The sequence below is a fragment of the Ruegeria sp. E5 genome (assembly GCF_056534105.1).
The window spans coordinates 685774-739044 of record NZ_JBQFPA010000002.1; the positions used below are offsets into that span (position 1 = coordinate 685774).

Below are 53271 nucleotides of genomic sequence, written 5' to 3' on the forward strand. Positions count from 1 at the left end.
CAGGTTTGCACCGCCGGGAGTCGGCGCTGGAAGAAAGGCGTAGTCCTTGGGCTGGGTCAGCGGCTTGACGGGCAATACCGAAAATTCATCCGGCCCCGCTCCGGGCGGATCAAGATTGCGCAAACCAATATCGGAACAGCCCGCAACGACAACGGCGAGTGTCAGAACAAGAATGGCGCGTGGCATACGCATCAGTGTCTCCAGCCAGTTTCAGGCGCTTTTATCGCATATCGTCCGGCAGGTCACGAGGGCTTTTTGCCATCGAACAGGACCAATCCCAAAGCTCCCGCAAATATGAACACATCCGCCAGATTGAACACAAAAGGGTTGCTGATCCCGCAGCAGGACATGTTCAAAAAGTCGAGAACATAGCCGTAAAGCACCCGGTCCACGACATTTCCCAGCGCACCGCCGATCAGGAGACCCCCGCAGAATTGTTGAAGCTTCGTAGGAGCGATGCGGCCCAGCCAGATCAGGACGCCCAGGCAGATCGCCACGGAAACCCCGATCAACACCCAGCGGGCGGCCTCACCGTCGCCCTGAAATAGGCCAAAATTGATGCCGCGATTCTCGCCGTATCTGAAAACCAGAAGCGGTGGCAGCACGTCGATATCGCCCTGCGCCACGCGCATTACGTGGACGACCAGATACTTACTGATCTGGTCGATCAAAAACGCCGCCAATCCGGCCCAAAGGATGAACGAACCGCGCATCAGTGACGGAAATGCCGCATGCCGGTGAAGACCATGGCCAGACCGGCCTCATCCGCCGCCGCGATCACTTCATCATCACGCATCGAACCGCCGGGCTGAATAACGCATGTTGCGCCTGCCTCGGCGGCCTCCATAAGCCCATCGGGGAAGGGGAAGAATGCATCAGAAGCTACGGCCGAACCGATGGTCAGCGGCTGGGGCAAGCCCAGCGCATCAGCCATACGCTCGGCTTTCTTTGCCGCGATCAGTGCCGAGTCAACGCGGCTCATCTGCCCCGCGCCGACACCCACGGTCGCGCCGTCTTTGACATAGACGATGGCGTTGGATTTGACATGTTTCGCCACTTTCCACGCGAACAGCAGGTCGCGCATCTGCTCCTCAGATGGCGCTTTTTTGGTGACCACCTTCAAATCATCCATACCAACAAAGCCGTTATCCTTGTCCTGCACCAGCAGGCCACCGGCCACCTGTCGCACAGTTTTACCACCGGCGGTCACATCCGGCAGAGCTTCGGTCGTCAGCAGGCGCAGGTTCTTCTTGGCGGCGAAGATCGCCTTGGCCTCGTCTGACGCCCCCGGAGCGATCACAACCTCGGTGAAAATCCCCGTGATCTCCTGCGCGGTTTCCGCGTCCAGCGGTTGATTCAACGCCACGATACCGCCGAATGCCGACGTCCTGTCGCAGTCGAACGCGGCTTTATAGGCCTCAAGCAACGTCGCACCTTTCGCTACACCACACGGATTGGCATGCTTGATAATCGCACAAGCTGCCCCTTCGGCCGGGTCGAACTCGGCCACCAGCTCAAAGGCGGCATCGGTATCGTTGATGTTGTTATAGCTCAGTTCCTTGCCCTGATGCTGTACCGCCGTCGCCACGCCCGGACGACCCGAGCCATCTACATAGAACGCTGCCGACTGGTGGCTATTCTCGCCATAGCGCAGGGTCTGTTTCAGCTCACCGGCAAAGGCGCGGCGTTTGGGGGCCTCAAGCTCCAGCGCATCGGCCATCCAGTTGGACACGGCTGTGTCATAGGCGGCAGTGCGGGCATAGGCCTTTTGCGCCAGCCACTGACGGAAGCCCAGAGAAGTCTTACCGTAATTCTCTTCCAGCTGATCCAGCAGCGACGAGTAATCTTCGACATCCACAACCACGTTTACAAAGGCATGGTTCTTGGATGCCGCCCGGATCATGGCTGGGCCGCCGATATCGATGTTCTCGATACACTCATCATAGGCAGCGCCCTTGGCCACGGTCGCTTCAAATGGGTAGAGATTTACCACAAGCAGGTCGATTGCGCCGATACCATGTTCGTTCATCGCGGCGACATGGGTGTCATTATCGCGCAGAGCCAGCAGCCCGCCATGGACCATCGGGTGCAGCGTTTTGACCCGGCCATCCATCATCTCGGGGAAGCCGGTGATCTCGCTGACATCTTTCACCTCCAACCCCGCATCGCGTAGCGCCTTCGCGGTACCGCCGGTCGAAAGCAGTTCAACCCCGCGTTCGGCCAACGCCGTTCCCAGCTCGATCAGCCCGGTTTTGTCGGAAACGGAAAGCAACGCGCGGCGCACGGGGTGAAGGTCGGTCATGGGTCCAAAGGTCCTTTTGGCGTCAGTCGAAAACGGGCTCGTCCCGGTGCGTATCCCGCACGGCATAGGCTGTGTCCTGAGCCTTGCTGAGCGTCCACCGGATGCGCGTCGCATACTCCATTGCGCGCCCAGATAGAACGATCTGTTTTGTCGCGCGTGGCTTCAAACGGCCTTTTTCAAGGTAAACGCTTGGTTCAACTGACAACTTTCCAACGCCATCATGGCGGAAAACCCATATCTCACCGCTTTTGAGCGCCATCGACACCGCAGCGCCACCCAGATCAAGTGCCGCATCAACGTCAGGATGCAGGTGAAACCGGATGTCAAAGGCGATCCCCTGCAGACCTGCCCCGTCCATCGCGCGATCGAACTGCCGTTTGGCTTTGTCGGTTGCGGTCAGCAGAATATCCTCGCCCACCAGCTCACGCCCGTCAAAGCGCAGTTCAAGCGTGCGGGCATGGGTCAGGCCAAACACTTTGGCGTAGCCGTCATGACCCACCATAAAGCGGGTGCCTTCGAATGCATCCTCGAAATCCACGGGCACATCCTGCGGGCCATCCACCAATGCTTCCTGCGACGACCCATTTGCGCCTTCTGCAAGCCGGGCGCTGGAATACCCTTCGACGCATAGGGTCGAATGCGACGGGGTCGCGCGCCCTGCCCTGCGCCATTCCTGCCCAAAACTGCCGCCTGATCCACAGTTCACGATCAGAGGACGGCGCCCCGAGGTCAGCTCAAACGCAAGCGAGGATGCGTGGGCGTTGAACGACGCAGCACCTATGGGAGGCGCGCTGGCATCCACCAGAACCGTGGTTCTCGAGGCGGCCAATCGTGCATAACCCATTGACAGGTCCGAATGCTGCTGCGGCTTGACACCGCTTTGCGCCAGTGCCTGATCCAGCCGCCCTTCAAGCCCACGCCCGCCCCCGTGAAATCTGGCCAGAGATCCATCTGCATGACGCAGATTTCGCAGAGTAGGTGCAATGCGCTTGATCGCCCCGGTCTGAGAGGCAGGCGTGCCTCGGCCAACTTCACCAAGTGCAGCAGAGGTCCAGGCCAGCAGAGTGAAGACCTCCAGCAATTCCTCAGGGTTGCGGGTGAGAATGCCGCCCTCGGCATCGATCTGGCGGTCGCATTCCCGGGCCAGTGCGCGCAATGCGGGATCAGCCAGTTGCTCCAACCCCTCCAGGGCCAAACCAGCCTGAACCAGCCCTGCGAGCGCTTCGAATCTCGGCAATCCTGGTGTTGCTGCTGTCCAGCGTTTGGAAAGAAACCATGTTTGTTGTGCCAAGGAGCGGAAGAAAGCTCTGCTTTGCGCCTCATCAGCGCCGCGTAGCAGAAATTGCGCGTGGTTGATCCAGCGCATCACCCGGCGCCCGGTCAGGTCCGGCGCCCAGCCGGGCCCCTTCCCGCGCCCATGTGCGGTGATCCAGCCCCAGACCCATCGCTGCGCCTTTTCACGGGCGCGCATATCGCCGACGGCTGCCAGATCATCCAGCCAGATGAAACCGTGGCGTTCATCATCAAAATCCGGACTGGGCGCAGCAACATCCCAGAGATCGGTGTCATCCGCCTCGACCAGATATCCAGCGAAAAGGAGATTCCCGGCCACCAGTTGTCGCCCGCGTGCAAACGAACCGACGGTGCGCGGCTCAGGCTGGCTGACGAATCCCGAAACCGCCTTCCGCCTTTGGCTCAGGCGCGCGTAAAGGCGGTTCTGAAACCGCATCCAGCGATTGGCCATTGTGTCCGATTCTGACATGACGCTTGCGACTCTGCCCCTTGCGCTCTGCGGGCGCTTGAACACACGATAGACCGGTCCGCGCGTCAAGTCATCGAAAAGCGTCGCCTCAAGCGGATTTGTTCAGACAGGCGATATAGAACCCGTCCATGCCACCCTTGTCCGCCCAGAAATCCGGGCGCAAACGCAAGCCACCTTCTTCTGTAATCCAGTCTGGTTCAACGCCCGCAATCTCAAGCGCCGCACGGTCAATCTGCATATCCGGGTATTGATCCAGCGCCTCTTCGATCTGCACCTCTCCTTCGTCCGGCAACAAGGAACAGGTGCAATATACCAATCGGCCTCCGGGTTTGAGTAGGGTCCAGGCATGGGCCAGCATCCGGGCCTGTAGTTCGATCAATCCCCCGAATTCCGAGCCATCCTTGGCGAAGGGTAAATCAGGATGGCGGCGAATCGTGCCCGTGGCCGAACACGGCGCGTCGAGCAGGATGGCATCATACTGGCCCTGATGGTCCAGCGCATCACCAGCGATCACCTTGGCCTTCAAACCTGTCCGTTTCAGGTTCTCGCGCACCCGCTCCAACCGTGTTTCGGAGATATCCAGCGCCGTGACCTCTGCCGCTACCACAGCCAATTGCAACGTCTTGCCACCGGGCGCGGCGCAAAGGTCCAATACCTTTTCCCCGGCTTTCGGGGCCAGCACGCGCACAGGCAGCGCCGCTGCCGCATCCTGAACCCACCAGTTTCCACGCTTGTAGCCCGGCAAAGCCGACACCTGCCCCGCATCCTGCAAACGGACTGAGCCGGTGGGCAGGGCTTCTCCGCCCGGCGCCTCAGCGCCCGGTTTCAGCGTCACGTCCAGCGGTGCACCATTGAAATGGGCCTGTTCCATACCCTTTACTGCGTCATCGCCCCACGCCATGATCAGAGGATCGCGCAGCCAGTCGGGCAGACGGGGCACGCGCATCTTGGGCCAAGCATCCGGTCCATCGGCGGCAATCTTGCGCAAGACTGCATTCACCAACCCCTTGAGCCGCCCATGCTTGCGCGAGCGTCCCACGATCTCGACCATCGAATTGACCACGCCATGCGCGGCCTCGCCCTGACACAGCTCGACCGTTCCAAGCCGCAGTGCGTTATGCACCGTTAGCGCTGGTGTCTGCCGCAGGTGATCGGCCAACAGCCGGTCGGCACGCTCAAGCCCTCGCAGGGTTTCAATCGTCAACCGCTGCGCGCGCGCGCGATCCTCGGGTACCAGACGATCCAATGCGCCCGCCGCCAGACATTCAGGTAACAGCCGCCCCTCGCCCAATATCTGATCCAGCAGATAGATTGCACTGCGCCGCGCGGCGGTTGCAGAGTTTGACATGATGCTGAGTGCCTCTCGTGACCTTTGCCGCATTGCCTTGGGCGGACGAGGGCGTATATCAAGGCCCTGAACAGAAAGGAACCCGATGTCATGAGTGACGAGCGCAAAGACCTGCCCCCCGCCGCTCAGCGCGCATTGGCCGAGGCTGAGGAACGTCGCAAAAAGGCCGAAGCGGAAGCCAAGGCGCAGCCCAAGGAACTGGGTGGGCGCGACGGTCCCGATCCGGCACGCTATGGTGATTGGGAAAAAAAGGGCATCGCCATCGATTTCTGATCAGGCCCCGCCCCGCAGCGCTTGCAGAAAGTCGTCTATCAACGCCCTTTGCCGCTTCGATCTTGCCCGATCCTCGGGCCAAGTCAGCCAATAGCCATCCTTTGTCCTAAGCTCAGGCATATCCAGTCTGTATAACTGACCAGTCTTGATGCTGCCCGATGCCAGAGGGATTGAACCCAAGGCGATCCCCATGCCCTGACGCGCCGCCGTGATCGCATGACCCACCGAGTCGAAACTGATCCGGCCAGCCGGTAATTCATCAACCCCCGCAACCTGCGCCCAGTCCTTCCAGCCGGGGCGTTCTCCGCGCAAATCAATCAGCGGCGCACCCCAGTTGATGCCGGATGCGGCCATCGGTGCCAGCACTTCGGGCGCAATAAGCTTTGCCTTTCGTCCAGGCCAGACACCTCTGCCATAGCGGATCTGCAGCCAGGTACGTTCTTCCTCCAGCGAGGCGCGGCGGGCCATCGAATCTGTCATTACACGCACATTTGGCTGCGCCTCAAGGAACGTGGGCAAGGCTGGCAGAACCAGCGCGTGGATATGCGACGAAAGTCCCGCGACCCGAAGCTCGCGCGGAGTTTTGCCGAACAGATCCTCGGTATTGCGTTCCAGTGCTTGCAGACTGTCCTGCACCAATGGCAGATAGCTTTCGCCTTCGATGGTCAGCGAAACACCGCGGGCTTCGCGCACAAACAATGACCGGCCCAGCCACGCCTCAAGATTGCCTATCCGTTGACTGACCGCCGCCTGCGTCAAACCAAATTCGCGCGCAGCAGCAGAAAAACCACCCAGCCGCCCGGCGGCTTCGAACACACGCAGCCAGTCCAATGGAGGTAGTCCAATCTTCTTCTTATCCATAAGATTTTCCAAGTCTCAGAGGCAATAAGGTTTAATTGTAGTAATGTCACGAAGCGCATATCTCCTCAAGCAAAGCCCGCGCCGAACAGGAGAGACCCCATGCTGCGCTCAGCCACTTTCGACCCATCTGTGGTCACTATCGCGTTTTCCGATAGTACCCAGGCCCGCTTCCACGCCATTTGGCTGCGCGACAATGCGCTGGACCCCGAGACCCGCGCCCCCGGCAACGGGCAGCGCCTGATCACAATCGGCGATATCCCCTCCGATATCTCGATCAGCGCTGCCGAGATCCGAAATGGCGATCTGAGCGTTACGTTCCAGCCCGAAAACAAATCCGTGATGTTCCCTGCCGATTGGCTAGCCGATCACGTTTATGACCGCGAACAGGCGCAAGAAGTTGGCCGCACCGCATCCTGCGTCACCACATGGGAGCGTGGTATCAGCGCCCCCAGCGGTGACTGGGAAAGGGTGCACACCGACCCTGAGGCCAAGCGCAGCTGGCTGGCTGCCGTCGCGGAGTACGGCTTTGCCAAGCTGACAGGTGGCCCGACCGAGCCGGAATCGCTGCTGAAAGTGGCCGATCTATTCGGCTACGTGCGCCAGACAAATTATGGCCCCTATTTCGAGGTTCGGACCGAGGTGAACCCGACCAACCTCGCCTATACTGGGTTGGGGTTGCAGGCCCATACCGACAACCCTTATCGCGACCCGGTGCCGACACTGCAAATCCTCTACTGCCTTGAGAATTCGGCCGAAGGCGGCGATTCCATCGTTGTCGATGGTTTCCGCGCGGCTGAGCGTCTGCGCGATCTGAACCCCGAGGGCTTCGCCTTGCTTGCAGGCTATCCGGCACGGTTCGAGTATAAAGGTTCGGACGGGGTCTGTTTGCGGTCACGTCGCCCGATGATCGAGCTTTCTCCCGATGGCGAGTTGATCGGCATTCGCTTCAACAACCGCTCGTCTGCGCCGTTCGTGGATGTACCCTTTGACAAGATGGAAGCCTACTATGCAGCCTATCGCCAGCTGGGTGAGATCATTGACGATCCCGCTATGGGCGTGTCTTTCAAGCTGGAACCGGGCGAAAGTTTCATCGTCGACAACACTCGCGTAATGCATGCACGGCTGGGCTATTCCGGGGCCGGGTCTCGCTGGTTGCAGGGATGCTATGCTGACAAGGATGGGCTGCTTTCGACACTGGCCGCCATGCAGATGACACAACCGGAGGCGGCGGAATGAAACCCGATTTCTCGACCTTAAACCGGGACAATATCGTGGCCTTTATCGGTGACATCTTCGATCGTCGGGGGGGTGAGGAATATCTGGGGGAACCCGTCACCATGGCCCAGCACATGCTGCAGGGTGCCACGATTGCGGAACAGAACGGACAGTCTGAAGAAATCATCGTCGGTGCGCTGTTGCACGACATTGGCCATTTTACTTCAGAATTCGGCACTTACCATCCGGACGATACCGAGGACCGATATCATGAAGATGCAGGTGCAGAGGTGTTGGAGCAGTTCTTTCCGTCGGTCATCACCGATTGCTGCCGGTATCACGTTGCAGCCAAGCGGTATCTCTGCGCCACCAAGCCGGAGTATTTCAATCGCCTGTCCGAAGCCTCGGTCCATACGCTGGAACTGCAGGGTGGTCCGATGAGTGGCAAGGAGATAGCCGAGTTCGAGGCAAATCCGAACCTGAAAGAGATCATTCAGGTCCGTTATCTGGACGAAGCGGGAAAACGCGCTGATATGGAGACCCCGGATTTCGCCCATTTCGCACCGATGGTACAACGGATGGTCGACCGGCACATTCAGGCAAGCTGAGACAGCTTTCATCTGCCCGATCGATAGAGCCAAGAAAATTCGTCGAATTTTCTTGGCTCTTGATCCTAAAGCCTACAGCCCCAGAACATCCACCATGTCATACTGGCCCGGTGCCTTGCCTTGACCCCACAACGCGGCTTTGAGCGCCCCACGGGCAAAGATCGCACGGTCAGTAGCTAGATGGCGCAACACGATACGCTCACCGGGTGCCGCGAACAGGACATCGTGTTCGCCGACAATGTCTCCGCCACGAATCGCGTGGAAGCCGATATCGCCGCGTTTTCGCGCACCGGTAATACCGTCGCGGCCCCGATCGGCCACATCCGCCAACTTGACACCGCGCCCTTCTGCGGCAGCTTCGCCCAGCATCAAAGCCGTGCCTGAAGGCGCATCGACCTTGTGATGGTGATGCCCCTCGATGACCTCGATATCGAAATCCTCATCCAGCGCGGCGGCAACCTTTTTGGTGAGCTGCACCAACAGATTGACCCCAAGGCTCATATTCCCGGCCCGCACAATCACGGCATGGCGCGCGGCAGGTTCCAAAGCTGCGATCTGTTCATCCGTCATTCCGGTGGTGCCAATCACGTGAACGCACCGCGCTTGTGCTGCCAGCGCGGCAAACTCGAGCGTCGCCTCGGGCGCCGTAAAGTCGATAACAGCCTGCGCCTGCGCAAATGCCTCCAGCGGATCGTCAGTGACGGTAACACCGAGCGCCTGCCCGCCCATTGCCTGACCCACATCCTGACCGATCCAGTCATGACCCTTACGCTCGACCACACCAACCAGACGCGCCTGATCGCTCTCAGACACGGTCTTGATCAGCATCTGCCCCATACGGCCCGAAGCCCCTGTGATGACGATCCCCGGAATATGGGTCATTGCGCTGCTCCTTTCTAAAGTCGGCTCAAAGCCTCCTACCCGGTTCGCGCCCGCTTGGCAAAGCCCCGCTTTGGGCTTAGATCGGGGGGCATGGCAAAGAACAAATTCCACGATGGCCCCGGCCCTTCCCAACGACAGCTGCGCGTCGGCGAACTGATCCGCCGCACCCTGTCCGAGGTTCTGGCGCGCGGAGATGTCCACGACCCCGACCTGAACCGTATGTCGATCACCGTGGGTGAGGTGCGCACCTCGCCCGATCTGAAGATCGCCACCGCCTATGTGCTGCCCCTGGGCGGCAAGGGGCAGGAAGACGTGATTGACCTGCTGGCCCGCAACAAGGGCGAGCTGCGGCGCGTAATCGGCAAGAAGCTGAACCTAAAATTCTCGCCCGATCTGCGGTTCCGTCTGGATGACACGTTTGATCGACTGGACGACACCCGCCGTATGTTTAATCAGGACGCGGTACGCCGCGATCTGGACGAGTGATCCGTACCCTTGTCATGCTGTGTGCTGTCCTTTGGGCCGCGCAAGTCTCTGCAGTCACCTGCGAGAAGCTGACTCATGAGGACAAGCGATATACGGTTTGCGAGGTGGATACCTCGGAAGATTTGCGCCTGTTTCTGAACGATGAAAATGGCGATCTGTTGGGTCATTTCTCTTCGGTGAATGAGGCGTTGGAGCCTCAGGGGAAAAGGCTCGTCTTTGCGATGAATGCGGGCATGTACCATGACGACCGCTCGCCCGTCGGTCACTATGTCGAAGAAGGGCAAGAGCAGATGCGCGTGATACCGAATGCCGGACCCGGCAATTTCGGCCTGCTGCCCAACGGTGTGTTCTGCATCCGTGAAAACCGTGCCGATGTGTTCGAGACTTTGGATTTCGTCGATCAGGCGCCGCAGTGCCGCTTTGCGACACAATCGGGCCCCATGCTGGTGATCAACGGAGAGTTACACCCTCGCTTTCTGCCGGATTCAACCTCGCGCTACACCCGAAACGGAGTGGGCACCAGCGCCGATGGCACGCGTGTGGTGTTTGCGATCTCGGACGATTACGTCACTTTCTTTGAATTTGGCAGCCTATTCCGCGATGTATTGAAAACACCGAATGCGCTGTTTCTAGATGGCAACATTTCCCGCATGTATGATCGCGCCAGCAACCGGTCGGATATCGGGTTTTCGCTGGGACCCATCGTGGGTGTCGTCGAGGACGTTCCGGCAAATTGACAGCATTGAAACGATCCGCTAACTCGCGCGCCTCAGCAAGACTCAAGGTGTAGAATGGGACGCAAACGCAAGGGCCGCGACATTTCCGGTTGGCTGGTGGTGGACAAGCCCGCTGGCATGACTTCGACCGCGGTGGTCAACAAGGTGCGTTGGGCGATGGACGCCAAGAAAGCCGGCCATGCGGGCACGCTGGACCCCGAGGCGACCGGCGTTCTGGCCGTTGCGCTGGGTGAGGCAACCAAGACCGTCCCCTACATCACCGATGCGCTGAAGGCCTACACCTTCACCGTGCGACTGGGGCAGGCCACCAACACCGATGATGCCGAGGGCGAAGTCATCGCTGAAAGCATTGCGCGCCCCTCGGATGAGGATATCAAACAAGCGCTCGGCCCGTTTCTGGGCGATATCAAACAGGTGCCGCCCAAGTTCTCGGCCGTGAAAATCGACGGTCAACGCGCCTATAAGCTGGCCCGAGATGGCGAGGATGTAGAACTGACCGCCCGCCCTCTTTGGGTAGAGGAACTGGTGCTGATCGACCGCCCCGACGAAGACCACGTCGTGCTGGAGATGACCTGTGGCAAAGGTGGCTATGTCCGTTCCATTGCGCGTGATCTGGGTGAGGCGCTCGGCTGCCACGGCCACGTGAAAAAACTGCGCCGCATCTGGTCCGGCCCGTTTGAGGCCGAGGATGGCCTGACCATCGAACAGATCGACGAAATGGCCAAAACCACCGCATTGGATGATTATCTGCATCCGCTGGAAACCGGCCTGTCGGACCTGCCCGAGCTGAAATGCACCTCTGAAGGAGCCACCCGTCTGCGGAATGGCAATCCGGGCATGGTGCTGGCCTCTGACGTGGAATACGGCGACGAGGCCTGGGCCTCGCTGGATGGCAAGGCCGTGGCCGTAGGAATTTACAAGTCGGGCGAATTGCACCCAAGCCGCGTCTTTGCCGCCAACTGATGACTGTTCAGGCGGCGATACGCAATTTGTGACCCAGTCGAAGTATCTCGGACACCAGTAGATCCAGATCCTGCTTTTGCGTGCGGTGATTGTTAACCGCCACCCGTAGGCAATGCGCCCCCTGAACCGTTGTATCCGACAAAACCGCAGTGCCTTCCTCTTGCAGGCACAACATGATTTCGCTGTTAATCGCACGCAGAGTTTCGGGGCTGAGACCGCCCGGGTCATAGCGGAAACAAACGATGTTTATATTGGTGGGGAACATCAAGGTGAGGTCATCCTCTGCCTCGATCAGCGAAGTCAGATAACGCGCCTTTTCGATATCCTGATCAATGAGCCTGCCGAATTTCTGAACGCCGTGCTCCTTCAAGGACATCCAGACCTTGAGCGCTCGAAACCCACGCGAAGTCTGAATGCCGTAATCGTGCAAAAACGCCGCCCCGGCGACGCCTCGGGATTGCGGTTCCAGGTATTCCGGGGTCAGAGTAAATGTCGCGTGGTGGGCATCATGGCTTCGCACCAACGCGCAACCCACTTCGAAAGGCGCATGTAACCATTTGTGTGGGTCGAGCGCGACGGAATCCGCGCGTTCGATGCCGGACACGCGCCAACTGTTATCATGGGCGATTGCAATTAACGCACCGATACAGCCGTCAACATGAAACCACAGGCCTTCCTCGCGGCAGAAATCGGCAATCGCCGACAAGTCGTCTATGGCGCCTGTGTTCACGGTTCCGGCGGTGGCAATCACACAAGCGGGGTTAAGGCCGTCTGCGCGATCCTGCGCGACCATGCCGGCAAGCGCTTCAAGATCCATCGTCAAATCGTCTTGCGTAGGAACACGCCGCAGCGCCTTGTTGCCCAGACCCAGTGTTTCGAGCGACTTTTGGTGACAACTGTGCATCTGATCCGATCCGTAATACCGCATCGGCTTATCCATGGCGGCGATGCCCTCTTCGCGCATGTCGATCCCGGATTTGACGTTGCGGGCCACCGTCAGCCCGATCAAGTTTGCCACGCTGCCGCCGCTGACCAATGTCCCACTGGCCCCTTCCGGCAGACCGATCATCTCGCGTAGCCAGTCGACGACTTGTCGGTCGATCAGGGCTGCCGCATGATTCCCTCCCCCTAGGTTCGATCCCTGAACCGCAGCCAGAAAATCCGCCATCGCGCCAGTGAAATTGCTCGCGCCCATATACCAGCCCCAAAACCGGGGATGAATATTGCCCATTGGATACTGCATGACCTGAGACTGGACATCATCCATCAAATCACCCAACGGCATACCCTGCTGAGGTGCAGGCGTTTCGAACCCGTTGCGTATCGCAGTCGGCATATCTTTCCATATCGACCTATCACGCACATCACGCGTATGATCCAACGCCATATCCAACATCTCATGTGCTAATTTGCGGGTCTGCTCCCAATCCGCCGGATCCAATGTCTCGAATGTCATGTCTTCCCCCCAGAATAAGCCGTTCAAATGAAGGCAGGTATAGCACAAGTTAAGGATCAGGACATCGCCCCTTGTAAACGGGCCTAATTCCAGCCAAACCCGACTGCATGATCACCCGTTCTCACACCAAGGGCGACGCGCCCTCGACTGCTATCTACTCCGATTGCGAAAAATACCGCTATAGCCTGACCCGTATCTGGAACCCGGCGGGCCGCAAGGCGTTGTTTGTGATGCTGAATCCGTCGACGGCGACCGAGGTGCAGAACGACCCCACGGTGGAACGTTGCGAGCGTCGCGCACGCACACTGGGTTTCGGAGCTTTTCAGGTCACCAATATCTTTGCCTGGCGCGACACTGATCCGCGCAAGATGCGAGCATCTGCAGATCCGGTGGGGCCTGAGAATGACGCAGCCATCCTAGACGGCGTGGAATGGGCGGATCAGGTCATCGCCGCCTGGGGCACCCATGGCGCACATCTGGAACGCGGCCCCGCAGTTGAGGACTTGCTGCGCGGCACGGGCCAGCCCTTGTTCCACCTTGGGCTGACCAAGGACGGGCATCCGAAGCATCCTCTCTACATTGCGTACACTCAGCAGCCCGAACCCTGGTGATAAAGGATTAACCACGCTCTCAGCTTCGCTTTGACCAAGCCATTGTTTGCATGAGATGTTTTACACTCGGAGCCATTGTGCTTGCGGAGGGTAGATATGTTTCTGATCGGATTATTCGGAATGGCCGCCATGGGTGGTGCGGCCTACGCAATCAGCGACGTACTTGTGCCAGAAGACAAAGGCGACAACGAGGATGAAGACGATCGCATCGAGGAAACGGTCGACGACGACCTGTCGGAAGGCAATTTGCTTGACGCGGACGAGAATATCGACGAGCCCAGCTCTGCCGAGGAAACCCGCTCTGACACTGGTGAGATTGTGTCCGAGTATGAAGGCGATCTGGTCATTGCGGGCGATGAGGATGCGGATGTTCTGACCGGGCAGGAAGGCAACGATCAGATCAACGGATATGGCGGGGACGACTGGATCGACGGCGGCGCTGGCAACGACGTGTTGTATGGTGGTGGTGGCGGGGACGTCCTGTTTGGCAACCTCGGGAATGATGTGCTCCATGGTGAATATGGTGACGACGCGTTGGACGGAATGTCAGGAAATGACGACCTGTATGGTCATTTCGGAACAGATGATCTGAGCGGCGGTGATGGGAATGACCGGCTTTTTGGTGGTCAGGGCGATGACACGTTAAGCGGCGATGACGGCGACGACGCGCTACAAGGCGGAGATGGCGACGACTACCTTGTTGGGGGTGCCGGTGAAGACGCCCTGTTTGGCGGAGATGGTGATGACATCTTGTCCGGAGAAGATGGCCTGGACGAGCCTGCGCGCGACTTCCTGAACGGGGGCTCTGGGGACGACGTCATTCTTGCCGAAGACGGCGATGTGGTCACAGGTGGAGAGGGTGAGGACGAGATCGTTGTGCAGTCCGACCCCGAGCAGGAAGCCACGACAATCATGGATTTCCAGATCGGTCACGACAAGCTTCTGATCACCTGGGACAACCCGGAAGAACCGGAATTGACGATCGAACAGGACAGTCAAAACAACAGCTTGACCCATGTTCGGGTCAATGGCGAAGACGTCGCTCAGCTTTTTGGCGCAGAGGGTCTGACTGTTGAAGATATTCAGTTTGTGACCGAAGCCCAGTTGGAGCAGTACGCCTTCACTAGTTGAGCCTGCAGAATCCCTTTGCCATTTGCGGTGAATGCGCCTATACGCGCCCATCCGCATCGGAATCGGTGCGGTTTTCTCCATGGGCCTGTGCTGGACGACATCCCGGCCTGCGCCATCAACTCTAACCTTTAAAGGAGACCCCGATGTCGATTACTGCCGCTGATAAAGCACGCGTCATGAAAGAATTCGCAACCAAGGACGGCGACACTGGTTCGCCTGAAGTCCAGGTTGCTATCCTGACCTCGCGCATCAACACCCTGACCGAGCACTTCAAAACCCACAAGAAAGACAACCACGGGCGTCGTGGTCTGCTGAAGATGGTTGCTCAGCGCCGTAAGCTGCTGGACTATCTGAAGGGCAAAGAAGAAGCACGCTATCAGGACCTGATCAAAAAGCTGGGCATCCGCCGCTAAACGCGTTTTGTTCATGTTGTACAGGCGCTGAGGCCCTGTTCGTACAAATTGTACATCTTGTACGCCCGCCATTTGGTGGGCGTATTTGTTTTGGTCACTGTCTAATCTAGTGAACTGTGCGGCGCGCGAATTTCCCGCCATGTTCATGAGAGACGGCACACACATACCTGCGGCCCAAACCTTACCGCTACGCAAAGAAGCGCAAACTTTTTTAACTTCCTGTGAACCACTTCACTGAACGCGGTCAAAGATTGCGCCATTCTGAGGATGTTAGTGAGTAGGCGCTTCTTTTGTTTCGAGCGTCAGGTTTTTCATAGTCCTCCCTTTTTTACTGGGCGTGCCTGTAGCGGGCGCGCCCATTTTCGTTCGGGACACACTGATGAAACCTACTTGCCCTTGGTATCAAGCGCCTGAACGCCGGGATGGCGAAACAGTTTCGCCATCGCAATCAATGCCAGTACACCGCAGATGACCGCGAGCACGAAAGGCATCCGCAAATTGATAGCCATGAGGGACCCGCTGAGGGCCGTAATGGTCCCGGAGCCCAACGCGTAGATGGCGACTGTCACACCCATGACCCAACCTTGCTCGGTTGGGCCGACGCTCGCGGAAAACAACGAAAGCATGGTCGGGTACATGATCGCGAACGCGATGGTTATCGGAACAATCAGGACATAGGTCAGATCGGCCATGGGGTTCAGCATGAAGGCCAATATCCCAAGTGCCATCGCTGCAATGGAGACATACAGAATCGGAAACTTTTTGTACCGCTCGTGCAGCGGCGCGGTGAGGTAGGCACTGCCAAAGGCCATGGAGCCTCCGAACACGGCGAGGGCCATGCTGTTTTGAAGCGTACTGAACTTGAACCGGGTCAGCAGATACGTGTCGATGAAGAAGAAAAACGCATTCAGGCACATCAGCGAGAACAACATGACGACCGAAAGCCGCAAAACGACCGGGTGCGAGAAGACTTTCCACAAGTTCAAAACAACATCTAAAAGCCCGAAGTCAATTTTTTGTCTTTTGAAACCGGGTTCGGAGAAGAAGAACAGAATCAGTGCCATGTTGATCAGGATCAGGGCAATGGCGACGTAGAAAGGCAGTTCCAGTGACGCAAATGATCCCATCAGGTTTTGGTCGCTGAGCAATCCTGAAATCAGTGGCCCCCCGAGCAGGCCCAGCGCGGATGCCGCAACAATCATCCCGAGGTTTTTTGATTTCTCCTGATCGTCATGGCTGATGTCGATCAATGCGGCCTGCGCAATGGGTTGGTTGGCCGTCGTAAACCCGGAAATGGCGCGCCCCAAAAGCAACAGCCAATAGCTGGACGTCATGATCGCGGCCACAGTCAGAACATAGCCGATCAGGGCACCGGTAAGGCAGATCATGATGCCTGTTTTACGCCCGATATAGTCCGACAACTTGGCGATGAAGGCCGCCCCGAAAAAGTAGAACAGAAAGAAGACGACAATCAGAATCGTATAGTCGAGCTGGCGGATATTCGTCGCTGTTCCATGTGCGAGGAAAGCCTGGTGTGGATCCAGCAGGATCGTGTTGAAAATCGGCACGATCAATCCAAAACCCATCACGTCAATGAATACGACCAGCAACAGAGACAATCGTGAAAGGTTCATAACAGCATCCTCATTACGGTCCCGGAAAAATCCAACTTCAAAAACATCGAGGGGGCAGGTCACATCACAAGAAACACGTGCTGCGCCAAGAGTTGCCCGGAGTCAGGGTATGGGCTCTTTCGTTTTCTGTCCAATTTGGCGCGGCGACGGGCGGTATCCGGGTGGCTGACCTTGGGTTTCGAATTGTGACGCCGCGTCGCGAAAGCCGGGCCCTAGGTTAGAAGGTTGACGTAAGCGTAAGCAGTGCCGTGATTTTTTTCCAAGCGGTCAAAAAAATGATGCAAACAGCAGATTTCTTCCCCCTTTCTCGGCACCCCATTTTTCTTACATGGACGGTGTCGCTGCGGGTTCACACTCACGGAAGTTGGTCTTTGAGCCCTTCCCTCAAGTGGCTTGGACCTGACCCGCAGCGGCAAGGATTTGATGACCATATGTTGCGGGAGTTGAATGATGCCATTGAAGACAATTCTGAGCCGGGTGTTTGCAACCAAGATGTCTGAGACGTCCAACGCCACAAATGCGCGGTCGATTTTGAATAATCCCTACGACCATAAGAAGGCAATTTCGAAGGTTGAGACAGCGGCGGTTCTTCGCGGGATCCTAGAAGATGAAAAGATGGAATATCCAACCCAAGGCAAACGCAAGGATTCGCTGCACTGACCGCCGTTTGGTACGCTCCTGACGACTTCTGCATGGGTACGCACTACAGGGGCCGCTCCGGACCAAAAACGCCCGCCGAATTGGCGGGCGTTTCGGTTTTCTCAGGATAATCCTAGTTACATCTTGGCCTTTTCTGATTTAAGCGCCAGCCACAGGCAGTAGCACATGATCAGAACCACCAAGGTAAACGGTATTCCAGTCGACACCGCTGCCCCTTGCAAGGCAGAGAGACCTCCGCCCAGCAGCAGTGCGATTGCGACGAGGCCTTCAAGCGTGCACCAGAACACGCGTTGCACAACCGGTGCGTCCATCTTTCCGCCTGCCGTGATCGTGTCGATCACCAGCGAGCCTGAGTCCGACGATGTGACAAAGAACACAACGATCAGGATCAGAGCGATCGGGGCTATGATGCCGTAAAGCGGCAGCTCTTTCAGGAAGCCGAACAGCGCGCCCTCGGGGGCATAGCTTTCGATCACTGTGGCGCGGACGCCCTCTGCTCCGCCTGCGTTCAGCATGTCAATTGCGGCGCCACCAAAGGTCGACATCCACAGGGCGCAAACCGCAGTGGGTGCCAACAAGGCGCAGATCACGAACTCACGCACCGTACGACCTTTGGAAATGCGGGCGATGAACATGCCCACGAAAGGTGACCACGCAATCCACCAAGCCCAGTAGAAGGTTGTCCAGCCGTGGAAGTAGCTGGTGTCTTCCCGACCGAACGGATTGGACAGGGCCGGTAGATGGGTCACGTAATCCACCATCACGTTGAAGTACCTTGCAATGGCGGTTCCGACACCGGTAACTACGATGACGAAGATGAACAGTCCTACGGCCATGATCATGTTGATCTCACTCAACCGTTTGACACCTGCATCCATGCCCATCAGGACCGAGCCCAGTGCGATCATCGTAATGCCTATGATCAGCAGGACGGTGACGGTGGGGCTGGGTTCGATGCCAAAGACCTCATACAGCCCGGCAGCCACCTGTTGTGCGCCCAAACCCAATGATGTGGTCAGGCCGAAGAGGGTCGCGAATACTGCCAGAGTATCGATGATGTGGCCCCACCAGCCCCAGACGCGCTCGCCCAGGATCGGATAAAAAGCCGAACGCAGGGTCAATGGTAGCCCGAGATTATAGCTGAAGATTGCAAGCGCCAGACCAACGGCCGCATATACCGCCCAGCCTTCGAGACCCCAATGATGGATCGTGCCGACAATGCCGATGTATTCGTTACCCGGCACAGCGATATCGATGCCCAGCGGGCGGGCGTTGCCGTCTTCTGCAAAGTTGTAATAGACCGGCTCCATCACGCCGAAGAACAACAGCCCGATGCCGATCCCGGCCGCGAACATCATCGCGATCCATCCGGCGTAGGAATAGTCGGGTTTGGCGTCCTTGCCGCCGATCCGCACCTTGCCCACCGGCAAGATGATCAACACCAGACAGAACAGGGTGATTGCGTCAACCGACAGCACCAGAAACCAGTCAAACGTGCTGGTCAGCCATGGTCGGAGCCAGCCAAAGAACGTGGCTGCGGATTCCTGATTTGCCAGCGCGATCAGGACGAACGCAAAGATCAGGATACTAGAGATCAAAAAGACCGGGTTATGGATGTCCAGACCGAAAGGCCGGACATTGTCCTGCCCCAGCTCATATTCGGTCTCAAAGTCATAAATCCGGGGATCCGGATCCAGCATTTTCTTGGTTTGTGCCATGCGTCTGCCCTTCTGTTCGCTACGTGCAAACGCCAAGGTATTCGACCGGCGGACGGAGGTGATATTCGTATTCCCTTGGCGCGTTTCCGTCGTTTCGACCGCAGGTATGGTGGTTTCAGCCTATACGGATACTAAATTTTCACCAAATATATTCGATTTCGCGAATAATTAGGCGGTGGGAGCGACCGAATTATCTTTCAGAGCTGCAAATATCCTGCTATTCAACCAAATGGTTGACTGAAGCAGAAAAGGCATGTAATTCATCCAAATGGTTGAACGAGAGAATCGCTATGACCTAAGCGCTATATTGAAGGCCGCGTCCGACCCAACCCGCCGCGTGATCCTAACGATGCTCGCGCAGCAGGGCCCCTTGCGGGTGACGGATATTGCGCAGCAATTCGATATGAGCCTCAACTCGGTGTCCAAGCACATCAAGGTGCTGGAGAATGCCGGGCTGGTGCAGCGTCGGACGGAATGGCGCGAGCATCTGATCGAGGTGCAGATGGTCCCCTTGTCAGCCGTGGATGACTGGTTCGCCGGGCTGCGTTCGATCTGGGCGCTTCGGCTGGACGCCTTGGAAACTGCTTTGGAGGACCCAGAAGATGACGGAACTGTCCCTTGAAATAACCCGCGCCATTCCGCACCCGCCGGAAAAGGTTTTTGATGCTTGGCTAGACCCGGAAATGCTGGCCAAGTTCATGCTGCCCGGTCCCAACATGTCAGTGCCCGAAGCTTATTCTGATGCCAAGGTAGGGGGCCGGTTCAAGATCATCATGCGCGCGCCCGAGGCCGGGGACCTTCCGCATGAGGGCGAATACAAGGTGATCGACCGGCCCAATCGGCTGCAATTCACTTGGAACTCTCCTTACAGTCAGGACGATTCCACCGTGACGCTAGATTTCACGCCCACCGATAAGGGTACGGAATTGCGCCTGCACCACATCCGCTTCCCTTCGGAAGAAAGCCGCAACAATCACGAAGGTGGCTGGACCCGAATCCTTGAGACGCTGGAGGGTGCGCTGTGATCAACTGGCTCGCCCTTGGCGTGGGTGTGATCGCGGCCTTTCTGCTGGGCTGGCTGGTCTACGGACCCGTCGGCTTTCAGAAACGCTGGGCCGAGGGAACACGGATCGACCCCACCCCGCCCGAATCTCCACCCCTGCCGCAGATGGCGGCCCAGATCGTTTTCCTGATCCTGCTAGCCGCTGTGATCGCGGTGACCGAGACCAACAACAGCCTTGGCGTTGCGGTGCTGGCGATCCTCGCAGTGGCTGCTCAGGCCGCATCGGTCGGGGCATGGGCACAGAAAAGCGGCTTCGCCATCGCAGTCGACACCGGATATGCGCTGGGCTGCGGCGTGGTGATGATATTGGCGCACGCTATCCTTTGATACATCGGCCCCTGCCCAGCTTGGGCGGGGGTTAGGCAATCCCCTGCCCCCCAAAAACTCCCGACTTTCCAAAGCTTGCAAACTGATGTATGGGCCTGTCATCTGAGACGTTGTGCCCTGACCCCGGCACTCGAATGGAAGATAAAGTGGGGTCGGCGGCAATGGGGCCGCCATGCAAACCGGAGACCCGCAGGGGCGGGAGTGCTCCGTTCTAGGATACGCATATGTTTGATGTAACAAAGAAATCGATTCAGTGGGGCGAAGAGACGCTGACACTGGAAACCGGCAAGGTTGCCCGTCAGGCCGACGGCAGCGTGATTGCCACGCTGGGCGAAACCAGCGTCATGGCAAACGTGACCTTTGCCCGTGCTCAAAAGCCCGGTCAGGATTTTTTTCCGCTGACCGTGCACTATCAAGAAAAATACTATGCCGCCGGTAAGGTTCCGGGTGGCTTCTTCAAGCGCGAAGCGCGCCCGACCGAGAAAGAGACGCTGACCGCGCGTCTGATTGACCGTCCGATCCGCCCGCTGTTTGTTGACGGCTTTAAAAACGAAGTTCTGGTGATGTGCACCGTGCTGTCCCACGATCTGGTCAACGACCCCGACATCGTTGCGATGATCGCAGCCTCTGCCGCACTGACCATTTCCGGCGCGCCGTTCATGGGTCCGATCGCCGGTGCCCGCGTTGGTTTCGAGGATGGCGAATACGTTCTGAACCCGACCGTCGACGACATGCAGGACCTGCGCCTGAACCCTGAACAGCGTCTGGACCTGGTTGTCGCCGGTACCAAAGACGCCGTGATGATGGTGGAATCGGAAGCGTACGAACTGTCCGAGGCGGAAATGCTGGGCGCGGTAAACTTCGCGCATGAGCAAATTCAGCCCGTGATCGACCTGATCATCTCGCTGGCCGAAGAAGCCGCGAAAGAGCCGTTCGAATTTGTCGCCCCCGATTACTCGGAGCTGTCCGCCGCTGTTTCGGCTGCCGGTGAAGAGAAGATGCGCGCTGCGTTCGCGATCACCGACAAGCAAGAGCGCACCGCCGCTGTTGCCGCGGCCCGTGAAGCGATCAAGGAAGCGCTGACCGAAGAGCAACTAGAAGACGGCAACCTCGGTTCCGCTATGAAGAAGCTGGAAGCTGGCATTCTGCGCGGTGACGTCGTCAAAGGCGGCAAGCGTATCGACGGTCGTTCGACCACCGATATCCGTTCGATCGTCGCAGAAACCTCGATGCTGCCGCGGACCCACGGTTCTGCCCTGTTCACCCGTGGTGAGACTCAGGCATTGGCCGTGACCACGCTGGGCACCGGTGACGACGAACAGTTCATCGACGCGCTACACGGCAACTTCAAATCGAACTTCCTGCTGCACTACAACTTCCCTCCCTACTCGGTGGGTGAAGTTGGCCGCGTGGGTGGTCCGGGCCGTCGTGAGATCGGCCACGGCAAGCTGGCATGGCGTGCCCTGCAGGCGGTTCTGCCTGCAGCGACCGACTTCCCCTACACGATCCGCATCGTGTCGGAGATCACCGAATCCAACGGCTCGTCCTCGATGGCGTCGGTTTGCGGTGGTTCGCTTTCGATGATGGATGCGGGCGTTCCGCTGAAAGCACCGGTTGCCGGTGTGGCCATGGGTCTGATCCTGGAAGATGACGGCAACTATGCCATCCTGTCGGACATTCTGGGTGACGAAGACCACCTTGGCGACATGGACTTCAAAGTGGCTGGCACCGAAAACGGCATCACCTCGCTGCAGATGGACATCAAGGTTGCGGGCATCACGCCTGAGATCATGGAGAAAGCCCTGGCGCAAGCCAAGGACGGCCGGATGCACATTCTGGGTGAGATGGGCAAAGCCCTGTCCGAGACCAACGAATTCTCGGTCCACGCCCCGCGCATCGAGACCATGAACATCCCCACCGACAAGATCCGTGAAGTGATCGGTTCGGGCGGTAAGGTCATCCGCGAAATCGTCGAGGTTTCGGGTGCCAAGGTCGACATCAATGACGACGGCGTCATCAAGATCGCGTCGCCCGACGGTGAATCGATCAAAAAGGCCTATGAGATGATCCACTCGATCGTTGCTGAGCCGGAAGAGGGCCAGATCTACACCGGTAAAGTGGTCAAGATCGTCGACTTCGGTGCCTTCGTGAACTTCTTTGGCAAGCGCGACGGTCTGGTGCACGTGTCCCAGATCGAAAACCGACGCCTGAACCATCCGTCGGATGTTCTGAAAGAAGGTCAGGAAGTAAAGGTCAAGCTGCTGGGCTTTGACGATCGCGGCAAGGTGCGCCTGTCGATGAAAGTTGTCGATCAGGAAACCGGCGAAGAGATCGTTCCCGAGAAGAAAGAAAAGAAAGAGGAAAGCGCAGAGTAATCTGCCTCTTTTGCAAGAACGAAGGCCCCGGTAATCCGCCGGGGCCTTTTTCTTTGGGCGAATGACGAGTGCCGTAGCGATGCTGTGGAATGTGCCGACCATCTGCTTGCTGGGGTAGGCTTCAATTTTGATGAGGCTACAATTCTGATTGTTGAGTGCATTGCCCTGAAACAGAGCCTCGCAACCACTTATAACGTTGGCTTTATAGGCCCGGGGCATCTACTTGGGCATTCTTTTCTACTCATTGCCGATAAATGAATGAATTTACGACGATATCCGATCGTTTCTTGGTTTATTTCTTTTCTTCGATCAAAAGCTCTTCTATGAGCGCGCCTAACAGTTGCGTCCTCGATTTGACCTTGGCTTTTTTGTAGATTGAATTGTTCTGGGACTTGATTGTTCCCTCGCTGGTCTCGCGCAGTTTAGCTATTTCTGCGAGGGACAGGCCCTTTACGGTGAGAAGTGCAACATCTCGTTCCGCAGCACTAAGGCCCCAACGGTCGAACTGTAGTTCCAGCATTCGAAAAAACTCGCCTTGAGCCTTCCGCAGGTTCTGTTTGACTTCTTGGTGACGTCGCAAAAACAGCCTGTGGCTTTGCCAAATCAAAAGCCCCCCAAGAATAAACCCAAATAGGGTGATGAGAGCCGTGATTTCATGGACCACCCAACTCGCGGAAAAAATGTAGTACCCTGTTATTTCGCCAATCAATTCGATCACAAACGTCAAAGCAGAGATCGCATATACAGCGATCCCCGCTTTGAACATGGCTTCTTTTTTAAACCATTTGTTCAAACCCCAATCTCGCTTGGGCTCAAGTTGGAAGCTGAATTAATCATCGTCGCCTTCGTCATCCCCTTCGCCATCGTCACCTTCACCGTCGCGCTCGCCATCGTCGCCTTCGCTATCGCGTTCGCCGTCATCGCCTTCGCTATCGCGTTCGCCATCGTCGCCTTCGCTATCGCGCTCGCCATCGTCACCTTCGCTGTCGCGCTCACCATCGTCGCCTTCGCTGTCGCGTTCACCATCGTCGCCTTCGCTGTCGCGTTCACCATCGTCGCCTTCGCTATCGTTTTCCCCATCGCCTTCGTCATCGTCACCTTCGTCATCAAATCCTTCGTCGTCATCTTCGTCGTCATCTTCGTCATCAAAATCTTCGTCGTCATCTTCCTCATCGTCGAACTCATCGTCTCGCTCTGAACGATCCCGAACGATGGTTCCGTCTTTCCCCAGCACCACTTCTCTCTCGATTCCAGGTCCAGTTGCTTCAAAGCGAAGATTCCCAAACAGCGTGTTGGTTATTTCGATTCGTTGGAAACCTTGTTCTGTGAGTTCGTCGATGATGTCTTGCTTGGTGGTTTGCGAAAGCGCCGTGGTGGCCATCAGAACGAAAGTTGATGTCAGACCGATAGTTTTCTTGTTCATGTTCCCATCCTCAAAGGAATTGCCAAATGAACTAAAACATCGGCGCTTTGCGATGGGAATATAACTTAGGTTGGTTAGGCCAGACTTGAACCAAAGAACTATATCCTCAACGGTACTGGGTAATGCGCGCAATGTGCGGGAACGTGGATTTGGAGAGCGCCGAAGAATTTATCAGGAGCAAATTCCTGAATTTGATCTCGGACCGATCTGAATTTACAGCCATGTAGTTTTTGAAGGTGACACCGAGGATATGCCCGAAGCCAAGAAATTCGAAAAGCTCTTCTCTACTCCAATGATGCGATTTGTGGTGCCTAACAGTGCAGCGCTTAATGCGGCGATTCTGTTTGAGGCCGAAAAGATGCGTGAGGAAGACGAGGGTGCCTCAAAATCCAATCGCGGCGGATGGCACTCAAACGGAAACCTCTTTGATCGCGATACGCCCGCTATTCAGAATTTGCGAGACGCGGCCGAAGATGCGGTGTTTCAAATAACACGAAAGGTCTCAGACAAGGTTGAACCGGATAAACTTCGCCTGAAACTGTTCGGGTGGATAAACGACAATCCTTCCGGCGGGTACAATGCGCCGCATACTCATCCCGGCGCGCATTGGTCTGGAGTGTACTATGTTTCTCAACCCGAGATCGAAGAAGGTTCGTCTGGAATGATTGAGTTTCTCGACCCCCGAAACGAGTTGCCTCACTGGCGCATACTTCAGGCGAGTGCGTTTCGGAACAAAAAGAAGCTGCGCCCGGCAGCCGGCGAAATGATCCTTTTTCCATCCTATCTGACTCATTGGGTCCACCCAAACCAAAGTAAAGAAAGCCGCGTCACGGTTGCCTTCAACGCAACCTTTCGACGTCCAAAATCGGATCCCAGTTAATCGCCTCGAGATACGCAGCCTCTGTGGTATCGAACATCATGGCAATGTTTCGCCTGGTCAACGCAGTCAGCGCGGCTTTCAGTTTCCATCAGAAGCTACAATCCTTTGGCAGCGAGACCGCGTTCAACTGACGTATCCGATCCCAACCACCACCTCGGCAGGCGTGCCCACAGTCGATCCAACCATAGCCAATCTGCCTTTTTCGATCAGTGCCGCTTTCGAGCCCTGCGCGTCACGGTAAACGATATGTTAACACTTCTAAGTTGAGTTAGCTCAAAGTTAAGGAAATCCAAATCATCTGGGACGTCGCCGCGCTTTGGCCTCTATCACCATCTTTGAGATCAACGGAGATCCGTTTGGCAACCCCAGTGTGACGGTGACCCAGGGGTTTCAGGTCACCATTACTGATGATGATAATTTTCTCGAAAATCCGGACAACAACGGCAGCCAACAGTTCGATACCCTCCCAATCCCCGGGCTGAACAACTCCGGCAGCTTTCAGATATTTGAAGGCTACAGCGCGACGGTCGGAGGTGCACCGGTCACCTACACACTGCTGCAATTCTCGGGTACGCAATACATCGTTGTGACCTCGGGAAACGTTGCTGTTAACGATGTACTGACAGGCAACTCACTGGCCCAGAGTACTGCACCTGCGGTCGAATATGATAACCTTCCCAGCTTTGTCTGCTTTACTTCGGGGTCACATATTCTGACACCATCGGGCCAGCGTCTGATCGAAGAAGTCAAAGCAGGCGATCATGTGATCACCGCAGATGGCACCGGTCGGGCCGTGCGCTGGGTGGGTCGGCGACGGCTGAGTGAGGCGGATCTGAGACAGACCCCTAAGCATTGCCCGATCCGGATCAGTGCGGGCAGTCTTGGGCCGCAGACACCATCGCGAGATCTGCTGCTGTCACCTCAGCATCGGGTTGTCGTGTCCTCACCTGCATTGGAATTGCATCATAGTCACCCGATGATGTTGGCGACGGCCAAGTCTCTGCTCAACGGCAAGTCTATCACGCAAGTTCCGCCAAACGGGGGCGTCGAGTACATTCACATTCTATTCGACCAGCATGAGCTGGTGAATGTCGAAGGATTGTGGTCGGAATCGTTTTATCCCGGCGGATATACGCTGGACGCGATGAGCAGTGCAGTGAAGGAGGAACTATTCGAGCTGTTCCCTGAGCTTCATTCCGATACAGGCGGCTATGGTGATACGGTGCTGCCGGTTCTGAAACCGTACGAAGTGCAGATGCTGCGCCCGGAGCTATCTGCCCCTTGCGGCGCAACCTCGGCGTTTGCGCATTAGAAGAAGGCGGGGGCTTTCGCCCCCTGCCCGTTGATCCGATTACGACGGCGCTTTGGTTTTGCGCAGATAGGGGAAGATCGTCTCGAACTCGCCGAACTTCTCTTTTGCCTCATCGTTGGAGACCGCAGGTGGAATGATCACATCCTCACCCGGCACCCAATTTGCGGGGGTTGCCACGCCCTTGGCGCTCATCTGCAGGCCATCCAGCGCACGCAGAATCTCGGCAAAGTTGCGGCCCACGGTCATCGGGTAGGTCATGGACAGTTTCAACTGCTTATCGGGTCCGATGATAAAGACAGAGCGTACAGTTGCGCTGTCGGCAGGCGTGCGGCCGTCGGGCAGATAGGCCTCGGCCGGCAGCATGTCGAAGGCTTTGGACACAGCCAGACCGTCATCGGCGATGATCGGGAAGCCGGGGTTGGCGTTGCCATAGGCCTCGATATCTTTTTTCCACTTCTTATGATCTTCGACACCATCGACCGACACGCCGATCACTTTGGTGTTCCGCGCCGCCCATTCATCGTTCAGCTGCGCAACTGCCGAAAACTCGGTCGTGCAAACAGGAGTGAAGTCCTTGGGGTGTGAGAACAGGATGGCCCAGCTATCGCCAATCCAGTCATGAAACTGGACGGTGCCCTGATCTGTCTCTGCGGTGAAATTCGGGACCGTATCATTGATGCGCAAACCCATTGGGAAACTCCTTTCCTGTGAAAAATCGCGAGTCGATTGCTGCCAACCTAATCACTTTGCGCAGAGGTTAAACCATTCATGTTGCGCTGTCAGAAGATTCAGTAGGTAGATAATTTGATCAAATTATGTTTTACCCTTGCCCGACACCCGGGTGGGTGACAGAGTGCGAATGAAAACCGACCGTTCGGTCGATTGATTCCTGATCCGGAGGATGAGCCATGATCGAAAAACGCGATTTCTATATCAACGGCAAATGGGTCGCCCCATCAGAGCCGAATGATTTCGAAGTGATCGACCCGTCGACCGAAGAACCATGCGCGGTGATCTCATTGGGGTCAGAGGCTGACACTAACGCAGCGGTCGCCGCGGCCAAAGCTGCTCTGCCTGGTTGGATGGCAACCCCGGTGGACGAGCGCATCGCTTTGGTAGAGAAACTGGTCGATATTTACGCCACCCGCTCAGAGGATCTGGCCCAGGCGATGTCGATGGAGATGGGTGCACCGATCGATATGGCGCGCAGCCAGCAATCGGGCGCGGGGATCTATCACTTAAAAAACTTCATCCGTGCCGCCAAGGCGTTCCAATTCGAACGCCCACTGGGCGATCATGCGCCGAATGACCGGATCATCTATGAAGCGGTGGGTGTGGCAGCCCTGATCACCCCATGGAATTGGCCGATGAATCAGGTCACGCTCAAAGTCGGGGCCGCCGCGATTGCGGGCTGCACGATGGTGCTGAAACCGTCCGAGCAAAGCCCGCTGAACGCGATGATCTTTGCTGAGATGATGGATGAGGCTGGTTTCCCGGCTGGTGTTTTCAACCTGGTAAATGGCGATGGCGTGGGCGTGGGCTCTCAGCTCTCGGGGCACGCAGATGTTGATATAGTCAGCTTCACCGGTTCGACCCGCGCGGGCACGGCGATTTCCAAGAATGCGGCGGATACACTGAAGAAAGTGCATCTGGAACTGGGCGGCAAAGGGGCCAATGTAGTCTTCGCCGATGCCGACGAAAAGGCGGTAAAACGCGGCGTCCTGCACATGATGAACAACACCGGTCAAAGCTGTAACGCGCCCAGCCGGATGCTGGTGCAGCGTCCGATCTATGATCAGGCGGTTGAGACAGCCGCCGAAGTGGCAAACAAGGTCACCGTCGGCAGTGCCGCCCAAGAAGGCCGACATATCGGACCGGTGGTGAACGAAGTGCAGTGGACCAAAATTCAGGACCTGATCCAGAAAGGAATTGATGAGGGCGCGCGTCTGGTTGCAGGCGGCACGGGTCGGCCAGAGGGGCTGAACAAGGGCTATTATGTGCGCCCAACGGTTTTTGCCGATGCCAATAACCAGATGACGATCGCGCGCGAGGAGATCTTTGGCCCGGTTCTGACTATGATCCCCTTCGACACCGAAGAAGAAGCCATCGAGATTGCCAATGACACACCTTACGGGCTGACCAATTATGTTCAGACCCAAGACGGTGCACGCGCCAACCGAATGGCTCGCGTCTTGCGGTCGGGCATGGTTGAGATGAACGGCCAGTCGCGCAGCGCTGGGTCCCCGTTTGGTGGGATGAAACAGTCCGGCAATGGCCGCGAAGGCGGGGTTTGGGGCTTGGAGGACTTCCTTGAGGTCAAGGCCGTCGGGGGCTGGGCTACCGAATAACCCGGTTTTGGTGGTATCAAAATGTGAGGCACCCTAAGGGTGCCTCGCTTTGTTTCTTAGGCAGGTCGGACGATAAGCTGCGGCTCTCCGTCCGACGTGTGACGGGTGGATCGACCATCCCAGCCAATCTCACCTGTCACCCGCTGGCGAAGGGACGAAAAACTGTCGAACCGGACCACATCTACGGGCACGTCGAACTGCAGGGTCACCCGGCGATGTCCGCCATCCCCAATCATGGTCAGACCGCGGATTTCGGCGGTGAAGGGCTGACCCAGATATCGGCCCTCAACCCGGTCACCAACGCGCAACTGCACTCGATTTCCTGCCATCGCGTGCAACGTGTTCCAATCCCGCGCACCGAGTTGATGCGCCAACAGTTCCAGCGCCTCGCTATGCGATAGCTTCACTCCGGCGTCCTGCAGGCGTTTACGCAGGCGTTTTGCCTGCTCTTTCAGCTCCGCAACCGGAGCGATGTTCTGAGTATGTGTCATGGTGTGCCTCGTTTCCTGAAACGGGCGCGAAATCTGGACGGGGTTCGCATTGCCATCCGCGCGCCTGGAAAGGGCAACAGATGTGATTCAATCGGGTTTCACCAAAGCCTAAGGCCGCGAACGGCAGGGGACCCGAACCTGCCGTGCATATGGCAACGACGCGCCAGAATGTCAATCAGGCGTCGGCCTGCGCCGCCTCATAGGCCAGCATGGCGCGCTTGACGGGCAGTCCCCAGTGGTAGCCACCCAGGCCGCCCGATTTGCGTAAGGCACGGTGGCAGGGGATCAGCCAACTGACCGGGTTGCGCCCAACTGCGGTGCCTACGGCGCGCACCGCTTGGGGTGAGCCGACCCGCTGCGCGATCTCGGAATAGGTGGTGACCTGCCCCGAAGGGATGTGCATCAGCGCTTCCCATACCTTGATCTGCAGTGGTGAGCCGATCAGGTAGAGCGGGGTCGGCTCCAACCGGTCGCTGGCCGCACCGAAGGCGCTGAGCACCCAAGGCCGCAGGCGCATCGGGTCCTCGACAAAATCAGCATTGGGCCAACGAGAGATCATGTCTTCCATCGCCGCCTCCTCGCCTGTCTCGGCCCCAAAGGCGATTCCACAGATTCCCTTGTCAGTTCCCATAACCAGCGCAGGGCCAAAGGGGCACTCGAACCAGCCCCAGTAGATCGTGAGACCTGCGCCTTTGCGGGCATATTCACCGGGGCTCATGCATTCCCATTTCAGGAACAGGTCATGAAGCCGCCCACTGCCGGACAGCCCCACATTATGAGCGGTTTCCAGCGTGGTGAAACGCTCGTGCAACAGGGCTTTGGCATGGCCGAGAGTCAGGTATTGCTGGTATCGCTTCGGCGAGACCCCGGTCCAGCGTGAGAACAGACGCTGAAAGTGGGCAGGGCTCATATCCATCTGGCGAGCCAACTCATCAAGACTGAGACTCTCTCCGCCTTGATCGATCAATTCGATCGCGCGCCGCATGACGTTATAATGATATCCGCTTTCTGCTGTCTGGACGTTCATCAGTCACCTCATCAGTTACAGGAACAGTAACTTGCCCCTGTCGATCTTGCGACCCGGAACCTGCGCTTTATCTTGTCAACTGAGTTGACGAATCAAATCGATTTCTCCTACCATTCAGGTATGGGACACAGGTTGGATCAGCTTTATCAGGCAGTTCAGGCCACCCGGCCTTTGCTGCGGAACATCACGGCAGCAGTTGAGCAGGGCAGCCAGCGCAAAGGCGTGACCGTCGGGCAACGTGCCCTTTTGGAAGGTCTGTCGCTATCTCCCGGCGCGACAGCCCCGATGCTATGCGCCGAGCTGCAGCTGAAACGACAATATGTCTCGCGCATCTTAAAAGAGCTGATGGGCGCACAGCTGATCGAAAGCCAGCCCAATCCCAAACGTGCAGGCACCTACTGCTACCGGCTGAGCCCTGCGGGCGAAGAGACGATCACGGCAATCAGAGCGGATGAGATGGCCAAGCTGACACGCTTTGCACAGGATTATTCTGCGTCAGAGCTTGCCGCCTACCACAAGGTTCAGCTGGCCCTGACCCGCTATTTCGCAGAACTCGCCAAGGAGGCCTGACATGACCGTCCTTTGGATAATGGCGGCAAGCATCATGATCGCCGTGTTGTACATCCTCTTGCAAATCCGAAAGATTGGCACTCCGACAACCGGAGCCAAAATAGACCTAGCATCGCGGCCTGAAACGGCGCTGCTGGTGATCGATATGCAAACAGATTTTACCTCGATACCCACCTGGGATGACGCGCAAATTGAGGGTGCCTTGTCGACGATCCGGTCAACGACGGACAGCGCCCGCCAGTCTGACTGGTCCGTGATTGCCATCCGTCATGAATTCAAGGGACGGCTGGCGAACTTGCTGAACGGGTGGTTCAATCAGGGGCGCGGCAACGCAGGTTCCGACGGAGTTGGGTTGGATCCGCGTCTTGCGCTGAATCCCGATGCCGAGTTTGTAAAATCCGTAGGTGACGCCTTTTCTTCGCCGGGCTTTGAACGGTTCCTGCAAGACAAACGGATCGGAACGCTGGTTCTGACAGGGTTGGACGGGTGTCATTGCGTGAATAAGACCGCGCAGGGCGCGCTCAATCGAGGATACCGGGTTCAGATCAATTCGGCAGCCGTTCTGGCGGCTGATCCGAACCGGTGGCAGGGGATCAGGGATCAACTTGCCACGGCGGGGGTGGATTTCCGACTGCAGACGTGAGGCATAGGGATAAATCGACCAAGACCCGCGCCTAGGCAAAACCAAAACGCACCTTTTCAATTGCGACCGCTTGCCTGGCAGGGCATTAAGGCTCGGATGGCCAAACAACTCGGATACCACAAGATCCGCGAGATCTTTATGCGTTTTCACGACGCCGACCCTGAACCCAAGGGCGAGTTGGAGCATGTAAACGTCTATACTCTGGTCGTTGCCGTCGCACTGTCAGCGCAGGCGACCGATGCCGGCGTCAACAAGGCTACGCGCGCGCTATTCAAGATCGCCGACACGCCGCAGAAGATGCTGGATCTGGGCGAAGAAGGTCTGATCGAACACATCAAGACCATCGGCCTGTTCCGCCAGAAGGCCAAGAACGTAATCAAGCTGAGTCGCATTCTGGTCGAAGACTATGGCGGTGAGGTGCCCAACTCCCGCGCGGCGCTTCAATCGCTACCGGGTGTGGGGCGCAAGACAGCCAATGTTGTCCTGAACATGTGGTGGCGATATCCGGCGCAGGCCGTGGACACGCATATCTTCCGCGTCGGTAACCGCACCGGCATTTGTCCGGGCAAGAATGTGGACGCCGTCGAACGCGCAATCGAAGACAACATACCAACCGACTTTCAGCTGCATGCGCATCACTGGCTGATCCTGCATGGCCGCTATCACTGCAAGGCACGCAAACCGCAGTGCCCGACCTGTATCATCCGCGATCTCTGCGAATTTGAGGACAAGACTCTATGAAAACCTACCAACTGACCGGCATCGGAAACGCCGTTGTGGACGTGATTTCCCAAGCCGATGACAGTTTCCTTGAGCTGATGGGCATCGAAAAGGGCATCATGCAGCTGATCGAACAGGAACGCGGCGAGGTACTGTACGCCTCGATGGAAGGCCGGGTGCAAACGCCGGGTGGCTCGGTTGCCAATACCATTGCGGGTGCGGGTGCACTGGGTCTGGATTCGGCGTTTATCGGGCGGGTGCATGATGATGCGCTGGGCCGTTTCTATGCCGATGCGATGAACGAAGACGGGGTGGATTTTGTGAACCCGCCGGTGCCGGGGGGCGAGCTGCCGACCTCGCGTTCAATGATCTTTGTCTCACCGGATGGCGAGCGATCGATGAACACCTATCTGGGTATTTCGTCCGAGCTGTCTTCTCGGGATGTCTCGGAAGACGTTGCGGGCAACAGCCAGATCATGTTCCTCGAGGGCTATCTGTTCGACAAGGAAAAGGGCAAAGCCGCGTTCCTTGAAGCCGCGCGCAACTGCCATAAGGGTGGCGGCAAGGCGGGCATCGCCATTTCTGACCCGTTCTGTGTAGAACGGCACCGGGTCGATTTCCTGCTGCTGATCGAGAGTGAGCTGGATTTTGTAATCGGCAACGAGGCCGAGATCAAATCGCTGTTCGAAACCGACGATCTTGAGGAGGCGCTGGCGAAAACGGCCGAGATTTGCCCTCTGGTCGTTTGCACCCGGTCGGGCGACGGGGTGACTGTTCTGAACGGCAACGCGCGCATCGATGTACCGGTTGAAAAGGTCGTACCGGTGGACGCGACCGGCGCGGGCGATCAATTCGCCGCCGGATTCCTGTTCGGCATGGCGACGGGCCGCGATTACGAGACCTGCGCAAAAATTGGCAACGTCTGCGCACGCGAAGTCATCAGCCATATCGGCCCCCGGCCCGAGGCGAATATGCAGGAATTGCTGCGGGCTGAGGGATTGCTCTGATCCCGCGAAACGCAACGTAACGCTGGTGCGTCACATTTCGGGATGGCTACCCTTTTTTTGGATGTAAGGGGGGAGCCAATTCATGTTGGGCAGAGCACTCAGGATCACCGCAGGAACATTGGCGTTGGGGCTTGTGGCCGGCGTTGGGTACCTGCTGATCTCTCCGCCCGACCTGTTGCGAGTCGGGACCAACTATTCGGCCAAGATCGTCTGTTCTAACGTGTTCATCGCCGGGCGGGATGCGCAGGAGGTACTGGCGGTTGATGTGCAGGCGCCCGGGCATCCGTTGCTGAAACACGTCTCGGTCTCGGTTGACCCCGAGGCGCAATCAGTATCTGCAAAGCTACTCGGGATCTTCGCCCCTGCGACCAGCCAATATCGCGAGGGGCTGGGATGTGCGAATACGCATGAGGCCCAACCGGTCAACGCCCAGCTAGACACTCTGCCCGCGCTGTCTGATGCACTTTGGCCGGAAGGCACCACAGTGGCCCCAGCGCAGAACTCCAAATTGGCAATGGTTCTGTCGGACCCGACCATTCTGGGAGAGGGCTTCCGCGCCGTTGTTGTGGTGCATGATGGCCGGATCATTGGTGAGGCTTATGCGGATGGATTTGACGAAAATACCCCTCTTCTGGGCTGGTCAATGACAAAAACCATAACCTCTGGATTGATTGGAACGCTGATAAAATCCGGTCAGATGAAGTTGACGGATACATTGGTCGATTCATTTCCCGATTGGGCAGAGGACAACCGGCAGCACATTACCGTCGAGGATATGTTGACCATGTCCAGCGGCCTGCGATGGAACGAAGGCTATGGTGACGTCTCGGACGTGACTCGGATGTTATATCTGAGCGACGACATGGCGGGGTTTGTCACTTCGCTTGAGGCCGAGGCTGAGCCAAATACTGAATTCAACTATTCGTCGGGCACATCCACCGTCTTGGCGCGGGTCTGGCAGGATCAGGTCAAAGATGACAGCTTGTCCTATCCGCAGCGCGCACTCCTGCTGCCACTGGGCATGACCTCGGCCATACTTGAAACTGATGTTTCTGACACCTTTGTCGGCTCAAGCTATATGTACGCCACAGCGCGGGATTGGGCACGATATGGGCAATTCCTGCTGCAGGGCGGCACATGGGACGGGCAGCAAATTCTGCCCGAAGGGTTCACTGACTGGATGTTCGAACCGGTTGCTGTCTCGGGCGGGGCATATGCCAAAGGTCACTTGTGGCGCGACGTGCCGGGTGGAGAACCCCCGTTCGAAGATGCGGTCTGGATGGCCGGACATGATGGGCAATCGGTCGGGATATTCCCTTCGCGTGATCTGGTGATCGTGCGATTGGGGCTTACACCGTCCGATACCGGTTATTCCCCGCTGCCGCTGGCCAAAGCGGTGATTACGGCGCTTGGTTCCTAACCCGAACTACCCGAGATGCGGCTGAAACGCAGAAAGCACCTGCTGGTAGACGTCCTTTTTGAACGGCACGATCTCATCGACCAGCCGCGTCGTGGTCTGCCATTTCCAATGGGTGAACTCGGGGTGCTCGGTGGCGATGTCGATCTGATCATCCCGGCCCAGAAACCGCATCAGGTACCATTTCTGCTCCTGCCCGCGATACCGGCCCTTCCAGATTTTCGGCACAATGTCATGCGGTAGGTCATAGGGCAGCCAGCCGTCGGTCTCGGCGATGATTTCCACAAGATCAGCGGTCACTCCAGTTTCTTCCCAAAGCTCGCGCAGGGCCGCATCGCAAGGGTCTTCGCCCTTGTCCACGCCGCCCTGAGGCATCTGCCAGGCGTCCTTGTGGCGATCATTGCGCTGACCGACAAAGATCAGACCCTCGGCATTCATCAACATCAGTCCCACGCAGGGGCGATAGGGCAGTTTGGCGATTTCATCAGGGGTCATGCGCGGCCTCGTGATTAACTTTGCTGCGTCTCTAGCAAGCGCCGCAGTAAAGGCAAAGGGAATGACGTTAGGTTTCGCGTGACAAAGGTGACGCGAAGGTCAATCTGACGGTCAAAGTCGGGAGGGAGAGTTTGCCATGACTGCGTACCCAAACATGTTGGCCCCGCTGGATCTGGGTTTTACCACGTTGAAGAACCGCGTGCTGATGGGCTCGATGCATACCGGTCTGGAAGAGACCGGCGACTGGATCCGTGTCGCCGAGTTCTACGCGGATCGCGCGCGCGGTGGTGTTGCTTTGATGGTGACGGGTGGGATTGGCCCGAACCTTGAGGGCTCGGTGCTGCCCGGGGCCTCGATGATGACCAATGATGAAGAGGTGGCGAACCATTCCATTGTGACCAAACGTGTGCATGAGGCAGGCGGCAAGATCGCGATGCAGATCCTGCATGCGGGGCGCTATGCCTATGGTCCGAAATGCGTGGCCCCCAGCCCGGTGAAATCCCCAATTTCTCCGTTTCCGCCGCATGAGTTGGACGAAGAGGGTATCGAGAAGCAAATCAGCGACATCGTCAACGCGGCTGTTCTGGCCCAACAGGCGGGCTATGACGGGGTCGAGATCATGGGCTCCGAGGGGTATTTCCTGAACCAGTTCCTCGTGACCCACACCAACAAGCGCGAGGATCGCTGGGGTGGGTCATACGAGAACCGGATGCGTCTGCCTATCGAGGTGGTGCGCCGCACGCGGGAAGCCGTGGGGAGCGATTTCATCATCATCTATCGCCTTTCGATGATTGATCTTGTGCCCAATGGGTCGACCCATGACGAAGTCGTTGAACTTGCGCAGCGGATTGAGCAGGCCGGGGCAACGATCATCAACACCGGTATCGGTTGGCATGAGGCGCGGATTCCGACGATTGCCACCAGCGTTCCCCGTGCAGCGTTTGCGTGGGTTACCAAGAAGCTGATGGGTAAGGTCGGCATCCCGGTGATCACCTCGAACCGGATCAACACGCCTGAGGTTGCCGAAGAAGTTCTATCGACCGGTTGCGCCGATATGGTGTCTCTGGCGCGGCCCATGCTGGCCGATGCGGATTTCGTGAACAAGGCGATTGCAGATGAAGCCGCGAAGATCGCCCCGTGCATCGCATGCAATCAGGCCTGTCTGGACCACACTTTCAGCGGTAAGCTGACCTCATGCCTGGTCAATCCGCGTGCCTGTCATGAGACCGAATTGGTGATCGGCAAGGCCGAGACACGTAAGACCGTGGCCATTGTCGGCGCTGGCCCTGCAGGTTTGTCCACCGCGATGACAGCTGCCCAGCGCGGCCATGATGTAACCCTGTTTGATCGCGCCGCCGAGATAGGCGGGCAATTGAACATGGCCAAACAGGTGCCAGGGAAAGAAGAGTTCTGGGGACTGGTTGACTGGTATCGCACCATGATGGACGACCTAGGCGTGACGGTCGAACTGAACCGCGAGGTCAGCGCGGATGATCTGACCGGTTATGATGAGGTGGTCATCGCCACCGGTGTCACTCCTCGTGATCCACAGATTCCCGGCCAGGATCGGGACAATGTGCTCAGCTACATCGACGTGCTGCGCGACAAGGCCGAGGTCGGCAGCACTGTCGCCGTGATCGGGGCCGGAGGCATCGGGTTCGATGTCTCCGAATTCCTGCTGGAAGACGGTCACAGCCCAACCACGGACCTTCCATTGTGGATGAAGGAATGGGGCGTGACCGACCCCGCAGAACACCGCTCGGGCCTGGCCCCCGAGGGCCCGCAGCCCGAAGCACCAGCACGGCAGGTCACGCTGCTGCAGCGCAAGGCACAGCGTCACGGCAAGGGGCTGGGAAAGACAACGGGCTGGATCCACCGCGCGACATTAAAGATGAAGGACGTCAGTTTCGTTGGTGGTGTGAATTATGAGCGCATCGACGAGGACGGCCTGCATGTCAGCTTTGGCGAAACCCGCGATGATCCAACCGTGATCGCAGCCGAGTCGATCGTCCTATGTGCCGGGCAGGTCTCGGACCGGTCGCTGGCGGATGAGCTGATCGAACGTGGAATGACCCCGCATGTGATTGGTGGCGCAGATGTGGCAGCCGAGCTGGACGCCAAACGTGCGATCAATCAGGGCACACGTCTGGCGGCAGCGTTCTGACGTTGTAATGCCAGTGCGCTGGAGAAAGCCGCCCCGGAAGAGGCGGCTTTTTTCGTTTTCCTTGACTCAACTGTTATCAATATACATATGTACCACATGAGTCAGAAAATAGAACGCACCCAAACAGGAATTCGAATCGAGAAGCGGCTTCTGAAAGTTCTCAAAGGGCTGGCAGAATCGCTGGACATGACCCTTGGCGACCTGATTGAGGGCATCGCGCTGCACAGCTTTGAGAACAAGCCAGCCTTCTCTGAAGAGACGCTGAAGAAGATCAAACAACTCAAAAGTGTCTACGACTTCGATTGGACAGCTGAAGACAGCCACCGTTTCAAGGAGGATGAAGAATGAGCGCATCGCGATACGCCGACGTCACCATCGCATTTGAAGCACACGCAATCGACAACGCAACGTTCGGACACGCCGAACATGTGCAAGTCGCTTATGACCTGCTACGCAAGTATGATTTCATCGATGCCGCAGCGATCTACGCCAAGGGAATTCGCACGTTAGCAGCGAACGCAGGCGCACCGAACAAGTTCAATCTGACAATCACCTACGCATTCATGAGCCTGATCGCAGAGCGGCTGGCCAACACGCAAGCTACTGACTTTAAGAGTTTCGCACAGGAAAATTCCGACCTGATGGCCAAGTCAGTACTCAACCAATGGTATTCTGCGGAACGTCTCAACACGCAGCTTGCCCGCGATATATTCCTGCTGCCTGCCGCCGCATAATCGCGTTTTGCGGCGGAGGTAAATTGTTACTCCACTGTGATCGTAACCACCTCGGACACAATGGGCGTCGCATGAGGGACGTGGCCTGCATCCCCAAGCACCAGCTGCAAAGTATGCTCACCCGGAGCAAGTTCCAAAGTCACCTCAGTCTGACCGCCACCGAAATGAATGTGATTGTCGTCTGCGGGCAGACCGTATGACAGTTCGTCCGCACCGTCTTCTCCCTGCCCAAGTGGTGGGCGATCAATCAGGAGGTGATGGTGCCCTGTATTTTCCTTCTCGGTTCCTGCAGGGGCAACGCCCATGCCGCTGAGGCCAAAGACTACGGTCACAGGTGATTGCACGGTGTCCCCGTCAGACAAGTTCACGAAATAGACCTTCGCATCTGGATTCGATGGTGTTTCCCCCCCGGCCCACACGAGGCTGGCGGTCAGACACAGGGTAATGACAGCAAATAGGGCTTTCATAGTCTCCTCCGTGGTCACAAAAATGCCATTCTCATCATAGCACGATTGGAAAAAAGTCCAGAAAACGGGGTTTTGCATCGAAAGGCATGGTCCGCGGCATATAGGCCCGGGCGTTTCCTAGTTGCAAACGATCCGATTCAAAACCCTGATATTATCCCATGTCTGCCCAGTTCTTGCCCAGATTGATCGCGATAAAGAGACAACGAACGGAAGACCTGGGGAACGAGAATGGATCGACTAACTGAAATGGAGGCCTTTTCCAACGTGGTGGACCAGGGTGGTTTCACCGACGCGGCCAAGAAAATGGGCATCTCCAAATCAGCCGTGTCTAAACACGTCTCGAGCCTCGAGGCGCGGTTGGGGGCAAGGCTATTGAACCGGACAACGCGCCGGGTTTCGCCAACCGAGATCGGGTTGGCCTATTATGATCGCGCCCGTCGCGTGCTGAACGACGCAGGCGAAGCGGATGCGCTGGTGACTTCGATGCAATCTGCGCCTTCTGGTCTGCTGCGGATCTCTGTGGCAACAGATTTTGGCGTCAATCACCTGTCACCGGTCCTGTCGGACTTCCTGTCGGCCTATCCGGACATCACCGTGAATATGGTTCTGAACAACCGCTATGTTGAGCTGATTTCCGAAGGCTTTGACGTGGCCGTGCGCATTGGCGAGCTGGAAGACAGCACGCTGCGCGCCCGTAAGCTGACCGAAACAGTGAAACGCATGGTCGCGTCGCCGAGATATATCGAGCAGTTCGGACGCCCGCAGAAGATCGACGATCTGAACGAACACAAACTGCTGCATTACTCCAGCCAATCCTCGGGCAGCGTGTGGAAGCTGACGGCGCCTTCGGGCGAGAAGCGTCAGGTCCGCACTGCTGGCTGGCTGAGCGTGAATGACGGGCAGTCGCTGCTGAACGCAGCCATCTCTGGGCTGGGGATCGCACATCTGCCCAGCTATCTATACGCCGACGCACTGAAATCGGGTGAGGTGGTGGACGCCATGCCTTCGCTGCCGGATGAAGTTCAGGGCGTCTATGCAGTGTACCCGCCGGGCCGGTTTACCCAGCCCAAGGTGCGGGCATTCATTGATTTTCTTGTCGAATCCTTTGCTGAAAAGGGTCCGATGGACTGGTAGAATTCTCCCTGTGGCACCTAAACGGCCCGTGCTGAATAGCACGGGTTTTTTTTGTCTAGCGATGCATCAGTTAGTCTCTGGTGATACGGCCCGCTGATACAGATGCCACGTGGTGTGGCCCAGGATCGGCAGCGTGAAAATCAGCCCCAGAAACGCCGGAACCAGCGACAAAAGCATGGTGACCGAGATGATCGCCGCCCAACTGAGCATTACCACCGGGCTTTCAGCGACCACGCGAATGGAAGTGAGCATGGCGGAAACAAAGTTGGTTTCCCGATCCATAAGCATGGGCATGGCCACCACAGTCACCGAGAACAGGACCGCCGACAAAAAAGCGCCGATACAGGTGCCGACCGCCAGAAAGGTCCAGCCTTGCGGTGTGAAGAAGATGGTGTTCATGAACCCTTCGAAATCCGAGAAGGACGCCTTTTGCAGGATGATCGCCAGCCAAAGGCGGATTTGGTAGGTCCATACCCAGAAAATGAACAGGGTGACAAAGGCCATCCAACCCATCTCGCGCTTGCGTTGATGGGCCATGACGCTGAGGATTTCGGACCAACCGAAGCTTTCCCCTTTCTGCATCCTACGGGACATTTCATAAAGCCCGGCGGCCGCAAATGGGGCAACCAGCGGAAAGCCTACGGCGGCAGGAATGATCATCCAGATCTTGCCAAGCCCGACCAGGCACCAAACGAACAGGATGCCGAAAACCGCGTAGAACAGGCCGAAAAAGCCGCTCATGACCGGGTGTGCGAGGAAGTCGGAAAACCCGGCCTTCAGCGATGCGGTAATATCCTCGGCCGTCAGCCTGTTAACCTCGGGCATGGATTGCTGTGGGACCGTGTTATCCGGCGGAGTGGTATCTTCGGTTTTGGATGCCATGACGCATTCCTCCCAAAGCATGGTGACTGGTGGGACTGCCTGCCAACAGGCCTGATGGCAAGACAGACGCACCGATTAGCTGCAAGTGTGCATCAGGCCGCGCCATCAGGGCAAGGGGGACACAGGGTGTCCGCGGTGCTCGCGCCTGTTAGTTGACCAGCAACACCGCCTCGACCCGGCGATTGAGATCGCGGCCCTCGGGCGTAGCGTTAGAGGTGATGGGCGCAAGATAGCCTACGCCCTGCGCCTCGATCCGGTCGGCGGCAACACCGTGCGCTTCGATCAGGCGCGCACGCACGGCTTCCGCCCGTTTGGTGCTGACCGCAATATTGGCCTGCAATGCGCCCGTATCATCCGTGTGCCCTACCAGCGCCAAACGGGTCGAAGGATTGTCGGCCAGATAGCCCGCAAGCAGCGCAAGCGAGGCAAACGACCCTTCGCCCAGCGCGACTTCGCCGGTGCGAAAGTGCAGGTCATCAAGGATGACATGTCCGGTACTGCTGAGATCGTTTAGCAACCCGGCAGGGCCCTCAACGGTTTCCTCGATCACAAGTGGCTGCGCAGGCAGCGTACCTTGCGGGGTCACCCGGATCATCTGCACATAGCCATCCGGCGGGTTGCGGCTGACCAGCAGGCTCAGCACTTCGTCACCGCGGGAGGCGGATAGAAAACGGTAATCGTGGATCGCCACATACATGTCAGGCGTCGGCACCACTTCGGTGCCAAAGCGGAAATCGAAACCGCCACAATTGCGTGCCTCGCATTCAAACGCGATCTCGAAACCTTGCGCCTGAAGCTGATCCCGAAGCGGTGCAAGAATTTGCAGCGTCGTGCTGGACCCGGCCTGCAGACGCCATGTTAGCCGCTCGACACGCCCTTCGACAGTGCGGGATGGAACCGCGCCGTCGGCAAACACGCCGGTTGGCAGGTCGTAGCTGTCCAATGCACTGGTGCGATCCGAAATCTGCCGGGCGCTGGCGGGCAACGTCAGATCCTGCGCCTGCACAGGCACGGCCAAAAGGAGGCTAAGGAACAGGAAACGGATCATCGGAACTGCGCATGATACTCTGGGTTCGGGACCATGGCAGTGGCACTGGCCACGCGGTTGGTCATATTGAAGAAACCGGTGACATTGGCAATGTCCCAGATATCGCGATCCGAAAACCCGACATCGCGTAAAAGCTGGCGATCGGGCTCTTCGATTGTGGTGCTGGCGGTGGTCATCTTGGCTGCGAAATCCAGCATTGCACGTTGGCGCGCGTCCAATTTGGCGACGCGGTAGTTCATGACCAGCATCTCACCCAGCTGCGGATCGTCCGAAAGCTGCCGCACCGCTGCGCCATGAGCCACGAGGCAGTAGAAGCATTTGTTGATCGAGGACACCACGACCGCAATCATCTCGCGTTCCAGCTTGGTCAGCCCGCTATCGGCCAGCATCAGATCATTATACATCGAAGTGAAGGCATTCAGCTTGTCGATATCGAAGGCATAGGCGCGCAGGACATTCGGCACCATTCCCAGTTTCTCAACACAGATATCAAAGTATTTCTGCGTCTCTGACGGTAGTGGGTCCACCATTGGCAGATCCAAGGCAGTGGGCATGTCCTGTTTGGTCAATTCGTCCTCCTCAGACGCGCTGGCGATAGTGGTATTCTCCGACGATCTTCATCCCAAGCGAGTGGTAGAGGCCATTGGCCCCCGCGTTCGCCTTGGTACAGATCACGCTAAGCGTCTGCGCGCCATTGTCCAGCGCCCAAAAGGCCGCGGCGCGCATGGCCCACTGGCCCAACCCCTTGCGGCGGTGATCCGGTAGGATTTCCAGCGCGTGAACCATCGCGATACCTTCATGGATCGCCACGAAGCCGGTTCCTGCGGGCTGATCGCTGTGGCGCAACAAAAGGCCGGTCTTTCGGCCCGGTGCCCGGTACATGATCGCAATCCGTTCGGGGCCGATACCGCCCTGCGCCCAGATCTCACGCATGATGGCCAGCGGTTCCCAGATGTTGAAAACAGTCACGCGCGGGATCGGGATATCGGTCAACTGCTGCGCCGGGCAGGAATAAATATTGACCGGATCAAGGATGTTGTAGCCGCGTTGCGCAAGCATGGCATCCAGCGCCTCATCTCCGGGCCGCAGGCAGAAGAGGCGTTTTTGACCCATCGCCTGCATGGCGCTTTCGGCCGCATCGATATCGGCACTGGTGACGTCCCCGGTGCGATTGGCGGCAGAGACGCGTGAACCTCCGCCCTGTCCTTGCCGCAGTCGAAATGGGCCTTGCGTTTGATAGCCGGCGGCAGGCCATGTGCCATCGACAACAGCGGCCCAATCGGGATTCAAAGCTCGATCTCTTTCGCAAGGCGGGTCATGGCGGCATCGATCCGTCCACCCTCGGTGCCGCGCACGACGACGTTGGCTCCGAAGACGCCATTCGTCTGAAACGGATAACAGCCGATCGAAAGATCGCCGAAGTCTTTGGCCAGTGCGGCCAAAGTTGCTGCAATATCGCCTTCACCCCGATCCACACGCAGCGTCTGCGACAAAAGCGGGCTACCTCCGATGAGCGAAGGCAGAACGCTTGCAACCATGGCCTGAAAAACCAAAGGCACCCCGGCCATGACATGGACGTTGTTGATGGTAAAGCCGGGCGCGGTCGAGACCGGGTTGTCGATCAATTCGGCCCCTTCCGGAATACGCGCCATGCGCAGGCGAGCGTCGTTCAGCTCCAGCCCGGATTTCTCGTAATGCGCCTCAAGCAATGTACGCGCGTCGTCGCGAACATCGATATGCACACCAAAGGCACGGGCGATGCAATCGGCGGTGATGTCGTCATGGGTCGGACCAATACCACCACTGGTAAACACATGGTCATGGGCCTCTGATAGCGCCCTTACGGCTGCCTCAATCGCGGGTGCATCATCGCTGACAATGCGCACCTCTTTCAGGTCAATGCCGTGTTTGGTCAGCTCTCCAGCCAGATAATGCATATTGGCATCGCGGGTGCGGCCCGAAAGGATCTCATCCCCGATCACCAACATTGCAGCGGTTGGATTGGCCATGACGCGCCCTCCCTCTTGATCGACCGTTAGGGCAGGTATAGGCCCTTGGCCATGCGATTTGAAACCCCCCTTGTCCCCGCTCGACTGATCCGCCGCTACAAACGCTTTCTGGCAGACTGCAGGCTGGAAGACGGGCGCGAGGTGACAGCCCATTGCGCCAATCCGGGCTCAATGATGGGGCTGGCAGAACCGGGTGAGAAAATCTGGCTGGAGCCCAACGACGATCCGAAGAAAAAGCTGAAATACGGCTGGCGGCTGGTCGATCATGAGAACGGGCATTTCACAGGGGTCGACACATCAGTCCCCAACAAGGCGCTTCGGTTGGCGCTCGAGGCGCGTGAAATCCCCGAGCTGGCCGCCTATGAAACCGTGCGCCCCGAGGTCAAATACGGTGAAAACAGCCGTATCGATTTCCTACTGACCGGGCCGGGCCTACCCGATGCTTATGTCGAGGTCAAAAGCGTCACCCTCTCACGCCAAGCGGGCCTCGCCGAGTTTCCCGACAGCGTCACCGCACGCGGCACCAAACATTTGGGCGAACTGGCAAAGATGGCCGTACAGGGCCATCGGGCGATCATGCTTTATCTGGTGCAAAGGACCGATTGCGATCGGTTTGCACTGGCCGATGATATTGACCCAGCCTATGCGGCGGCGTTTGAGGCAGCGATTGGGGTTGAACGCTTTGTCGTTGGAACTCGGATCACGCCCGAAGGCGTCTGGGTTGAGCCCGCTCGGCAATGGGGCGCGGGCTAGAAACTTCTTTGTTAGACCCTATTTACTAGTTGAAAACCGAGCCCTCTGGTACTTTCTGCACAAGCAGCGTAAAAGAAGTGCTGCGTGAAATATTTGGAGTCCCGCACCGATGAAAGAACATCGTGGCCGTCTGACCAAAGACGGTATCCGCATCTATGAACAGAGTGACTTTGCCGGCATGCATGCGGCAGGGGCGCTGGCTGCGCGGATATTGGATGACATTGCTGAACATGTTTTTGTCGGCCAGACCACCGGTGCGATTGACGGGCTGATCACTCAGATGGTCGAGGATGCAGGTGCGGAATCGGCAACCATTGGCTACAAGGGTTATCAGCACGCCAGCTGCATCAGCGTGAACCACGTGGTGTGTCACGGCATTCCAGGTGACAAAAAGCTGAAGGATGGCGACATTCTGAATATCGACGTGACCGTCATCGTTGATGGCTGGTTCGGTGATACGTCGCGCATGTATGTGGCGGGTAAATTGCCGCGCAAGGCCGAACGGCTGATTCAGGTGACCCACGACGCACTGTTCAAAGGTATCGAGATGGTCAAGCCGGGCAATACCTTCGGCGATATCGGCCACGCCATTCAGGCCTATGTCGAGGCGCATCGGATGAGCGTTGTACGCGATTTCTGCGGCCACGGTCTGGGCCGGGTGTTCCACGCGCCACCAAATGTCCTGCACTATGGTCGTCCGGGTACCGGAGCTGTGTTGGAAGAGGGCATGTTCTTTACCATCGAGCCGATGGTCAATCTGGGGCGTCCCGAAACCAAGACTCTGTCCGATGACTGGACTGCCGTGACCCGCGACAAATCGCTGTCGGCGCAGTTCGAGCATTCGGTCGGTGTGACCGCAGATGGGGTTGAGATTTTCACCTTGTCACCGGGCGGCAAATATCACCCGACCTATTCGTCCTGATCGGTCGCCTGATCGCGTAATAGCTTCAGCAGCAAGGTTTCATCCCGCCACGGGATGACCGCGTCGTGAATGAACACCGGCGCGCGCATCGGTTTGGGCGGAGGCCCAGTTGTGGTGTCGGCGTCTTTCGAAAAAGCCCAGAGCGGAGGTGTGATAGCGCGGTCCATGGACCAAGCATAACACGTTTATGGCTCAAAGTCCCAAAAGCTTGGGCGCATGTAACATGTCGGAGAACACTTCGGCCCCTAGTTCTTCCAATCGCGCACCATCATCATGGGCCGCATAGCCCAGGCAGCGCATATTGGCGCGCATTGCTGCGGTGACACCGTTTTCGCTGTCTTCGATCACAACCGGCACCGTTGCGCCGAAATGCTGGGCAGCGGTCAGGAACAGGGTCGGGTCGGGCTTGCCCGTTCCAAGCACCTGCGCCGAAAACATCACATCTTGAAAACGCTCCCAAAGACCATTCTGGCCCAAAGTAATCTTCATTTTCTCAGGCCGCCCATTTGAGGCGACACAATAGGGAATGTCGCTTGCATCCAGTTGCGTCAGCAATTCACGGATACCCGCGACCAGAGGCGTGCCTGCTTTCAGCGTCTCGTAGATTTCCGCATAGATTTGATCAGTCCAGTCATCCGGCAGATCAGCCCCCAGCTCGCGCGCCTTGTCGCGCACACCGGTCATGGTGCCGCCGACAAACAGGAACATGCATTCGGCTAAGGACAAGTGCAGACCATGGCCAGCGAGATTGTCGACCATGACCTGATTGGACAAAACCTCGCTATCGACCAGAACGCCGTCGCAATCAAAGATAACCAGATCGTGCATCTCAGCCCCCTGTGCGCCACATCAGCGAGATATGCGTGTCGCCATATTTCCGCGCGTCGTGCAGCGTGAAGCCCTCGGGCGCGAGCATGGGGGTGCTTTCTTCCCAGACGATCAGAGCGTCATCAGACAACCAACCACCTTGGGTAGCCGCGGCCAGTGCCCTTTGACCCAGAGCTTTTCCGTAAGGCGGATCCAGAAAAACCAGATCACAAACAGTGCCCGGGTTTTCGCCCAAACGGGTCGCATCCCGCCGGATCAAAGTGGTCTGGCTGGCGCTTCCGGTCAGGGCGATATTCTTGCGGATCAGACCCTGCGCGACCCTCCCATCATCGACAAACGTGACGTGGGACGCGCCTCGAGACAGCGCTTCAAGTCCCAATGCACCGGTGCCCGCAAACAGGTCGAGAACCTGCAAGCCGTCGAAGTCGATCTGATGATTTATAACGTTGAACAGGCTTTCCCTTACCCGGTCAGTGGTCGGGCGAAGATGCGCACCGGCATCGCCTTTGCCAACCGAAGTCAGAGCCCGGCCCCGGAAGTCTCCGGCGATGATCCTCACGCTTTGAGCAGCGGTTTCAGGTCCGCTTCTGGGTCGGCAACAACAGCCGGATCAGCGGTCTTGCCCGCATCAATCAGGCGTTTGCCGACCATATAAGCGCGCGGGTCATTCATCGCGTCGACCGCGATCAGCTGATCGCCCTTGTAGTACCAGAAGGACACCGTCGCGCCCTCACCCTTGCGAGTCACCACACGGTCGTAGCCGGTATTCAGCCCGGCGATCTGCAGCTTGACGTCATACTGATCGGACCAGAACCATGGCGTTGCAGTGTAATCCTTAGCCGCGCCCAACATGTTCTGGGCCACGATCTCGGCCTGATCAATGGCGTTCGGCACGCTTTCCAGGCGGATACGGCCTTCGCCATGCGGGAACGACGCGCAATCGCCCGCCGCCCAGATCGACGGATCTGAGGTGCGGCCATGGGCGTCGGTCTTGATGCCGTTATCCAGCTCTAACCCGGCTATTTCAGCCAATTGAATCGACGGCGCGATGCCGACGCCAACCACGACGAAATCCACCTCAAGCTCGGTGCCGTCGGTCAGAACAGCACCCTTCACTTTGCCGTTTTCACCAACCAGACGATCCAACCCGACGCCCTCACGAATGTCGGCCCCGTATTCGGTGTGCAGCGTGCGAAAGTAGTCGCTTGTCTCTTTCGCCGCAACACGCTGAAGGATGCGGTCGGCCATCTCGACCAAGGTCACCCTGACCCCGCGCTTGGCACAAACGGCGGCGGCTTCAAGCCCGATATAGCCGCCACCAACGATCAGCGCGCGGGCGCCATCCGATACCAGAGGTTCCATCTCGTCGATATGGGCGAGATCTCGCACCACATGGACACCCTCAAGATCGCCCCCGATCGCTGCGGGCAGGCGGCGTGGGTCGGACCCAGTGGTCAGCGCCAGTTCATCATAGGTGATCACCTCATCGCCGAGGGTCACCGTCTTGGCCTTTGGATCAATCGCCGTCACACGTTGACCCAACCGTAGGGTGATATTGTTTTCGGCATAGAAGCTCTCGGGCCGCAAGAACAGGCGCTCCAGCTCCATCTCGCCCAACAGGTAAGCCTTGGACAAGGGCGGGCGTTGGTAGGGCAAATGCGGCTCGGCTCCGATCAGGGTGATGTCACCTTCGAACCCGTCCTTGCGCAGCCGTGCTACCAAAGAAGCACCGGCCTGCCCTGCCCCGATCACGACAATATGGCTCATGTTTCGCTCACCCTGCAGAATTCACGTGGTTACTTTGTTTCGACCACCTATATTGCGGCAAAGCCCGACTCTGCAAATCCAAATGACAGGAGCGTAAAAATGATTGCAACAGGTGACATGCTGCCCGAGGCCACGCTGATCCAGATGGGTGCCGAAGGCCCCGAGGAGGTTCGGATTTCAGACAAGACCAAAGGGCGCAAGGTTGTGATCTTTGCTGTACCCGGTGCGTTCACCGGAACCTGCACAACCGCTCATGTACCAAGCTTCATGCGGACCAAGGACCAGTTCGATGCCAAGGGTGTAGAGGAAATCATCTGTATCTCGGTCAACGACCCTTTCGTGATGGGCGCCTGGGGAGAAAGCACCGGTGCAACAGCGGCCGGGCTGACCATGCTGGCCGATGCAGCGTCCGAGTTTACCAAGGCCATCGGCATGGATTTCGACGCCCCGCCCGTAGGCCTGATTGCACGCTCCAAACGCTATGCAATGCTGGTTGAAGACGGCAAGGTTGTGGCGATGAATCTGGAAGAAAACCCCGGTGTCTGTGAGGTCTCGGCTGGTGAAGGCCTGCTTGATAGTATCTGATCCCTGTCGGCCCCGGTTTGACCGGGGCCACGTGAAACGCATTTAACTTGATGCAACGCCCCGATGCGCCAATACTTGGCCCATACAACTGGGGAGTTCATTGATGCGACTGAAATTTCTTACATTGATTCTTGGCACCGCCGGGGCCCTGGCGGCGTGCGGACCTGCACCCACACCCCAACAACAGGCTGCGCGACAGCACGAGATCGCCTGCCTGAGTGGTACCATAGGCGGCGCCCTGATCGGTGGAGTGATCGGCAATCAATTTGGCGGTGGTTCAGGCAAGACCATCCTGACGGCGGCGGGCGCCGCTGCGGGTGGCGTGTCTGGCGAACGTTACGCGTGCTGAGGAGATTTGAGATGAAACGAGTATTGATTATCACCACCGTATTCGTGATGGCTGCTGCTGCAAACGCAGAGACTGTCGCAGAACTGCACGAGGCCGAGTTGAATAACATCGACACCAACAATGACGGCTTCCTGTCCAAGGACGAATTCAACGCCTTCTCGGACTATGCATTTCAGGCAATGGACGAAGACAAGAACGGCACTCTGGGCCTGAGCGAAGCAAAACCGTTCTTGGATATCAAACAGTTCGAAGCCGTTGACCGGGATGGCGACAGTCTTATCTCAAAGGCAGAGTATGTCAGCCAGATGCAGAACGATTTTGACGCTGCGGATAAGGATGGCAACGGTCTCTTAGATTAAACGCCAACTTGGTTGGCAGGAGCGTGTCATGAATAAATGGATCTGCCTCGGTAGCCTGGTGGCTTTGGCCGCATGTGACGTACAGCAATCCCCGGTGATCAGCGGCCCTGATGGTCAGGTGCAGATTCAGATCAATACCAGCGGTCTGACCTGTTATGAAAATCGGTGTCTCGACATCAATCCGGCGGCCCGCAGCGTGCGGTCCGTCGGCACCCGTACGATCAGAATTCCGGGCAATATCAATGTCAGCGACGGCACGATCACTCCGGCAGAATTCAAGCAGCTGGGAACGGCAACATTGCTGGCCGGTGGGACGGGTTCACGCGGAGACCGTTAGCAGGCTGTCCATCTTACGCGCCAGCTTGGCGTCTTGTGCAGACAGACCGCCAACATCATGGGTCGACAGGACCACCTCTACCGTGCGGTAGACATTCGACCATTCGGGGTGGTGGTTCCATTTCTCGGCCCAGATCGCCACCTGCGTCATCCAGCCAAAGGCGGCGACAAAATTATCGAAGATGAAGGTCTTGGTGATCGCGTCGCGGTCTTCGACCATGGTCCAGCCATTTCTGAACAGCGGGTCCAGCAGCGGGCCGCGGGTCTCGGTTGACAGAAGTTCGGTCATTGCTGTTCCTCCGGGTTCGATTTCCTGAACGGGCCATAATCCGTCAGAATCTCGATCTCTTCTCCCACTGCGTGGGACTCGGCGTCCAGATATTTCTGAACCGCATCAGCAAAACCCGGATCGCCAACCCAATGCAAGCTATGCGTGCGGGTTGGCAGATAGCCGCGCGCCAGCTTGTGCTCGCCCTGCGCACCGGCCTCAACCCGCGCCAGACCTTCCGCAATGGCAAAGTCGATCGCCCTATAATAGCACAGTTCGAAATGCAGGCAGGGGTGATGTTCGACACAGCCCCAATACCGGCCATACAGCGTTTCCCGCCCGACAAAATTTAACGCACCGGCGACGGGGTATCCATTGCGTTCGGCCAGCACCAAGGCGATGTCATCCGTCATGGTTTCCTGAGCGATATCAAAGAATTGTCGCGTCAGGTAGGGCGAGCCCCATTTTCGCGCGCCGGTATCCTGATAGAACCGCCAGAACGCGTCCCAATGCTCGGGTCGCAGATCATCGCCGGTGATTGTTCGAATCTGCCCACCGAAATCACAGGCCTGCGTGCGTTCCTTCTTGATATTCTTGCGTTTGCGCGAGGACAGCGCAGCCAGAAACTCGTCAAAATCGGCGTAATCATCATTGAGCCAGTGAAACTGCTGCGAGTGGCGGACCATCAGGCCCATCTGCTCACCTGCCAGCGCTTCGGCCTCGGTGCAGAAAGTAGCGTGCAGCGATGAAATTCGATTCTCGGCGGCCAGTTGCACCGCTCCTTGCACCAGCGCCGAGATCCCGACAGCATCGTAGCCGGGTCGCACCAAAAAACGCCTGCCAGTCGCGGGTGTGAAGGGCACCGCGATCTGCAGCTTGGGATAATATCGCCCGCCCGCGCTTTCATAGGCATGAGCCCAGCTATGGTCGAAGATGTATTCACCTTGGGAGTGCGACTTGGCAAACATCGGGGCTGCCGCAATCAGCATCCCGTCCAGATAGGCTGTCAGGTATTGCGGCTGCCAGCCAGTACCGCGCCCGACCGAGCCGCTTTCTTCCAGGGCAAGCAAAAACCGATGTGTCGTGAACGGATCAAACGGTCGCCCGCCATCGGCAACCTCGGGGCAGGCGCAACTGTCCCAGTCGCTCGCGGAAATCTGCGAGACCGATGTCAGAACCCGAACCTCAATCTGTGCCTGATCCATATCCCCTCCGCGCTGCACCTTTATCTGTGATCGCGCGCGCCGGGATCAAGCGGGATGTTCGGCCAGATAGCCTTCGAACGTAACATTATCGGCAACCTTGCGTGCCTCTGCTTCTTGTTCAAGCGAGCGCACGGTCCAGCACAGGATCGGCACACCCTGTGCCTTCAACTCAGCGACCCGGGGGCGGTCAAGATCGATGACTTCATGGCTGATAAAGCTGGCTCCAACGCGGTCGAAATCCGGGATGTTGCGCAGATGATCGCAGACGGCTTGCGGCAGAAGCTCGACTTTGGGCTCGTAAGAACTGGTAACGAGACCGCGCGGCAAATGTGGCGTAAGGCGTGCAATCTCTGCGACTGAATGCGGGTTGAACGACATCAGCGCGACCGGGCCTTCATAGTCTTTCAGTGCGCTTACAGCATCTGCTTCCAAAGCGCCGATATCGGGGCCCATTGCACCATCTTGATCCTTCAGCTCGATGAGCAAGGGCACCCGTCCTGCAACAATGGCCAGCACCTCTTCCAGCGAGGGGATACCTTCACCGTCAGAATGCAGAAGCGTCTGGGCCCGCGCTTGTGTTTCGGTGATCTGTTGGATCGGTCCGGGCTGCCCGGTCAGACGTGTCATGTCATAGTCGTGAAACACCATGGCCCGATTGTCACGGGTGCGTTGCAGATCAATCTCGACCCCATAACCGGCGTCTATTGCGGCACGAATGGCGGCCCGGCTATTCTCGGGCCGCTGATCAGAAATGTCATGCAGCGCGCGATGTGCTATCGGGCGCTGCAGGAACTCAGACGGAAGGGACGGTTTCATTGAACCTCGAAAATACCCTCGATTTCAACGGCAACACCCAAAGGCAATGAGGCTGCGCTGACGGCCGAGCGCGAATGACGACCGGCGTCGCCCAGCGCTTCGACCAGGAAGTCGGAGGCCCCGTTGATCACCTTCGGCTGTTCTGTGAAATCAGCGGTCGAGTTTACAAAACCGGTCAGCTTGATCACGCGCACCAGCTTGTCGATATCGCCACCACAAGCCGCTTTGACCTGAGCCAACAGGTTGATGGCGCAGACTTTGGCTGCAGCGGCGCCTGCCTCAACATCCATATCATCACCGAGCTTACCAGTGATCAGATCATCCGCCTTGGAGATCTGGCCCGACACGTAGACAATGTTGCCGATGCGCACGAAAGGAACGTAGTTCGCTGCCGGAGCAGGTGCGTCCGACAGGCTGACACCCAGGCTGTCCAGTTTTGCTGCGATGCTCATATGATTGATCCTCATCTCGTAGTGATTCAGCGCGGACGCTACCCGGGAAAACCTGTTTCCGAAAGCGGGAAAGCGGGATTTTTCCCATTGCCTGCAAACTGGGCAGGTCTTCTCTTATTCAGGAAGTGTTGAATTCGTGTCACTTTACGTCGCCCCATCGGCTGAGGTAAACGCGAGTTGTTGTTTCAAATCCTGCGCGAAACCTCTATGTGAGACCAATTGCGCCACCAAGGGTGCAAAGGCTGTATTGATTGAAGGCCCGGATACCGCTGGGCAATTTTCGGAGTAACGAAGACAGTGCCAAGTTACATTCGTCTGAAGCACCTGATCATATTCGCCATCCTGACGGTCCTATCGGCATGCGCGACGCAGCCTCAGGACGCAGCGGCGCGGGGTGAGATTTTTGACCCCTATGAAGGGACCAACCGGGGCATTCACAAGTTCAATCTGGGTGTGGACCGATTCCTGTTCCGACCGGCCTCGAAAGGCTATGTGAAGATCGTACCAGATCCGATGGTTACCAGTTTCAATCACTTTGCCGAAAACCTGACGATGCCCGGGCAGGCGCTGGACTATCTGCTGCAAGGCAATCTGAAACAGTCCGGCAATGCGCTGCTGCGCTTTCTGATCAACTCGACCGTGGGCGGCTTTGGCCTGTCAGCCCCGGCTGATGAGCTGAACCTGCCGTCTGTTGATACTGATTTCGGCGAAACCCTGCATGTCTGGGGCGTGGGCGAAGGTGCTTATGTGGAACTGCCCTTCTACGGCCCGTCCACCGCGCGCGATGCGGTCGGCGTTGTGGTCAACCTGTTCTCGAATCCGATCAACTTTAGCCCGACCCGCCCGGTCGACAATATTGGTGTCTATGCCGAGGTCGTGCGGCGGATGGGAGATCGCGGTCGGTTCTCGGATACAGTTGATTCGATTCTGTACGAAAGTGCAGACAGTTACGCGCAAGCGCGCACGATCTACCTGCAAAATCGCCGCTTTGAACTGGCAAGGGATGATGAAGACGCCTATCTGGGTCTGTATGAC

The 53271-nt window shown here is 57.6% G+C and carries 63 protein-coding genes (2 of these 63 cut by a window edge); 33 read left to right on the forward strand and 30 right to left on the reverse strand.

The window, feature by feature from the left end; genetic code table 11:
* From ACR0BI_RS11215 to ACR0BI_RS11235, 5 genes are all read right to left on the reverse strand, one after another.
* On the reverse strand, nt 1-192 hold the 5' portion of the coding sequence (locus tag ACR0BI_RS11215; protein ID WP_170466572.1) for a DUF3035 domain-containing protein. It extends 324 nt beyond the left edge of the window; only the first 192 of its 516 coding nucleotides appear in the window; its start codon is at nt 190-192; the stop codon falls past the left edge of the window.
* A 50-nt stretch (nt 193-242) separates the two neighbouring features.
* Nucleotides 243-713: a signal peptidase II gene (gene lspA, locus ACR0BI_RS11220; RefSeq protein ID WP_170566969.1), complete on the reverse strand. Its 471-nt coding sequence runs from the start codon at nt 711-713 to the stop codon at nt 243-245.
* Nucleotides 713-2302: a bifunctional phosphoribosylaminoimidazolecarboxamide formyltransferase/IMP cyclohydrolase gene (gene purH / locus ACR0BI_RS11225; protein WP_170394650.1), complete on the reverse strand. Its 1590-nt coding sequence runs from the start codon at nt 2300-2302 to the stop codon at nt 713-715. Before purH ends, lspA begins: the two co-directional genes overlap by 1 nt.
* Before the next feature lie 22 nt (nt 2303-2324).
* Nucleotides 2325-4064, reverse strand: coding sequence for a heparinase II/III family protein (locus tag ACR0BI_RS11230; RefSeq protein WP_480561970.1), 1740 nt, complete (start codon nt 4062-4064; stop codon nt 2325-2327).
* A gap of 88 nt (nt 4065-4152) precedes the next feature.
* Nucleotides 4153-5412: an RsmB/NOP family class I SAM-dependent RNA methyltransferase gene (locus ACR0BI_RS11235; protein WP_170426173.1), complete on the reverse strand. Its 1260-nt coding sequence runs from the start codon at nt 5410-5412 to the stop codon at nt 4153-4155.
* A 90-nt stretch (nt 5413-5502) separates the two neighbouring features.
* Between ACR0BI_RS11235 and ACR0BI_RS11240 the strand changes: the two genes are divergently transcribed.
* Nucleotides 5503-5685 carry a DUF1674 domain-containing protein gene (locus tag ACR0BI_RS11240; RefSeq protein WP_170394659.1) on the forward strand — a complete coding sequence of 61 codons (183 nt, stop codon included), beginning with the start codon at nt 5503-5505 and terminating at the stop codon, nt 5683-5685.
* On the opposite strand, the gene ACR0BI_RS11245 is transcribed toward ACR0BI_RS11240, so the two are convergent.
* On the reverse strand, nt 5686-6546 hold the full coding sequence (locus tag ACR0BI_RS11245) for a LysR family transcriptional regulator (RefSeq protein ID WP_170394662.1): 861 nt from the start codon (nt 6544-6546) through the stop codon (nt 5686-5688). It lies immediately after the preceding gene.
* A 99-nt stretch (nt 6547-6645) separates the two neighbouring features.
* On the opposite strand from ACR0BI_RS11245, the gene tmpA reads away from it, so the two are divergent.
* Nucleotides 6646-7782 carry a 2-trimethylaminoethylphosphonate dioxygenase gene (gene tmpA / locus ACR0BI_RS11250; RefSeq protein WP_480561968.1) on the forward strand — a complete coding sequence of 379 codons (1137 nt, stop codon included), beginning with the start codon at nt 6646-6648 and terminating at the stop codon, nt 7780-7782.
* Nucleotides 7779-8369 carry a (R)-1-hydroxy-2-trimethylaminoethylphosphonate oxygenase gene (gene tmpB / locus ACR0BI_RS11255; RefSeq protein WP_170394669.1) on the forward strand — a complete coding sequence of 197 codons (591 nt, stop codon included), beginning with the start codon at nt 7779-7781 and terminating at the stop codon, nt 8367-8369. The genes tmpA and tmpB overlap by 4 nt, the downstream gene beginning before the upstream one ends.
* A gap of 72 nt (nt 8370-8441) precedes the next feature.
* Here tmpB and dapB read toward each other — a convergent pair whose 3' ends face one another.
* Nucleotides 8442-9251 carry a 4-hydroxy-tetrahydrodipicolinate reductase gene (gene dapB / locus ACR0BI_RS11260; protein ID WP_170394672.1) on the reverse strand — a complete coding sequence of 270 codons (810 nt, stop codon included), beginning with the start codon at nt 9249-9251 and terminating at the stop codon, nt 8442-8444.
* A gap of 90 nt (nt 9252-9341) precedes the next feature.
* On the opposite strand from dapB, the gene rbfA reads away from it, so the two are divergent.
* From rbfA to truB, 3 genes are read left to right on the forward strand one after another with little or no spacing between them, the layout of a single operon-like run.
* A complete protein-coding gene (gene rbfA, locus ACR0BI_RS11265; protein ID WP_170394676.1) occupies nt 9342-9737 on the forward strand; it encodes a 30S ribosome-binding factor RbfA in 396 nt (131 codons plus the stop codon).
* A complete protein-coding gene (locus tag ACR0BI_RS11270; protein WP_480561966.1) occupies nt 9734-10474 on the forward strand; it encodes a phosphodiester glycosidase family protein in 741 nt (246 codons plus the stop codon). Before rbfA ends, ACR0BI_RS11270 begins: the two co-directional genes overlap by 4 nt.
* Before the next feature lie 54 nt (nt 10475-10528).
* On the forward strand, nt 10529-11437 hold the full coding sequence (gene truB, locus ACR0BI_RS11275) for a tRNA pseudouridine(55) synthase TruB (RefSeq protein WP_170426161.1): 909 nt from the start codon (nt 10529-10531) through the stop codon (nt 11435-11437).
* 7 nt (nt 11438-11444) lie between these two features.
* On the opposite strand, the gene ACR0BI_RS11280 is transcribed toward truB, so the two are convergent.
* The gene (locus ACR0BI_RS11280; protein WP_170626774.1) at nt 11445-12893 is read right to left on the reverse strand and encodes a pyridoxal-dependent decarboxylase; all 1449 of its coding nucleotides are present in this window, start codon (nt 12891-12893) and stop codon (nt 11445-11447) included.
* Nucleotides 12894-13000: 107 nt separating this feature from the next.
* On the opposite strand from ACR0BI_RS11280, the gene ACR0BI_RS11285 reads away from it, so the two are divergent.
* From ACR0BI_RS11285 to rpsO, 3 genes are all read left to right on the forward strand, one after another.
* Nucleotides 13001-13504, forward strand: coding sequence for a DUF1643 domain-containing protein (locus ACR0BI_RS11285; protein WP_170513974.1), 504 nt, complete (start codon nt 13001-13003; stop codon nt 13502-13504).
* Between the two features lie 96 nt (nt 13505-13600).
* A complete protein-coding gene (locus ACR0BI_RS11290; protein WP_170637138.1) occupies nt 13601-14635 on the forward strand; it encodes a calcium-binding protein in 1035 nt (344 codons plus the stop codon).
* Nucleotides 14636-14778: 143 nt separating this feature from the next.
* On the forward strand, nt 14779-15048 hold the full coding sequence (rpsO, locus tag ACR0BI_RS11295) for a 30S ribosomal protein S15 (RefSeq protein WP_050605082.1): 270 nt from the start codon (nt 14779-14781) through the stop codon (nt 15046-15048).
* Nucleotides 15049-15434: 386 nt separating this feature from the next.
* Here the strand turns inward: rpsO and ACR0BI_RS11300 are convergent, their stop codons facing one another.
* Nucleotides 15435-16682 (reverse strand): MFS transporter, encoded by a 1248-nt coding sequence (locus ACR0BI_RS11300; RefSeq protein ID WP_170408500.1) that lies wholly within the window; start codon nt 16680-16682, stop codon nt 15435-15437.
* 450 nt (nt 16683-17132) lie between these two features.
* Between ACR0BI_RS11300 and ACR0BI_RS11305 the strand changes: the two genes are divergently transcribed.
* Nucleotides 17133-17342, forward strand: a complete 210-nt coding sequence (locus tag ACR0BI_RS11305; RefSeq protein ID WP_170566948.1) for a hypothetical protein — start codon at nt 17133-17135, stop codon at nt 17340-17342.
* Nucleotides 17343-17458: 116 nt separating this feature from the next.
* On the opposite strand, the gene ACR0BI_RS11310 is transcribed toward ACR0BI_RS11305, so the two are convergent.
* A complete protein-coding gene (locus tag ACR0BI_RS11310; RefSeq protein ID WP_170394697.1) occupies nt 17459-19060 on the reverse strand; it encodes a BCCT family transporter in 1602 nt (533 codons plus the stop codon).
* 268 nt (nt 19061-19328) lie between these two features.
* Between ACR0BI_RS11310 and ACR0BI_RS11315 the strand changes: the two genes are divergently transcribed.
* The 4 genes from ACR0BI_RS11315 to pnp all read left to right on the forward strand — a co-directional run bounded on the left by ACR0BI_RS11315 (nt 19329) and on the right by pnp (nt 22825).
* Nucleotides 19329-19682, forward strand: a complete 354-nt coding sequence (locus ACR0BI_RS11315) for an ArsR/SmtB family transcription factor (RefSeq protein ID WP_480561964.1) — start codon at nt 19329-19331, stop codon at nt 19680-19682.
* Nucleotides 19663-20085 carry an SRPBCC family protein gene (locus ACR0BI_RS11320; RefSeq protein WP_170394703.1) on the forward strand — a complete coding sequence of 141 codons (423 nt, stop codon included), beginning with the start codon at nt 19663-19665 and terminating at the stop codon, nt 20083-20085. Before ACR0BI_RS11315 ends, ACR0BI_RS11320 begins: the two co-directional genes overlap by 20 nt.
* Nucleotides 20082-20450 carry a DUF1761 family protein gene (locus ACR0BI_RS11325; protein ID WP_170513987.1) on the forward strand — a complete coding sequence of 123 codons (369 nt, stop codon included), beginning with the start codon at nt 20082-20084 and terminating at the stop codon, nt 20448-20450. Before ACR0BI_RS11320 ends, ACR0BI_RS11325 begins: the two co-directional genes overlap by 4 nt.
* A 224-nt stretch (nt 20451-20674) precedes the next feature.
* Complete coding sequence (gene pnp, locus ACR0BI_RS11330; RefSeq protein ID WP_170515055.1) at nt 20675-22825, forward strand: polyribonucleotide nucleotidyltransferase; 2151 nt, start codon at nt 20675-20677, stop codon at nt 22823-22825.
* 292 nt (nt 22826-23117) lie between these two features.
* On the opposite strand, the gene ACR0BI_RS11335 is transcribed toward pnp, so the two are convergent.
* Both ACR0BI_RS11335 and ACR0BI_RS11340 read right to left on the reverse strand, forming a co-directional pair.
* Nucleotides 23118-23618 carry a helix-turn-helix transcriptional regulator gene (locus ACR0BI_RS11335; protein ID WP_170394711.1) on the reverse strand — a complete coding sequence of 167 codons (501 nt, stop codon included), beginning with the start codon at nt 23616-23618 and terminating at the stop codon, nt 23118-23120.
* Nucleotides 23619-23654: 36 nt separating this feature from the next.
* A complete protein-coding gene (locus tag ACR0BI_RS11340) occupies nt 23655-24248 on the reverse strand; it encodes a hypothetical protein (RefSeq protein ID WP_170515059.1) in 594 nt (197 codons plus the stop codon).
* Nucleotides 24249-24498: 250 nt separating this feature from the next.
* Here ACR0BI_RS11340 and ACR0BI_RS11345 point away from each other — a divergent pair, with 250 nt between their 5' ends.
* The gene (locus ACR0BI_RS11345) at nt 24499-25128 is read left to right on the forward strand and encodes a TIGR02466 family protein (protein ID WP_170737211.1); all 630 of its coding nucleotides are present in this window, start codon (nt 24499-24501) and stop codon (nt 25126-25128) included.
* A gap of 316 nt (nt 25129-25444) precedes the next feature.
* Nucleotides 25445-26440: a Hint domain-containing protein gene (locus ACR0BI_RS11350; protein ID WP_480561962.1), complete on the forward strand. Its 996-nt coding sequence runs from the start codon at nt 25445-25447 to the stop codon at nt 26438-26440.
* 39 nt (nt 26441-26479) lie between these two features.
* Here the strand turns inward: ACR0BI_RS11350 and ACR0BI_RS11355 are convergent, their stop codons facing one another.
* Nucleotides 26480-27130, reverse strand: coding sequence for a peroxiredoxin (locus tag ACR0BI_RS11355; RefSeq protein WP_170408508.1), 651 nt, complete (start codon nt 27128-27130; stop codon nt 26480-26482).
* 218 nt (nt 27131-27348) lie between these two features.
* On the opposite strand from ACR0BI_RS11355, the gene ACR0BI_RS11360 reads away from it, so the two are divergent.
* Nucleotides 27349-28788 carry an aldehyde dehydrogenase family protein gene (locus tag ACR0BI_RS11360; protein WP_480561960.1) on the forward strand — a complete coding sequence of 480 codons (1440 nt, stop codon included), beginning with the start codon at nt 27349-27351 and terminating at the stop codon, nt 28786-28788.
* A gap of 56 nt (nt 28789-28844) precedes the next feature.
* Here ACR0BI_RS11360 and ACR0BI_RS11365 read toward each other — a convergent pair whose 3' ends face one another.
* Entirely contained in the window at nt 28845-29279 is a 435-nt protein-coding gene (locus ACR0BI_RS11365; protein WP_170408510.1) for a glyoxalase superfamily protein, read from the reverse strand.
* Between the two features lie 175 nt (nt 29280-29454).
* A complete protein-coding gene (locus ACR0BI_RS11370) occupies nt 29455-30306 on the reverse strand; it encodes a bifunctional helix-turn-helix domain-containing protein/methylated-DNA--[protein]-cysteine S-methyltransferase (protein WP_170802598.1) in 852 nt (283 codons plus the stop codon).
* Nucleotides 30307-30426: 120 nt separating this feature from the next.
* On the opposite strand from ACR0BI_RS11370, the gene ACR0BI_RS11375 reads away from it, so the two are divergent.
* The 5 genes from ACR0BI_RS11375 to ACR0BI_RS11395 all read left to right on the forward strand — a co-directional run bounded on the left by ACR0BI_RS11375 (nt 30427) and on the right by ACR0BI_RS11395 (nt 34666).
* Nucleotides 30427-30876, forward strand: a complete 450-nt coding sequence (locus tag ACR0BI_RS11375) for a MarR family winged helix-turn-helix transcriptional regulator (protein WP_480878685.1) — start codon at nt 30427-30429, stop codon at nt 30874-30876.
* 1 nt (nt 30877) lies between these two features.
* Nucleotides 30878-31519 (forward strand): cysteine hydrolase family protein, encoded by a 642-nt coding sequence (locus tag ACR0BI_RS11380; protein WP_170394737.1) that lies wholly within the window; start codon nt 30878-30880, stop codon nt 31517-31519.
* A 96-nt stretch (nt 31520-31615) separates the two neighbouring features.
* The gene (gene nth, locus ACR0BI_RS11385) at nt 31616-32260 is read left to right on the forward strand and encodes an endonuclease III (RefSeq protein ID WP_170394741.1); all 645 of its coding nucleotides are present in this window, start codon (nt 31616-31618) and stop codon (nt 32258-32260) included.
* Nucleotides 32257-33246 carry an adenosine kinase gene (locus ACR0BI_RS11390; RefSeq protein ID WP_480561956.1) on the forward strand — a complete coding sequence of 330 codons (990 nt, stop codon included), beginning with the start codon at nt 32257-32259 and terminating at the stop codon, nt 33244-33246. Before nth ends, ACR0BI_RS11390 begins: the two co-directional genes overlap by 4 nt.
* Before the next feature lie 82 nt (nt 33247-33328).
* Nucleotides 33329-34666, forward strand: coding sequence for a serine hydrolase domain-containing protein (locus tag ACR0BI_RS11395; RefSeq protein ID WP_480561954.1), 1338 nt, complete (start codon nt 33329-33331; stop codon nt 34664-34666).
* Nucleotides 34667-34672: 6 nt separating this feature from the next.
* Here the strand turns inward: ACR0BI_RS11395 and ACR0BI_RS11400 are convergent, their stop codons facing one another.
* Nucleotides 34673-35158, reverse strand: coding sequence for an RNA pyrophosphohydrolase (locus tag ACR0BI_RS11400; RefSeq protein WP_170394750.1), 486 nt, complete (start codon nt 35156-35158; stop codon nt 34673-34675).
* A 136-nt stretch (nt 35159-35294) separates the two neighbouring features.
* On the opposite strand from ACR0BI_RS11400, the gene ACR0BI_RS11405 reads away from it, so the two are divergent.
* The 3 genes from ACR0BI_RS11405 (at nt 35295) to ACR0BI_RS11415 (ending at nt 38056) form a co-directional block, all read left to right on the forward strand.
* Nucleotides 35295-37322: an FAD-dependent oxidoreductase gene (locus ACR0BI_RS11405; protein ID WP_480561952.1), complete on the forward strand. Its 2028-nt coding sequence runs from the start codon at nt 35295-35297 to the stop codon at nt 37320-37322.
* Nucleotides 37323-37418: 96 nt separating this feature from the next.
* Nucleotides 37419-37670, forward strand: a complete 252-nt coding sequence (locus ACR0BI_RS11410) for a hypothetical protein (RefSeq protein ID WP_170394756.1) — start codon at nt 37419-37421, stop codon at nt 37668-37670.
* A complete protein-coding gene (locus ACR0BI_RS11415; RefSeq protein ID WP_170598355.1) occupies nt 37667-38056 on the forward strand; it encodes a hypothetical protein in 390 nt (129 codons plus the stop codon). The genes ACR0BI_RS11410 and ACR0BI_RS11415 overlap by 4 nt, the downstream gene beginning before the upstream one ends.
* A gap of 26 nt (nt 38057-38082) precedes the next feature.
* On the opposite strand, the gene ACR0BI_RS11420 is transcribed toward ACR0BI_RS11415, so the two are convergent.
* On the reverse strand, nt 38083-38523 hold the full coding sequence (locus ACR0BI_RS11420; protein WP_480561950.1) for a DUF4399 domain-containing protein: 441 nt from the start codon (nt 38521-38523) through the stop codon (nt 38083-38085).
* Nucleotides 38524-38751: 228 nt separating this feature from the next.
* Here ACR0BI_RS11420 and ACR0BI_RS11425 point away from each other — a divergent pair, with 228 nt between their 5' ends.
* Entirely contained in the window at nt 38752-39657 is a 906-nt protein-coding gene (locus ACR0BI_RS11425; protein WP_170819196.1) for a LysR family transcriptional regulator, read from the forward strand.
* 66 nt (nt 39658-39723) lie between these two features.
* Here ACR0BI_RS11425 and ACR0BI_RS11430 read toward each other — a convergent pair whose 3' ends face one another.
* From ACR0BI_RS11430 to ACR0BI_RS11450, 5 genes are all read right to left on the reverse strand, one after another.
* Nucleotides 39724-40539 carry a DUF2189 domain-containing protein gene (locus ACR0BI_RS11430; protein WP_480561948.1) on the reverse strand — a complete coding sequence of 272 codons (816 nt, stop codon included), beginning with the start codon at nt 40537-40539 and terminating at the stop codon, nt 39724-39726.
* A gap of 148 nt (nt 40540-40687) precedes the next feature.
* Nucleotides 40688-41587, reverse strand: coding sequence for an OmpA family protein (locus ACR0BI_RS11435; RefSeq protein WP_480561946.1), 900 nt, complete (start codon nt 41585-41587; stop codon nt 40688-40690).
* On the reverse strand, nt 41584-42156 hold the full coding sequence (locus ACR0BI_RS11440; protein WP_480561944.1) for a peroxidase-related enzyme: 573 nt from the start codon (nt 42154-42156) through the stop codon (nt 41584-41586). The genes ACR0BI_RS11435 and ACR0BI_RS11440 overlap by 4 nt, the downstream gene beginning before the upstream one ends.
* Nucleotides 42157-42166: 10 nt before the next feature.
* Nucleotides 42167-42877: a GNAT family N-acetyltransferase gene (locus ACR0BI_RS11445; protein ID WP_480561942.1), complete on the reverse strand. Its 711-nt coding sequence runs from the start codon at nt 42875-42877 to the stop codon at nt 42167-42169.
* On the reverse strand, nt 42874-43596 hold the full coding sequence (locus ACR0BI_RS11450) for a competence/damage-inducible protein A (protein WP_223117215.1): 723 nt from the start codon (nt 43594-43596) through the stop codon (nt 42874-42876). Before ACR0BI_RS11450 ends, ACR0BI_RS11445 begins: the two co-directional genes overlap by 4 nt.
* A gap of 51 nt (nt 43597-43647) precedes the next feature.
* Between ACR0BI_RS11450 and sfsA the strand changes: the two genes are divergently transcribed.
* Together sfsA and map are read left to right on the forward strand one after the other, a co-directional pair.
* Nucleotides 43648-44349, forward strand: a complete 702-nt coding sequence (sfsA, locus tag ACR0BI_RS11455; protein ID WP_170426107.1) for a DNA/RNA nuclease SfsA — start codon at nt 43648-43650, stop codon at nt 44347-44349.
* Nucleotides 44350-44458: 109 nt separating this feature from the next.
* Nucleotides 44459-45271: a type I methionyl aminopeptidase gene (map, locus tag ACR0BI_RS11460; RefSeq protein WP_170394785.1), complete on the forward strand. Its 813-nt coding sequence runs from the start codon at nt 44459-44461 to the stop codon at nt 45269-45271.
* Here the strand turns inward: map and ACR0BI_RS11465 are convergent.
* Genes ACR0BI_RS11465 through ACR0BI_RS11480 form a run of 4 tightly spaced genes read right to left on the reverse strand, consistent with a single transcriptional unit; the run spans nt 45259 to nt 47866 of the window.
* Entirely contained in the window at nt 45259-45438 is a 180-nt protein-coding gene (locus ACR0BI_RS11465) for a hypothetical protein (protein ID WP_170394788.1), read from the reverse strand. The two genes, map and ACR0BI_RS11465, sit on opposite strands and share 13 nt — an antisense overlap.
* 25 nt (nt 45439-45463) lie before the next feature.
* A complete protein-coding gene (locus ACR0BI_RS11470; protein WP_480561939.1) occupies nt 45464-46099 on the reverse strand; it encodes an HAD family hydrolase in 636 nt (211 codons plus the stop codon).
* A gap of 1 nt (nt 46100) precedes the next feature.
* Nucleotides 46101-46658, reverse strand: coding sequence for a 16S rRNA (guanine(966)-N(2))-methyltransferase RsmD (gene rsmD, locus ACR0BI_RS11475; RefSeq protein ID WP_480561937.1), 558 nt, complete (start codon nt 46656-46658; stop codon nt 46101-46103).
* On the reverse strand, nt 46655-47866 hold the full coding sequence (locus ACR0BI_RS11480) for an NAD(P)/FAD-dependent oxidoreductase (RefSeq protein ID WP_480561935.1): 1212 nt from the start codon (nt 47864-47866) through the stop codon (nt 46655-46657). The genes rsmD and ACR0BI_RS11480 overlap by 4 nt, the downstream gene beginning before the upstream one ends.
* 99 nt (nt 47867-47965) lie before the next feature.
* Between ACR0BI_RS11480 and ACR0BI_RS11485 the strand changes: the two genes are divergently transcribed.
* The 4 genes from ACR0BI_RS11485 to ACR0BI_RS11500 all read left to right on the forward strand — a co-directional run bounded on the left by ACR0BI_RS11485 (nt 47966) and on the right by ACR0BI_RS11500 (nt 49496).
* Nucleotides 47966-48451, forward strand: a complete 486-nt coding sequence (locus ACR0BI_RS11485) for a peroxiredoxin family protein (protein WP_170408529.1) — start codon at nt 47966-47968, stop codon at nt 48449-48451.
* 103 nt (nt 48452-48554) lie between these two features.
* The gene (locus ACR0BI_RS11490) at nt 48555-48800 is read left to right on the forward strand and encodes a glycine zipper 2TM domain-containing protein (protein ID WP_480561933.1); all 246 of its coding nucleotides are present in this window, start codon (nt 48555-48557) and stop codon (nt 48798-48800) included.
* Between the two features lie 11 nt (nt 48801-48811).
* The gene (locus ACR0BI_RS11495) at nt 48812-49159 is read left to right on the forward strand and encodes a penta-EF hand family protein (RefSeq protein ID WP_170626752.1); all 348 of its coding nucleotides are present in this window, start codon (nt 48812-48814) and stop codon (nt 49157-49159) included.
* Nucleotides 49160-49187: 28 nt separating this feature from the next.
* Nucleotides 49188-49496 (forward strand): hypothetical protein, encoded by a 309-nt coding sequence (locus tag ACR0BI_RS11500; protein WP_170408530.1) that lies wholly within the window; start codon nt 49188-49190, stop codon nt 49494-49496.
* Here the strand turns inward: ACR0BI_RS11500 and ACR0BI_RS11505 are convergent.
* From ACR0BI_RS11505 to ACR0BI_RS11520, 4 genes are read right to left on the reverse strand one after another with little or no spacing between them, the layout of a single operon-like run.
* Nucleotides 49479-49784: a 4a-hydroxytetrahydrobiopterin dehydratase gene (locus ACR0BI_RS11505; protein ID WP_170394812.1), complete on the reverse strand. Its 306-nt coding sequence runs from the start codon at nt 49782-49784 to the stop codon at nt 49479-49481. The two genes, ACR0BI_RS11500 and ACR0BI_RS11505, sit on opposite strands and share 18 nt — an antisense overlap.
* Nucleotides 49781-50968, reverse strand: a complete 1188-nt coding sequence (locus tag ACR0BI_RS11510) for a GNAT family N-acetyltransferase (RefSeq protein WP_170408531.1) — start codon at nt 50966-50968, stop codon at nt 49781-49783. The genes ACR0BI_RS11505 and ACR0BI_RS11510 overlap by 4 nt, the downstream gene beginning before the upstream one ends.
* A gap of 45 nt (nt 50969-51013) precedes the next feature.
* Nucleotides 51014-51784: a glycerophosphodiester phosphodiesterase family protein gene (locus ACR0BI_RS11515; protein WP_480561930.1), complete on the reverse strand. Its 771-nt coding sequence runs from the start codon at nt 51782-51784 to the stop codon at nt 51014-51016.
* Complete coding sequence (locus ACR0BI_RS11520) at nt 51781-52236, reverse strand: RidA family protein (RefSeq protein WP_170394820.1); 456 nt, start codon at nt 52234-52236, stop codon at nt 51781-51783. Before ACR0BI_RS11520 ends, ACR0BI_RS11515 begins: the two co-directional genes overlap by 4 nt.
* Before the next feature lie 297 nt (nt 52237-52533).
* Between ACR0BI_RS11520 and ACR0BI_RS11525 the strand changes: the two genes are divergently transcribed.
* Nucleotides 52534-53271: the 5' portion of an MlaA family lipoprotein gene (locus ACR0BI_RS11525; protein WP_480561928.1), read on the forward strand. 78 nt of this gene lie beyond the right edge of the window; 738 of the gene's 816 nt are visible here — the first part of the coding sequence; the start codon lies at nt 52534-52536; the stop codon falls past the right edge of the window.

What these genes read in the sequence shown, in the direction of transcription:
- lspA (WP_170566969.1), bottom strand. Translation starts at nt 713, where the DNA reads ATGCGCGGTTCGTTCATCCTTTGGGCCGGATTGGCGGCGTTTTTGATC.
- purH (WP_170394650.1), bottom strand. Translation starts at nt 2,302, where the DNA reads ATGACCGACCTTCACCCCGTGCGCCGCGCGTTGCTTTCCGTTTCCGAC.
- ACR0BI_RS11230 (WP_480561970.1), bottom strand. Translation starts at nt 4,064, where the DNA reads ATGTCAGAATCGGACACAATGGCCAATCGCTGGATGCGGTTTCAGAAC.
- ACR0BI_RS11235 (WP_170426173.1), bottom strand. Translation starts at nt 5,412, where the DNA reads ATGTCAAACTCTGCAACCGCCGCGCGGCGCAGTGCAATCTATCTGCTG.
- ACR0BI_RS11240 (WP_170394659.1), top strand. Translation starts at nt 5,503, where the DNA reads ATGAGTGACGAGCGCAAAGACCTGCCCCCCGCCGCTCAGCGCGCATTG.
- ACR0BI_RS11245 (WP_170394662.1), bottom strand. Translation starts at nt 6,546, where the DNA reads ATGGATAAGAAGAAGATTGGACTACCTCCATTGGACTGGCTGCGTGTG.
- tmpA (WP_480561968.1), top strand. Translation starts at nt 6,646, where the DNA reads ATGCTGCGCTCAGCCACTTTCGACCCATCTGTGGTCACTATCGCGTTT.
- tmpB (WP_170394669.1), top strand. Translation starts at nt 7,779, where the DNA reads ATGAAACCCGATTTCTCGACCTTAAACCGGGACAATATCGTGGCCTTT.
- dapB (WP_170394672.1), bottom strand. Translation starts at nt 9,251, where the DNA reads ATGACCCATATTCCGGGGATCGTCATCACAGGGGCTTCGGGCCGTATG.
- rbfA (WP_170394676.1), top strand. Translation starts at nt 9,342, where the DNA reads ATGGCAAAGAACAAATTCCACGATGGCCCCGGCCCTTCCCAACGACAG.
- truB (WP_170426161.1), top strand. Translation starts at nt 10,529, where the DNA reads ATGGGACGCAAACGCAAGGGCCGCGACATTTCCGGTTGGCTGGTGGTG.
- ACR0BI_RS11280 (WP_170626774.1), bottom strand. Translation starts at nt 12,893, where the DNA reads ATGACATTCGAGACATTGGATCCGGCGGATTGGGAGCAGACCCGCAAA.
- ACR0BI_RS11285 (WP_170513974.1), top strand. Translation starts at nt 13,001, where the DNA reads ATGATCACCCGTTCTCACACCAAGGGCGACGCGCCCTCGACTGCTATC.
- ACR0BI_RS11290 (WP_170637138.1), top strand. Translation starts at nt 13,601, where the DNA reads ATGTTTCTGATCGGATTATTCGGAATGGCCGCCATGGGTGGTGCGGCC.
- rpsO (WP_050605082.1), top strand. Translation starts at nt 14,779, where the DNA reads ATGTCGATTACTGCCGCTGATAAAGCACGCGTCATGAAAGAATTCGCA.
- ACR0BI_RS11300 (WP_170408500.1), bottom strand. Translation starts at nt 16,682, where the DNA reads ATGAACCTTTCACGATTGTCTCTGTTGCTGGTCGTATTCATTGACGTG.
- ACR0BI_RS11305 (WP_170566948.1), top strand. Translation starts at nt 17,133, where the DNA reads ATGCCATTGAAGACAATTCTGAGCCGGGTGTTTGCAACCAAGATGTCT.
- ACR0BI_RS11310 (WP_170394697.1), bottom strand. Translation starts at nt 19,060, where the DNA reads ATGGCACAAACCAAGAAAATGCTGGATCCGGATCCCCGGATTTATGAC.
- ACR0BI_RS11315 (WP_480561964.1), top strand. Translation starts at nt 19,329, where the DNA reads ATGGTTGAACGAGAGAATCGCTATGACCTAAGCGCTATATTGAAGGCC.
- ACR0BI_RS11320 (WP_170394703.1), top strand. Translation starts at nt 19,663, where the DNA reads ATGACGGAACTGTCCCTTGAAATAACCCGCGCCATTCCGCACCCGCCG.
- pnp (WP_170515055.1), top strand. Translation starts at nt 20,675, where the DNA reads ATGTTTGATGTAACAAAGAAATCGATTCAGTGGGGCGAAGAGACGCTG.
- ACR0BI_RS11340 (WP_170515059.1), bottom strand. Translation starts at nt 24,248, where the DNA reads ATGAACAAGAAAACTATCGGTCTGACATCAACTTTCGTTCTGATGGCC.
- ACR0BI_RS11345 (WP_170737211.1), top strand. Translation starts at nt 24,499, where the DNA reads ATGCCCGAAGCCAAGAAATTCGAAAAGCTCTTCTCTACTCCAATGATG.
- ACR0BI_RS11355 (WP_170408508.1), bottom strand. Translation starts at nt 27,130, where the DNA reads ATGGGTTTGCGCATCAATGATACGGTCCCGAATTTCACCGCAGAGACA.
- ACR0BI_RS11360 (WP_480561960.1), top strand. Translation starts at nt 27,349, where the DNA reads ATGATCGAAAAACGCGATTTCTATATCAACGGCAAATGGGTCGCCCCA.
- ACR0BI_RS11365 (WP_170408510.1), bottom strand. Translation starts at nt 29,279, where the DNA reads ATGACACATACTCAGAACATCGCTCCGGTTGCGGAGCTGAAAGAGCAG.
- ACR0BI_RS11370 (WP_170802598.1), bottom strand. Translation starts at nt 30,306, where the DNA reads ATGAACGTCCAGACAGCAGAAAGCGGATATCATTATAACGTCATGCGG.
- ACR0BI_RS11375 (WP_480878685.1), top strand. Translation starts at nt 30,427, where the DNA reads ATGGGACACAGGTTGGATCAGCTTTATCAGGCAGTTCAGGCCACCCGG.
- ACR0BI_RS11380 (WP_170394737.1), top strand. Translation starts at nt 30,878, where the DNA reads ATGACCGTCCTTTGGATAATGGCGGCAAGCATCATGATCGCCGTGTTG.
- nth (WP_170394741.1), top strand. Translation starts at nt 31,616, where the DNA reads ATGGCCAAACAACTCGGATACCACAAGATCCGCGAGATCTTTATGCGT.
- ACR0BI_RS11390 (WP_480561956.1), top strand. Translation starts at nt 32,257, where the DNA reads ATGAAAACCTACCAACTGACCGGCATCGGAAACGCCGTTGTGGACGTG.
- ACR0BI_RS11395 (WP_480561954.1), top strand. Translation starts at nt 33,329, where the DNA reads ATGTTGGGCAGAGCACTCAGGATCACCGCAGGAACATTGGCGTTGGGG.
- ACR0BI_RS11400 (WP_170394750.1), bottom strand. Translation starts at nt 35,158, where the DNA reads ATGACCCCTGATGAAATCGCCAAACTGCCCTATCGCCCCTGCGTGGGA.
- ACR0BI_RS11405 (WP_480561952.1), top strand. Translation starts at nt 35,295, where the DNA reads ATGACTGCGTACCCAAACATGTTGGCCCCGCTGGATCTGGGTTTTACC.
- ACR0BI_RS11410 (WP_170394756.1), top strand. Translation starts at nt 37,419, where the DNA reads ATGAGTCAGAAAATAGAACGCACCCAAACAGGAATTCGAATCGAGAAG.
- ACR0BI_RS11415 (WP_170598355.1), top strand. Translation starts at nt 37,667, where the DNA reads ATGAGCGCATCGCGATACGCCGACGTCACCATCGCATTTGAAGCACAC.
- ACR0BI_RS11420 (WP_480561950.1), bottom strand. Translation starts at nt 38,523, where the DNA reads ATGAAAGCCCTATTTGCTGTCATTACCCTGTGTCTGACCGCCAGCCTC.
- ACR0BI_RS11425 (WP_170819196.1), top strand. Translation starts at nt 38,752, where the DNA reads ATGGATCGACTAACTGAAATGGAGGCCTTTTCCAACGTGGTGGACCAG.
- ACR0BI_RS11430 (WP_480561948.1), bottom strand. Translation starts at nt 40,539, where the DNA reads ATGGCATCCAAAACCGAAGATACCACTCCGCCGGATAACACGGTCCCA.
- ACR0BI_RS11435 (WP_480561946.1), bottom strand. Translation starts at nt 41,587, where the DNA reads ATGATCCGTTTCCTGTTCCTTAGCCTCCTTTTGGCCGTGCCTGTGCAG.
- ACR0BI_RS11450 (WP_223117215.1), bottom strand. Translation starts at nt 43,596, where the DNA reads ATGGCCAATCCAACCGCTGCAATGTTGGTGATCGGGGATGAGATCCTT.
- sfsA (WP_170426107.1), top strand. Translation starts at nt 43,648, where the DNA reads ATGCGATTTGAAACCCCCCTTGTCCCCGCTCGACTGATCCGCCGCTAC.
- map (WP_170394785.1), top strand. Translation starts at nt 44,459, where the DNA reads ATGAAAGAACATCGTGGCCGTCTGACCAAAGACGGTATCCGCATCTAT.
- ACR0BI_RS11465 (WP_170394788.1), bottom strand. Translation starts at nt 45,438, where the DNA reads ATGGACCGCGCTATCACACCTCCGCTCTGGGCTTTTTCGAAAGACGCC.
- ACR0BI_RS11470 (WP_480561939.1), bottom strand. Translation starts at nt 46,099, where the DNA reads ATGCACGATCTGGTTATCTTTGATTGCGACGGCGTTCTGGTCGATAGC.
- ACR0BI_RS11480 (WP_480561935.1), bottom strand. Translation starts at nt 47,866, where the DNA reads ATGAGCCATATTGTCGTGATCGGGGCAGGGCAGGCCGGTGCTTCTTTG.
- ACR0BI_RS11485 (WP_170408529.1), top strand. Translation starts at nt 47,966, where the DNA reads ATGATTGCAACAGGTGACATGCTGCCCGAGGCCACGCTGATCCAGATG.
- ACR0BI_RS11490 (WP_480561933.1), top strand. Translation starts at nt 48,555, where the DNA reads ATGCGACTGAAATTTCTTACATTGATTCTTGGCACCGCCGGGGCCCTG.
- ACR0BI_RS11495 (WP_170626752.1), top strand. Translation starts at nt 48,812, where the DNA reads ATGAAACGAGTATTGATTATCACCACCGTATTCGTGATGGCTGCTGCT.
- ACR0BI_RS11500 (WP_170408530.1), top strand. Translation starts at nt 49,188, where the DNA reads ATGAATAAATGGATCTGCCTCGGTAGCCTGGTGGCTTTGGCCGCATGT.
- ACR0BI_RS11505 (WP_170394812.1), bottom strand. Translation starts at nt 49,784, where the DNA reads ATGACCGAACTTCTGTCAACCGAGACCCGCGGCCCGCTGCTGGACCCG.
- ACR0BI_RS11510 (WP_170408531.1), bottom strand. Translation starts at nt 50,968, where the DNA reads ATGGATCAGGCACAGATTGAGGTTCGGGTTCTGACATCGGTCTCGCAG.
- ACR0BI_RS11515 (WP_480561930.1), bottom strand. Translation starts at nt 51,784, where the DNA reads ATGAAACCGTCCCTTCCGTCTGAGTTCCTGCAGCGCCCGATAGCACAT.
- ACR0BI_RS11520 (WP_170394820.1), bottom strand. Translation starts at nt 52,236, where the DNA reads ATGAGCATCGCAGCAAAACTGGACAGCCTGGGTGTCAGCCTGTCGGAC.